Below are 56,849 nucleotides of genomic sequence, written 5' to 3'. Positions count from 1 at the left end.
CGAGGTCTGGTGCGTGCTCGCGCAGCAGGTCGCGGTAGGCGCGTTTCAGAGCGGAGCAGGCGACGACCACGCCGCCGTCCGCTCCCTCCAACACGGCACCGACAGCGTGAAGCCAGGGCTGCCGCAGCTCGTCCGAGAGCGCGTGCCCTGACCCCATCCATTCCTTGTTCCGAGCGGAGTGGAGGTCATCGCCGTCAACGAACCGCACGCCGAGGCGCCGGGCGAGGAGGACCCCGATCGTGGTCTTGCCGGAACCGGACACGCCCATGACGATGATCGGCGGGAGGGACTGCTCTGCCATGGACTAGCCTTTCGTCGCGCCGGCGGTGAGACCGGACACGATGTACTTCTGGGTGAAGAGGGCAATCACCATGATCGGGACGGTGACAACAACGGCGGCGGCCATCAGGCTGCCCCAGTCGATGCTCGCATAGGAAACGAAATTGAAGATGGCGACCGGCAGAGTCTTGGTATTGGCCCCGGACAGCACCAGAGCGAACATGAAGTTGTTCCACGAGAAGATGAACGACAGGATGCCGGAGGTCGCCAGCCCGGCAATAGAGAGCGGCAGGGTGATCCGCCTGAATGCACCGATGGGCGTGAGTCCGTCCACCTGCGCCTGCTCCTCCAACTCGAGCGGCATCGAGTCGAAGAAACTCATCATGATGTAGACGATCAGCGGCAACGACACGAACATGTGCGAGAGGATCAGCACCTCGTACCCACCGACCAGCCGCAGGTTCGCGAAGATGAAGTACCACGGCACCAGCAGACTGACGCCCGGGATGATCCGCGCCATCAGAACGACGAGTGCCGAGCGGTGCATCGTGAACCTGCTCATGGCGTATGCGGCGGGAACACCGAGGATCATCGACAGCACCGTGGCGCAGAACGCCACCCAGAAGCTGTTGAAGATGAACTCGAAGTAGTTGTTCCGGCTGAGCACGTTGTCGTAGTTCTCGAGCGTCGGTGTGAACAGGAACGTCTTGCTCGCGTCGTAGATGTCGACGTTCGTCTTGAGCGAAGCGATCAGCATCCAGGCCAGCGGCGCGATGAACAACAGCACGACCACGGTCAGGATGACCACGCGGAAGATCTGGTAGGCGCGTGGCTTCCGGCGCCGCGAGCTGCGCACCGGCACGGCGGGGGAAGCGGGGCGAGTCAGGGTGTCGGTCATGACCGGTCCCCCTTTCTGCGGAAGGTCACGATCCACATCAGAGCGATGATGAGGAGGAAGAACAGGATGAGCACGGTTGAGGCTATGCCGTAGTCGTTGTAGTCGAAGCTGAGCCCGTACGCGTAGACGTTCAGCGTCTCGACCTCGTGGAATGAGCCGCCTCCCTTCCCCTTCGTGGCATACAGGATGTCGAACGTTTTGAGCGCGTCAATGCCGCGCAGCACGATGGCGACGATCACGGTCGCTCGAAGCAGCGGAAGCGTGACGAACCAGAACCGCTGCCAGGAGTTGGCTCCGTCGATGCGTGCCGCTTCGTCAGGTTCGTCGGAGAGCGACGTCAGGCCGGCGAGCAGGATCAACACGATCATCGGCGTCCATTGCCAGACGTCCACGAAGATCAGGGTCGGAAGCGCGGTGTGCTCTCCCGACAACCACGGCTGCGAGGGCAGGCCGAGCCAGTTCAGGACCTGGTTGGCGAAGCCGATGTTCGGGTCGAAGATCAGCCGCCACATCATTCCGACTGCGACCGGTGTTGCCACCAGCGGGAGCAGGATGGCGACGCGCACCCATTTCTCGCCCTTGAACGGGCGCCAGAGCAGCAGCGCTATCGCCATACCGAGCACCAGTTCTGCTGCGAGCGCGCCGCCGGTGAAGTAGAAGGTGCGCCAGACGGCCGGCCAGAAGCGCTCGGTGTCACCGAGCACCTCGAGGTAGTTCTCGAAGCCGATGAACTCAGCCTTGGCGCGAACCGACCCTTCGCTGTCGGTGAGGCTGAGGTAAATCGTCCAGACGATGGGAACGGCGATCAGCAGGGCGACGAAGATCATCGCCGGCGAGGCGAACACCCACTTGCGATGGCGGTTCGCCCAGTTCGAGAAGGAGGCCCACGGTGTGGGTTTCTGGGGCGTCCAGCCCGATGGGGCAGCCGGTTTTCCGGTGGACTCAGCGGTGACCGGAACGGTCATCATTCACCTCGCAATGGGTACGGGCATGGAACGGATGGCACGGGCAACGGATGACCGGCACCGCCCGCGGGCGCGGCAGGTGCCGATCATCCGTTTTCGACTACTTCTCGTCGTCCAGCAGTTCCTGGAACGCTTCGTTCGCCTTGTCGGCGGCCGCGTCTGAGTCACCACCGGTGATCGCAACCACGATCGGGTCACCGACGATCTCGCGTGCCTCCGGCACCTTGATGACGAGCGGACGGTCATGCCCGATCCCGTTCTCGGTGCTGATGGCGATGGCCTCGGCCAGGTCGGCGGGGTAGGTCTCGACACCGGCCGGGTCCTTCCAGACCGAGGTACGGGCACCCGGAACGCCGGCCTGCTGGATCTCCAGGGTCATGTCCTGGCTGGTCGCCCACTGGATGAACTGCCAGGCGGCGTCCTTGTTCTCAGACGCCTCGTTGATGCCCAACGCCCACGACGGCACGTTGTAGGCCTTCGAACCGTCGGATCCTGCCGGAATCGGTGCGAAGCCGACGGTGTCGGCGACCTTCGAGTTGGCCGGGTCTGTGGCGTTCTTGTACAGGCTGTCGGCCTCGGTGTAGAAGGCCGCGTTGCCCTGCGTGAAGATGGCCATAGCCTCGGCCCAGCTCATGTCGGTGCTGACATTCTCCGGTCCGTAGTTGTGGATCAGGCCGCCGTAGAAGGCGTAGGCCTCTTTGGCCGCGTCACTGTTGACCGCCGCATTGCCGTCTTCGTCGATGAAGTCCCCGCCGAAGCTGAACAGGAAGCTGGAGAATTGTGTGACCGCTGCCGACTTTCCGGTGCGGGCGACGAATCCGGCAATACCCGGGTTCGCCTCCTTGATCGTCTTGGCCGCCGCTTCGAGCTCGTCCATGGTCTTCGGAACCTCGAGGCCCGCCGCCTCAAGCAGGTCCTTGCGGTAGTAGAGCACTTCCTGCTCGGTGATGATCGGCACGCCGACCACCTGATCCTCGTAGGTGGTCGAGCCGACCGGGCCCTTCTGGAAGTCGGCCCAGTCCCAGTCCTTGTCGGATTCGACGTCTTCAGTGAGATCGGCGAAGTATCCGTTCTTGGCGAACTGCTTGCCTTCCTGCAGCGGTCGATACATCATGACGTCGAGTTCGCTGGTACCGGCGTTCAGCTTCACGTTGTACTGGTCGGAGAGCTGGTCTTCACCGTACTGGCTCAGTTCGACTTTGATCCCGGTCTCCTCTTCGAATTCCGGGATCTTCTCCTTGATGATGTCGGTCCACACGTGGTTGACCAGGGTGACGCTGAGGGTCTTCGAGCCTCCGTCTGCTCCGTCGCCGCCGTCGCCGTCTCCGGCACTGCAGGAGGCCAAAGCCCCCGTGGCGAGGAATGCTGCCGCCGCAATGGCAACGGTCCGCACAACTGAATGACGCTTCACTGTGTCTCCAATCTCTTGGGCCCGCGCTGTGACCACGCACGCCCCAACGACGCATCTTTACATCTGTCTCAAAGCAAGACGTTACTTAATAAATCATACGTATTCAACCCTTTCTAGGTAACGATATGATCTATCTCATGACGGAGAGCGCACTGGTGCCGGAGGGATCGATACCGCTCGACGACGGCAGTGCCGTCCTCACCGGGCTGCACGCACAGGTTCTCGACCTCATCGGCCTGGCAATCTGCGCCGGAGAACTGGCGAGCGGATCCGTGATGCGCATTGAGGAACTCGAGGAGCGCTACGGCGTCTCCCGCTCCGTCGTGCGTGAAGCAATCCGGGTGCTCGCCTCCATGGGGATGGTCGCGTCACGGCGACGGGTCGGTGTGCAGGTTCTCGCGGCCAGTGAGTGGAACCTGTACGACCCGCAGGTGATCCGCTGGCGGCTCGCCTCCCCCGGCCGTATCGCCCAGTTGCGTTCCCTCACCGAACTGCGCACGGCCATCGAGCCGGAAGCGGCCAGGCTTGCGGCCATCCGCGCGCCACTCGCGAATGCGAGCGAGCTGATGGGGCTCGCCGGCAAACTGTGGGCGGCAGGACAAGCGAACGATGCCGAGGGCTTCCTGGTGCTCGACATTGAGTTCCACCGCCTGGTGCTCTCGAGTTCTGGCAACGAGATGTTCGCCAAGCTCAACACCCTGGTCGCTGAAGTGCTCACCGGCCGCACGCACTACGGGCTGATGCCGCGGCATCCGCACGACGAAGCGCTGCAGAGCCATGTCGATGTCGCCAGTGCCATCCAGCGCGGCAACGCAGACGATGCCCACGCTTCCATGCTCGGAATCATGCAGCGTGCGTTCGATGAGATGAGCTCGATCTGGGAGCACGGCTCCCCCGCAGCCTGAGTCCAAGCCTTCCCTGAGCCCAGGCCCTCCCTGTCCCGCGATTCGGAAACTCGGGCGATTCCGGGTGTTTCGCCGCTGATCCCGCGGCGTGTCGCGCAATTAACCGAATCCGGGGATAGGGCTGGTCGTGTGTGAGGGGTTTGGAGCGGGCTTGTGGGGTCGGGGCCGGCAAGCGGCGCTCAGCGCGCGGACGCGGCGACGAGTTCACGCACGGTGGCAAGCTGCTCCCGGACTGCCGAGCGGAATGGCTCTGAGCCGGCAATGGCGGCAGGGAAGATGTCGCCCAGCGCGAACACCCTGTCGATGACGCCTCCGGGATCGTCGATCACGGCGTCGGCGGTTCCCACAGCGGCGTGCAGCCGGTCAGCGGCGGGATCGTCGAGGACCGGCGCTCCCTCTCGCATGCTGGAGGCGACATACGCGATCCACGCTGCGAGCACCAGTGCAAGCCCCTGGGGAACCACCCCGGCGCCCAGACGGTCTGCGACGGTTCCGAGCAGACGGTTCGGCAGCTTCTGCGAGCCGTCCATCGCCACCTGCGCCGTCGTGTGCGCGAGGTTCGGGTTGGCAAATCGCTCGAGGACACTGTCGCGATACTCCTCGAGGTCGATGCCATCCGGCGCCGTCAGCGTCGGCAGGATGTCTTCGTCGATCACGCGCATCGCAACGGAGCGCAGCTGCTCGTCAGCGACGGCCTCGGCTATCGTCCGATAGCCGGACAACGCGCCGAGCCAGGCCAGCAGCGAGTGGGTCGCGTTGAGGACACGAAGCTTCACTCGCTCGTATGGGGCGACATCGTCGGCGAGGATCGCCCCCGCCCGCTCCCACGCCGGTCTTGGACCGGCGAAATTGTCTTCGATCACCCACTGGGCGAACGGTTCGGCAACGACAAGCGCCTCGTCGCGCAGCCCCAGCAGCGCCAGGGCCTCTGCCCTGTCGGCATCCGTCGTGGCCGGCGCGATGCGGTCGACCATCGTCGACGGGAAGGTGACGGATGCTGCGAGCCACGCCGTCAGCTCGCGCTGAGCGGTGCCGGGCTCGAGGGCGTCGACCAGCGAGGAGACCAATCGCCCGGTGATCTCACCGTTCTCGACGAGATTATCGCAGGACACGACGCTGAACGGCTCGCCGCCATGGCGCTGGCGCCTGGCTAGCCCGCGCACCAACAGACCGATCGGGGTCCGGGATGCCGGCAGTTCAGGTTCATCTGCCAGCTCACGCCCGATCAGGTCGAGGTCATGCTGCACGGCCGGAAGGGTGAGGTCGATGGATCCGTCCGGTGCGCGGAGATACCCTTTCTCGGTGATCGTGAGGGTCGCGAGGTGCACGTGGGGGCTGGCCAGTGCCTCGGCGACCTTCTCCGAGTCCTCACCCGGCCAAGCGACATCCCGCACCGAACCGATGAGGCGCAGTTCGGTCTCCGACGCACCCTTGATCAGCACCCCGTAAAGGCAGTCCTGTGGAAGGAGTTGTTTGGCAACGCCGGCCGTTCGGCCGGTGACCCCGAGGATTCCCCAGTGGTTCTCCCCTGTCGCCGCGGCGGCATCCTCGGTGAAGACCGCCTGGTGAGCTCGATGGAAGGCGCCGATTCCGAAGTGCACGATTCCGATGTGCACGGCAGCCGGATCGACCCTGGGTAACGAGACGGATGAAACGGTGATGGCAGGGAGGGAACCGAGCGAGAGGCGGCCGACAGCTTGGGCGGACTCAGTCTTCACGCGACTCCTTGACCTGGGCGACGAGCTGTGTGGGGTTGATGAAGCGCAGCGCGATGATCAGGATGACGAGCATCATGGCGGTGTAGATCACGCCCATCGAGGAGATCAGCTGCCTGGCTTCACCGCCACCGGCACTGGTCATCGCCCGGTAGATGGCGACCACCAGGGTGTCGGATGTCGGCCCTGACACGAGGAAGGTCAGGTCGAACATGCCGACCGTTCGCACCAGCACCAGGATGCTCGCGGCGAGGATGCCGGGCACCAGGAGCGGTGCGAGCACCTTCGTGAACACCTGCCACATGTTGGCACCGCACATGCGTGCCGCGTTCTCGATGGACGGGTTGATCTGTTCGATGAAGGGCGTCATCGTGATGATCACGAACGGCACGGACGGAACCAGGTTGACCAGGATGACGGCCAGGACTGTTCGCCCCAGGCCGAAGTTGTACATCACGGTTGCCAGCGGGATGCCGAAGGTGATCGGCGGGATCAGAATCGGCAGCAGGAACAACAGCATGACCAGGTTCTTGCCGGGGAAGCGGCTGCGAGCCAGGACATACGAAGCCGGTACGCCGATCACAACGGACACCACGATCACCGCGAAGGCGACCAGCAGGGTGACGCCGATGATGTGGCTGAGGTCGAACCGGTTCCAGGCCTCCTGGTACCAGCCCAGAGTGAAGTTCTCCGGCAGCCAGGTGTCGAACCAGGGCTTGCCGAACGAGTCGACGAGCACGCTGATGACGATCCCGAACAAGAAGATGAAGAACGCCGCGACGCCGAACCAGACGAACCAGGTGCCCGGTGAGGCAACGAGGGACTTCTCCCCCGGTGCCAGGCTGCTCTTGTTGCGGTTGCGGATGTTGACGATCTCAGTCGGTGGCGCGTTCCGCCCCGGCCTGGTGGATTTGAGTGTGGAGTTGGACATCAGCCCTTCCCTCCCGTTGAACCCTTATAGAGGAATGAGCGGCCGAGGAACACGATTCCGATGACGATGAGCTCTACGACGCCCATCATGATTGCGATCGTCGAGGCCATGCTGTAGTCGAGTTGCTCCGAGAAGGCCCGGTAGGCCATCAACGCCAGCACGCGGGTGTCGCCTGAGGCGTCACCGACAAGTCTTGCCGACGGGAAAACGCTGAACGCGAGCACGAAAGTGAGAATGAACGTCGTCGCGAGGCCAGGTGCCAGAAGCGGCAGTGTCACCCGCCGGAAACGCTGTTTCCAGTTCGCCCCGAGGGTCTTCGCGGCCGCTTCCAGCGACGGGTCGATCCCAGAGAGGTACGAGGAGATCAGCAGGTAGGCGAAGGGGAACCCGGAAATCACGAGCGAGAAGAACACGCCGAGATAATTGTTCACCAGTTGCAGCGGCTCAGAGATGATGCCGGTTTCCATCAGGAAACGGTTGAGCCACCCCTGCCGGCCGGCGAAGATCAGCAAGCCCTGGGCAGTGAGCACGGTACCGAGTGTGATCGGCAGCACCAGGAGGGTCTGCATGAACCGCTTGCCGCGGAACTTGCCGCGCAGCTTGAACGCGATCGGAATGGAGACGATCACGTTGAAGAGTGCGGCAGGCAGGGCCAGGCGCATGGTCAGCCAGACGGAGTCGAACACGAACGCATCCTTGAAGAAGGCGATGTAGTTCGCGAAGAATCCACCGCCCCACTTCTCCTGGGTTCCGGCCAGCGGCTGGAACGTCAAACCGATGCCGTAGGCGAACGGGTAGACGAACAGCAGGAGGGCGAACACCACGGCCGGCACGAGCAGCCACAGCTTGGTGTCGACACCGCGCTCCGCCAGCCGGTGCCGCAGGCTCGCAGAGCTCTTCGACCTCGAGGCCGTACTAGTGGCGGATGTCATCCCCGCACCTCGGCCAATTCCTGCTGCTCTGCACTGACGATGTCGAGGCTGCTGCGGTAGATCAATGCACGAGCCGGGTCGACGGTCAGGGTGACGGTTGCGCCTGCGGTCGGCGCAGTTTCGGCGTGCACGAACAGGTTCTGGCCACCGGTGGTGGTGACTCCGACCGCAAACTCCCTCCCCTGGTACTCGACCACGTTCACGACCGCCTCGATGACGTTCAGACCATCGGTCGAAGCGCCGGGGCGCGCCACCAAAAGGTCAGACGGTCGAATGGCGACACGGATGTCATCGCCCACCGCCGCATCCTGAACCAGGCGTGCCGTCAGCGACAGGTCGGGCCCTGAGACCCTGGCCAGGTCACCGGTGACCGATTCGACCCTCAGGTCGATGAGGTTGCGATACCCCATGAAGTCGGCGACGTGCCAGTTCGCGGGGTGGTCGTGCAGCTCCTCAGGGGTACCGATCTGCTGCACCCGGCCGTCACGGAGCACAACCAGTCGGTCGGCCAGGGAGAGCGCCTCCTCCTGGTCGTGGGTGACGTACACGGTCGTGAGACCGAGCGACTGGTGCAGGCGACGGATCTCCGTTCGCATCTCCAGCCGGAGCTTGGCGTCGAGGTTCGACAACGGCTCGTCCATCAGCACCAGGCGTGGCTCGAGGACAACTGCGCGCGCGATTGCGACCCGCTGCTGCTGGCCGCCGGAGAGCTGGCCTGGAAGCTTCTTCGCGTGCTCCTCCAGCTTCACCAGCGCCAGGCCCTCTGCCACGCGCCGGGTGATCTCGGCCTTCGGCAGGCCCCGCATCTGCAGGCCGAACGCGATGTTCTTCTCCACAGACAGGTGAGGGAACAACGCATAGTTCTGGAACACCATGCCGAAATCGCGCTTCTCACTCGGCAGCACGTCAATGCGCTTACCGTCGATCAGGATCTCGCCATGGGTGAGCGGAAGGAGCCCGGCGAGGCAGTTCAACGCCGTGGACTTTCCGCAACCCGACGGTCCGAGCAGGGCGATGAACTCGCCCGCCCGGATCGTCAGGTTGAGGTCGACCAACGCGTCGCGACCACCGAAACTGCGTCCAACGTTCTTCAGCTCGAGGGACTCGAATGCATTAGCCGACAGGGACATGTTCTACTGCTCCTCAAACTTTCCGGTGCCGATCTCGCGGTCCCAGATATCGAATGCCTTGACCAGCTGATCCGGTACGAGTGGGGTCGCCTTCGGCTTCTCCTCGATCAGGTCGTCGTACCAGTCACGGCCGAACTCCTTCAGGAGGTCCTGGCTGGCCTGTGGCGCCTTGTCGAGCGTTGCGCCCTCGATGGCCGGGCCGGGGTAGAAGTAGCCGCTGTCGTATGCCATCGCGTTGACATCAGGCGTCAGGATGTACTGCAACAGCAGCAGGATCGCCGACATCTTGTCTGCCGACTGGCCCTTCGGGACGACCGCATAGTGGGCATCCGTCACCCAGGTGAAGTCGTCGAACGGTGCGGCCTCGATGGTCGCCGGCTCCTTGGCCGTCGCCCTGGGCTCGATGTCCCAGCCGGTGGTGGTGGGGATCAGCGCCCAGGTGCCGTCTGCCATGTTGGTGATGACCTGGCCGGTACCTGTCGGGTAGTTGTCGATCGTCGCGCCGAGCTCCTTGAGGTAGGCCCAGGTCTTGTCCCAGCCGTTCTCCGGGTCAGACGGGTCCTCATCACCGAGGATGTACGGCAGGCCCTGCAGGAACGTGCGGCCAGGGCCCGAGTTCGCCGGACGGGCGTAGCCGAACTTGCCGGGGTTCGCCTGCGCCCAGGCGAGCAGTTCTTCGGGCGTGGACGGGACATCCGTCACCACGTCTGGGTTGTATTGCAGCAGCGGACCCGACGGGTAGTACGTCGTGACGACACCGAAGTCCTCTGCGAGCTCCTGCATCGCTGCAGCCGGCTCGATGTAGTTCTCCTGGTTGGAGACCCGGTCACCGTAGTCGGTCACCAGCGGGATCCAGAGATCCTGTGCGATGCCGGCAGACAGCCCGTCGGTTCCGGTCATGACCATGTCGACCGACAGGCTTCCGCTGTCGACCTGCGGCTTGATCGTGCCGACGACGTCTGGAGCGCCTGCGCTCTCCCAGGTCACCGCAGAAATGACGTCAGGGTTCTCCTTGATGAACTCGTCGACCATCGGGCCAGTGAGCTTCTGGTTGCCCGCGACGTCGAGGATGTTCAGGGTCACCGGCGCGGACGGCTTGTCAGGCACGTCGCTGGCATTGGTTGCCGCCGGCGCCGGGGTGCTCGCGGTATTCGGTGCCGTGCAACCGGTGAGCGCCATGGCGGCGACAGCGACGACGGCCGTCACAAGATATGTACTCTTCCGAGTGCGCATATCGTGTTCCTTTCTCTTTGTTAGGTCCCAGACAGCTGCGTCTGGAGGATGGGGCGGTCATCCGGGCGTTCGATCGCTCGGACGGGTGCAACGCCAGTGGACTGGCGCACGATGAGTTCGACGGGAATGTCTGGAACGACCCGCCCGGCACCGGCACGTTCGAGCACCGTGTCGAGGAGAAGGTCGACGCTTGCGCGCCCCATCTGCACCCGCGGGAAGTCGACGGTCGTGAGATTCGGCCAGACGAGGGTGGACACGGGCACATTGTCGAAGCCGGCGACGCTGATGTCGTGGGGGGCGCTGAGGCCGCGTTGACGGAGGCGGTCGATGAGGCCGACGGCGACGAGATCGTTGAAGGAGACGACCGCCGTTGCGCCGCTGGCGATGGCTAGGTCGCCGGCCTGGATGCCGCCGGAGAAAAACGGCGGGAAGTTGCCGAGTTCGACCAGGTCGAGATCGGGCGATTCGAACGCGAAGGCACGGAAGGCCGCGGTGCGTTCCGAATTCGACCAGGAGGTCACGGGGCCGGCGGCGTACGCGATCTTGCGATGGCCGAGCGCCACGAGATGAGCCATCACCGAGCGCAGGCCGCCGCCGTTGTCGAAGGTGATGGACGGGATGTCGCCCAGTTTGCGGTTGACCAAAACGATCGGACTCTCGGCCGCGAAATGTTCGACGTCGGCGTCCGTGCTGCGGACAGAACAGAGGATGACGCCGTCGACCTGCTTGGCAAGGCTGCGAACGACCTCGGCCTCCACCATCGGATCCTCATCGGTGTCGGCGATGAACACCGCGTAACCCGCGGCCCTCGCCCTGGCCTGTACGCCCTTGCACACGGAACCGAAGAACGGATTCTCGAGATCGGGTACAACGAGGCCGATACTGCCCGTGCGCCCGGTGATCAGGCCTCTAGCAGCGCGATTCGGGCGGTACCCCATTGCCCTGGCGGTCTCCTGCACGTGCACCCTGGTGGCTTCGGCGACCTGCTCAGGCGCGGCGAGCGCACGGGACACCGTGGAGATGGACACACCGGCGGCTTTTGCCACATCGCGGATCGTCACCGCCATCGCACACCACCTCGTGTTGGTTCCGACACAGCTGTTGTTGTCGGTCGGTACATTCTGCAAACCTTTTCACTGTTTCGTCAAGTCACGAATTGATTACGGCGTGGGTTTGCGCATCGGTGGAAGATTTCTTCGCGCATCCGCCCTGAATCATGCATATAGTGTTCAGTGTGAGTCGGCTCAACGACCTCTCGGTCGCCCGTCTCTCGCTGCAACACGCGCCAATTCTGTTTCACTCATCTTCAGAAACGGCGTTGCCAGCCTGGTGCAGCAACCCTTCAAGGAAGAAGCAAGTGACGAGGAGTCAGAGTATGGCCGCGCAGGCGACGAACGCAGGGCCCTGGACACTACATCCGGATCGGGCACTGCCCGCCGAACCGGCCCAACGCGCCATCGCGCGGGAGCTCTACCAGGCGGTTTCGACCCTGCCCATCATCTCGATGCACGGCCATATTGACGTCGGTGCGATCCGCCGCAATGACTCGTTCGGAGACCCGGCAGAACTCTTCATCATCCCCGACCACTATCTGGTACGCATGCTCGTCTCCCAGGGGTATCGCCACCAGGACCTCGGCGTACGCCCCCGGGGCGGCTCAGCCGTCGAAACCGACCACCGCCTGATCTGGAGACGGTTCGCAGAGAACTGGAAACTGTTCCGCGGCACACCGACGCGCTACTGGATGGAACACGAACTCGTAGAGATCTTCGGCATCACCCAGGAACCCTCAGCCGAAACGGCCGACGCGATCTACGACCAGCTGAACGCCGCCCTCGCCACACCGGAATACCGCATCCGTGACCTGTTTGATCGGTTCAACATCGAGATCCTGAGCACAACGGATGCGCCGGATTCCGACCTGGCCGACCACGCAGCACTGGCTACAGACGGCTGGGGCGATCGCGTCGTGCCTACCTTCCGCCCTGACAACCTCTTCTATCCGGGACGTGCGACCTGGCGAGCGGACGTCGCATCCCTCGCCGCGCAGAGCGGCATCGAAATCACCGACTATTCGAGCTTCCTTGCGGCGCTGCAACAGCGTCGTTTTGCGTTTGTTGCGGCCGGAGCACGGGCCACGGACCACGGACATCTCACCGCGAACACCACACCGCTGGAGCCGGCAGAAGCCAAGCGGATTTTCGCGGAAGCCATGTCCGGGCCAGTCGATGCGGCCACGTCGGAAGCGTTCGCGGGCAACATGCTGTTCGAGAGCGCACGGATGTCAGTCGAAGACGGGCTCGTGATGCAGCTGCATCCTGGAGTGCAGAGGAACCATTCCGAGCGGATCCTCAACGGCTTCGGGCCCGACAACGGGTTCGATATTCCGGAGTCTGTGGAGTACACGCAGGCCTTGAAGCCCCTGTTGAACGCATTCGGGCACGAACCAGGCTTCCGGATGATCCTGTTCACCATCGACGAGACCGTGTACTCGCGGGAACTTGCGCCGATTGCGGGCGCCTATCCGTCTGTGAAACTCGGCGCGCCGTGGTGGTTCCTCGATTCGCCCGGCGGCATGGCCAGGTTCAGGGAACTCACCACGGAGACCGCGGGCTTCTACAACACCACCGGCTTTGTCGACGACACGCGCGCGTTCGCGTCGATCCCGGCCAGACACGACCTCGCGCGACGCATCGACGCCGGATTCCTCTCGAAGCTCGTGAGCGAACACCGACTCACGCTCGACGAGGCCACCGAAACAGCCATCGACCTCAGTTACAACCTGCCACTCGCGTCGTATGCGCGTCGCGACTCAGCTTTCAGAGAAGAGAGAACAACGTGAGCACCATTGAACGCGCCGAAGTATTCGTCACGAGTCCCGGCCGCAACTTCGTCACCCTGAAGATCACCACATCAGACGGCGTCACCGGCCTGGGAGACGCCACCCTCAACGGCCGCGAGTTGTCTGTCGTCGCCTACCTCAAGGAGCACGTGGTGCCGCTGCTCATCGGCCGCGACCCGCAGAACATCGAGGACACCTGGCAGTACCTCTACCGTGGTGCGTACTGGCGTCGGGGCCCGGTCACCATGGCCGCCATCGCCGCCGTGGACGTCGCGCTCTGGGACATCAAGGGGAAGGTCACCGGTCAGCCGGTGTACCAGCTACTCGGCGGCGCAAGTCGGGTCGGCGCACTCGCGTACGGACACGCATCCGGATCTGATCTGCCATCGCTCTTCACCTCGATCCAGAACCACCTCGACCAGGGATTCAAGGCCATCAGGGTTCAGACCGGTGTTCCAGGGCTCGGACAGGTCTACGGGGTCGCGACCAACCAGCTGCCAGGCGAGCGCTACGACTACGAGCCGGCCAAGCGCACCGAAGTTCCCACTGAAGAAGAGTGGGACAGTGCCGCATACCTGAACCACATACCGACGATCTTCGCCGCCGTGCGTGAAGAGTTCGGCTACGGGATCCCGCTGCTGCACGACGGCCACCACAGGCTGACGCCGAACGAGGCCGCGATCCTCGGCAAGTCGCTCGAGCCATACCGCCTGTTCTGGCTGGAGGACTGCACGCCGGGCGAGAACCAGGAGTCGCTGCGGCGCGTTCGGGCACAGACGACAACGCCGCTGGCGATCGGTGAGGTCTTCAACACCGTCTACGACTACCAGACCCTGATCACCGAGCAGCTCATCGACTACGTGCGCAGCGCGGTCACCCACACCGGTGGCATCAGCGCATTGAAGAAGATCATGGACTTCGCCGCCGTCTACCAGATCCGCTCCGGCTTCCACGGGCCGACCGATATCTCACCGGTCGGGCAGGCCGCAGCATTGCACCTCGACCTGGCCATCCACAACTTCGGCATCCAGGAGTACATGAAGCACTCCAGCGACACGCTCGATGTATTCCAAACCAGCTATACGTTCGAGAACGGCCTGCTGCACCCGGGCGACAACCCGGGACTCGGCGTCGAGTACAACGAGGACCTCGCGGCATCGTTCGAGTACACCCCCGCCTACCTGCCGGTGAACCGCCTGCAGCGCGATGGGTCGATGCACGATTGGTGAGTGGGCGCGTCGGCAACCTCCTACCCTCGCTGGCTTGTTCTTTCCCGCCGAGAATCGCCGTTCGTGCCGACAATCGCCGGCCGAACGGCGATTGTCGGCGCAAACGGCGACGCGCAAGACGCGCCGAGCGTGGATGACACGGCCCGCCGCTCGCACTCGTCAGGTGACGGTGCCGAACTGCCAGGGGATGAACTCCTCCTGGCCGACGCCGAGTTCTTCGCTGACGGTCTGCTCGCCGGAGGCGACGCGGATGATGAGGTCGAAGATCTCGCTCCCGACCTCGGCGATCGTGGCCGTGCCGTCGACGATGCGCCCGGCGTTCAGGTCCATGTCGTCGGCCATCTTCTCGAACATCTCGGTGTTCGTGGCCAGTTTGATCGACGGCGTCGGCTTTGCCCCGAAGACCGAACCACGGCCGGTGGTGAAGCAGACGACGGTCGCGCCGCCGGCGATGATGCCGGTGACGGATACCGGGTCATATCCAGGGGTGTCCATGAAGACGAGGCCGCGCTCTGTGACCGGTTCCGCGTATTCATAGACCGCCGACAGGTCGGCGCGTCCCGCTTTCGCCACGGCTCCGAGCGACTTCTCGAGGATCGTTGTCAGCCCACCCGCCTTGTTACCGGGCGATGGATTGTTGTCGAGGCTTCCACCGCCCTGCTTTGCATAACCCTGCCACCACTCGATCCGGTCGAGAAGTCGCTGGCCGACGGCCTCGGAGACGGCCCGGCTGGTCAAGAGATGCTCAGCACCGAAAACTTCGGGAGTCTCTGCGAGAATCGACGTTCCTCCCCAGGCGACCAACCGGTCGGAGGCGACTCCGAGCGCCGGGTTCGCCGTGACCCCCGAGTATCCGTCCGATCCGCCGCAGTTCAAGCCGAGCACCAGTTCTGAGACCGGGGCGGGCACCCGCGTGCGCTTGTTGAGCTCTGGAAGCATGGCTCGGATGCGCGCGATGCCCTCTTTGACGGTGGCGCGCACTCCGCCCTCGCCCTGGATGTTCATGGTCGACACGATGGTGTCCGCCGGCAGCGCGTACCCTTCGACCAGTGTCTCGACCGGCACCATCTCACAGCCCAGGCCGACCACCAGCATCCCGCCGAAATTGGGGTGGCTGGCATAGCCGCGCAGAGTGCGCAGAAGTACCTGGCCGCCCTCGCTGGTGGGCACCAGCCCGCATCCGCTGTTGTGGGTGAGTGCCATGACGCCGTCGACGTTCTCATAGTCGTCGAGCGCGAACCCCCGGAAGGCGTCGGCAATGAGATTGGCGGCTGTGGCCGAGCAGTTCACCGAGGTGAGAATACCGATGTAGTTACGCGTGCCGAAGCGGCCGTCGGCCCTGGGGTAGCCGAGGAATGTCGGCATCTCCCCCATCGTTTCGGCGAGCGCCGTGCGGGCCGTGCCGAACTCATGCACTCGGTCGGCGTCATCCATGCCGAGGTTCTGGGTGTGCACATGGTCGCCGGGGGCGATGTTCGTCGTCGCTCGCCCGATCGACTGGCCGTATTTGTGTACCTGGTCGCCGGCGGCCACGTGTCTGAGGGCAAACTTGTGGCTTCGCGGGATGTCGGCGGTGAGTGTTACCTCACCGCCGTCGCCCAGTTCGATGACGATGCCGGCCTCCAGCGCCCTGGTCGCCACCGCCACCTCATCTGTTTCGCTGAGGTGAAGCGCGACCTCGCGGAGGGCGAATCTGGTGGGGACTGTCATGGGTGGCGCAACCTTCACTGGTGGGTTACAGTAGCAATGTAACCGGTTTCATTCATTCCTCCCATTATTCTTCTTTCGAGTCGGAAGGTCAAGATGGCGACGACCATACGGCAGGTGGCGACTGCGGCCGGCGTGTCCGTCGCCACGGCTTCACGGGCACTCAGCGGGTCGGCTGCGGTTGTTGCATCTACGAAGGAACGGGTGTGCAGGGTTGCAGAAGAGCTCGACTACACTCCGAGCCGCCTCGGACGCAGTCTGGCCACAGGCTCCACTGGCAATGTCGGCGTGATCCTCCCCGATGTCACCAACCCGTTCTACACCTCCTTCCTCGCCGAACTTGAGACCGTCCTCGGCGCCCGCGATATCGGCATCCTTGTTGGCGACTCCCACGAGAACCCAGAACTCGAACGCAGCCTCATCCGACGCATGACCGGCCAGGTTGACGCCCTCATCCTGGCCTCCAGCAGGCTGCAGGATGCCGACATCGCCATGGCCGCCGATCGGCTTCCCGTCGTTCTGGCGAACCGCATGCTCGAGCCAGGCACCGACTGCCCGGATCGTCTGAGCCAGATCGCGCTCGACATCGACCCCGGGTTCACGGAGGCGGCACGGCACCTCTGGGCGCTCGGTCATTCGCAGATCGCCTATGTCGATGGACCTCTGCACTCCTGGTCAGGTCGCCAGAAACGAGAGAGCCTGACCCGCGTCTGCGCCGAACTCGGGATGTCACTGATAATCAGCCGCACGGAGCAACCGGACTTCAGCGGCGGCCGGGAGTCGCTCGCCGGTGTCGACACCGACGAGGTGACCGCCGTCATCGCGTTCAACGACCAGGTCGCACTCGGCTTGCTGTCTGCACTTCGCGACACCGGCATCGCGGTTCCCGAACGGATCAGCGTCATCGGATGCGACGACTCATTGCCGAACGGCCTCGCCTGGCCGTCGCTGACCACGGTCGACAGTTCGTCCCGCACCCTCGGGGCCCTGGCAGCTGCCGCGATCCTCGACCCACTGCACCAGCGAACTGGAACTGTACCGAGCCGGCTCATCGTGCGCGAATCGACGGCACAGCGCTGGGGTCGTGCCGCGACATCCGTTCACACCGGCACTTCAGTAGTCACCTGATCACCCGTCTCCCATCAACGCAACCGCCCACACACCCAACCGCACACACGCCAGGAGTCACCGTGACCACACCCACGCCAATCAGAACCGCACCGTCCACCCTGCTGCGCGAGAACCCGGTGATCGCGGTGCTACGCGCCAGTGACCCGGGCGATTACGACGCCGTCGTCGACGTGCTGGTCGCAAACGGTGTGCGTTCGATCGAACTGACGCTCAGCACCCCTGGCACGCTGGAACACCTTCCTGCGCTGCTTGAGCGCGTCGGCACCGGCGCCCAGATCGGCATCGGCACCATCACGAACGCCGCACAAGCGACACGGGCTATCGACAACGGGGCGCACTATCTGGTCACACCGATCGTGAACATCGACGTCATCGCACTCGCGGTGTCAGCCGGCGTGCCGGTCTACCCCGGCGGGCTGACGCCGACCGAACTCTATTCCGCCTGGGCGGCAGGAGCGAGCGCCGTCAAGGTGTTCCCCGCCGAGACCGTCGGGCCGCAGTACGGTTCGCACCTGCGCGGCCCGTTCCCCGATATCGAGTTCGTACCGTCTGGCGGCATTGCGCTCGGCGACATCCCCGCCTGGCTGAAAGCTGGCGCGCTGGCGGTCAGCCTCGGCGGCCCGCTCGTGGGGGACGCGCTGAAGGGTGGATCACTCGAGGCGCTCGCCGAACGCGCCAGACGCGCCGTGTCGATCGCCGCAGAAGCCCGCAGCGCAGACGGTGCGGCCACACGATGAGCGGCGCAGGAGTCGTCACCATCGGCGAGACCATGGCGCTGATGGCGACTCCCGGATACGGCCTGCTGCAGCACAGCGCCACGCTGAACCTGAGCATCGGCGGAGCCGAGAGCAACGTCGCCATCGGACTCCGCCGCCTCGGCGTCGATGTGACCTGGATCGGCAAGGTCGGAGCGGATTCCCTTGGCGACCTGGTGCTGCGGGAGATCGGCGCAGAGGGCGTGCGGGTGGTCGGCATCCGCGACGCCGACGCGGCGACGGCGCTCATGGTCAAAGAACGGCGCACCAGTGCAGAGACCCGCGTCTGGTACTACCGGGCAGGCAACGCCGGTTCCCGGCTCGGCGTGACGGATGTCGACTTCGGCCTGGTCAGAGGCGCCACACTCCTGCACGTCACCGGCATCTCTCCCGCCCTCTCCCCTGAGCTGGCCGCGGTCATCCTCGAAGCCGTTCGTGTGGCCCGCGAAGCCGGGGTGACAGTGTCGTTCGACCTGAACTACCGCGGCAAGCTCTGGTCGCGCGCCGAGGCCCGCGACTTCTATCGCACGATCATCCCGCTTGCCGACATCGTGTTCGCCGGTGACGATGAGGCCGCCATCGCGGTCGGCGAGGCCGACGACCCGTTAGAGCTGGCTCATCGCCTGGTCGAACTTGGCGCGGGAGAAGCCATCGTCAAGCTCGGCTCGAACGGCGCCGCGGCATCCGTTGCCGGCGTCGACTACCTGCGTGACGCCGTGCGGGTGGACGCGATCGACACCGTCGGCGCTGGCGACGCCTTCGTGGCCGGCTACCTGGCTGAGTACCTCGCGGGTGCCGATGTGCCGACCAGGCTGACCACGGCGGTCACTGTTGGCGCGTACGCCTGCCTGACGATCGGCGACTGGGAAGGCCTGCCGCGACGTGACGAACTGGCGGCGCTCACCGCGACGGAGCAGGTGAACCGCTGAGCAAGTGAACCGCTGAGCGGTTGCGCTCTGTGACGAGGCGCTTGCACAACGATTTCGGCAGGCACACTACGCTTGATTCGGAAAACCACTATCAGGAGGAAACGTGTCTGACACCGCTTCGGGCTCTGCAAACATCGGCGTCGTCGGGCTGGCGGTGATGGGTTCGAACCTGGCCCGCAACCTCGCCAGCCGCGAGGGGAACACGGTCGCCGTGTACAACCGCTCCCCTGAGCGCACACGCCTGCTCATGAGTGAACACGCGGATGCCGGCTTCGTCGCCTCAGAGTCCATCGAGGATTTCGTGGCCTCGCTGGCGAAACCTCGCACGGCCATCATCATGGTGCAGGCAGGCAAGGGCACGGATGCCGTCATCGACCAGCTCACCGGGCTCTTCGAACCTGGCGACATCATCGTCGACGGCGGAAACGCGGACTTCCACGACACCATCCGTCGTGAGAAGGCGGTCAGCGCCACCGGCGTGAACTTCGTCGGAGCGGGCATCTCCGGCGGCGAGGAGGGCGCCCTCAAGGGCCCATCGATCATGCCCGGCGGATCGGTGGAGGCCTACAAGACACTCGGCCCGATTCTCGAATCGATCGCGGCCGTCGTCGACGGCGTGCCCTGCGTCACGCACATCGGCACAGACGGCGCGGGTCACTTCGTCAAGATGATCCACAACGGCATCGAGTACGCCGACATGCAGCTCATCGCTGAGGGCTACGACCTCCTTCGCCACGTTGGCGGCCACTCCCCCGCCGCCATCGCCGACATCTTCGCCGAATGGAACACAGGCGAACTCGAAAGCTACCTGATCGAAATCACCGCTGAGGTTCTCCGCCAGGTCGATGCCAAGACCGGCAAGCCGTTCGTGGACATCGTGCTCGACGAAGCCGGTTCGAAGGGTACCGGCGTCTGGACCGTGCAGAATGCCCTCGACCTTGGCGTGCCCGTCGGCGGCATCGCTGAAGCAGTCTTCGCCCGCGCGGTCTCCAGCCACCCAGAGCAGCGCGGACCGGTGCGCGCCACGATCACAGCGCGCCCGGAGATCGCCGTCGTCGGCAACACCTTCCAGGACGACGTTCGGGCCGCCCTCTACGCGTCGAAGGTCGTCGCATACGCGCAGGGCTTCGACGCCATTATCGCCGGCGCAGCGAAGTACGGCTGGGACATCGACAAGGGCGCCATTGCCACAATCTGGCGCGGCGGCTGCATCATCCGCGCCCAGTTCCTCAACCGCATCGTCGACGCCTACGCGAACGACGCGTCGATCCCGAGCCTGCTCGTCGACCCGTACTTCGCCAAGGCCGTCGCAGAAGGCGAGTCGGCCTGGCGCCGGATCGTTTCGACTGCCGCGCTGTCTGGCATTCCGGTGCCGGGATTCTCGTCGGCACTGAGCTACTTCGACTCACTCGCCAGCGAGCGGCTTCCTGCCGCGCTGGTGCAGGGCCAGCGCGACTTCTTCGGCGCGCACACGTATAAGCGCGTCGACGAGCCCGGCGTGTTCCACACACTGTGGTCTGGCGACCGCACGGAGATCACGATGAAGCCTTCCACGCACTGACTTCCGGCTCACCCACTGTGGATGCCGCGCGCAGCCAGGCCGACAGCGAGCCACACCATGGACGCCACGACGCCCTGCCACGGGAGCGTGAACGCGAGCAGCAGGCATCCGGCAACGCCTGCGTACTGCACCACTCGCGGAAGCCAGCGGTCGGTTCCCTGCTGCCGGAGCGCAGACAGATGGGCAATCGCGTAGTAGACCAGCACGGAGCAGGCGGAGAATCCGATGAGGTGCGACGGATCGACGAACAGCACCGCACAGATCGCGGCCAGGGCGATCACCGTCTCTGCCACGACCGGCGCGTGCGTGCGTCCCGAAATGCCGCTGAGCGGGCCAGGGAGGTCGCGCTCCCTGGCCATGGCCAGACCGGTGCGGCTGAGGCCGGCGAGAATGCCCAGGAGCGAGCCGAGGCAGGCGATCGCGGCGACAATGCGTGCCATACCGGACCATGGTTCGCCGCCACCGAGGAGGTCTGCGACCGGAGACACCGATTCAGCCAGGGCGACCGGCCCGAGGATCGTCACGCACAGCCACCCGATCACCGCGTAGAGAAGCAACGTGATGCCGAGCGCGATGATGATCGCGCGTGGAAGGGTGCGCCGCGGGTCCTTGACCTCTTCGCCGAGCGTCGCCATTCGTGCGTACCCGGCAAAGCAGAAGAAGAGCAGGCCCGCCGATTGAAGGATGCCGTACCAGCCGGCATCCGTCATCGTCTCCGCGTCGAGGCTGGCACCCTGCAGCGCGCCGCCGAACACCGTCGCTGCCAGCACGACGAGCAGGCCGCAGAGCACCGTCAAGACGATGGCCGTGCTCACTCCTGCCGTGCTGCGGATTCCGGTCATGTTGATGACGCCGAGGATCACCACCACAGCGACGGCGACCGGGCGGGCAGCATCCGGCCAGAGATAGCCACCTGCGATCAGGGCGATCGCCGCCGCCGATGCGGTCTTTCCGGCCATGAACAGCCAACCGGCGCTGAAGCCCCACCATGGCCCGAGCAGCGCACGGCCGTACGCGTATGTGCCACCGGAAACCGGATAGGCCATGGCCAGTTGCGCTGAACTGAGTGCGTTCAACGACGCGATCACCCCGGCGATGACCAGCCCGATCAGCAGGCCGGTTCCGGCCGCGGCGGCCGCGGGCGCCCAAACGTAGAAGACCCCGGCGCCGATCATCGCGGCCAGGCCGATGACGATCGCGCGCGAGGTGCCGAGGTGGCGTTGCAGTGTGGCCATGGCGACACTTTAGCGATCCGCGGTGAACTGCCCGCGCCGATCGGACCGCTCTGCACGGCGCTGCCCGCGGAGCTTAGCGCGGGACGTCGCACGGCACTTCGCACGGGACTCTGCTCGGGAACCCACTCTCGCGCCCAGATTCGCCATTCGCGCCCAGAATCGTCGGAGCAACGGGTCGTCTGGGCGCAATCGGCGATTCGGGAGCGGGCTGGAGTGCGCGCGAGCACGCGAGGCAGGCGATACTTGAAGAGAGCAATCATGAGCGAACAGCACCCAGAACTCTCCGGCTACGAGCCACCAGACGAGCGACCACTGCGCAGCAGGCGCGTTAAGACAGCAATGCGGATCATCGTTGCCGTCGGCCTCGTCGCCCTCGTGGTTCCCGGAATCCTGACCACCATGAACGTCGCATCCCGCACGGCCATCGCATCGTGCCAGGTCCAGACCGCGCACTACTATCCTGATGCCGTCGACTTCGACGCACGCTTCGAGTTCGCCGGTGCCGGTGGATTCGGCTGGCAGTGCTATTCCATCGACCGCAACGAGCGCGAGACGTTCGTCGTGCCGCTGGGGATCATCCCGTCAGCACCGCAGTTAGCTCCCCGAGGCGTCCGAACCTGAGGCCGACCATTCGGAAGTAGCCGAGTGCCATACTGGCGATCGGGCCGCCGCCAGCCGGCCAGAAATAGGTCGGATGCACCATACGTCCAGCCTTGCGCGAGCAGCATCATCGAAGGATCAGCAATTCCCTTCGAAAGGACGCTCCGAGATGACTACAGTCCAATCCGCATCCCTTGAGGCAAGAACCACGCCTCCGTTGTCCGGCACCGTGCGAATCGTCGCCGGTGTGAGCCTGGCGCTCGCAGGGATCCTGAACGGCTTGCCTGCCTACCTTTCCCAGATCCTGGCAGGCGATATGGAGTACGTCGACTACATCCGTTGGGGTGCCGACAACCCCGGCCTCGCCCAAACCGAACAACTCGTCTACGTGGTAAGCATGCTGTTCGCACCGATCGGATTGCTGGCCATGGCCCAAGTGACCCGATGGCGTGCCCCGGTAATCACCGCCGTCGCCGCTCCTCTCTTCCTCTGGGGCATGTGGGGGTTCCAGAACATCCTCAGCTTCGGGTATCTCACGGTGTCGACGGCGACACGCTCGATTGGCCCGGAAGCTGCGGTGAGGTTGAACGACGGACTCGCGGCCGATGCGAGCGGCCTGCTGATCTCACTGGCGCCGCACCTGCTCGGATCGTTTGTCGGACTCGTCCTGCTGAGCATCGCCTGCTGGAAGAGTCGCGCGTTCTCGCGAACTCCGATCATCCTCCTGGTCGTTTTCCTCCTCTGGGACTTCCTGCTCCCGGCGGTCGGGCCCTTAGAACCACACATCTTGCTCATCGCCGCCTGGGTCTGGCTCGGCATCGATCTGATTCGGATGCCTGCTTCTGTGTGGCGCGGTGAGCGACCGCATGTCCAAGGCTGACCGGATCCCACTGCCAGCCCGGCATTCGCCTGTCGACCTTTCCGACCGACGGGCGGATGGCCATACTGTAACCATGCGACGCATTGTGGTGGTGCTGGCGGGTGCGGGACCACTGCTGGCCTGGAGTGCGGGCGCGACGATCCTCGCGCTCACCTGCGTCGCGGCCATATTCGCTTCGACCAGCGCGACCGCCGAGGTGCCATGGAAGTCATTGATCATCGGCGTCGTGTGGGCGGTTCCTGGCGTGTTGATCGCCTCCGGACGACCACGGATCCCCGTGGGTTGGCTGATTCTCGCCTCCGCCCTCGTCTTTGCCGGCGCGGGCGCCTCAAGCGGGTGGTTGGCCTTCGCCGCCGGTGCTGGAATCAACGATGGCCTAGACTGGGCGGCCTGGTTCGCGGACCGGTTCGCTGCGGTCCTCGTTCCTCTCACTTTCCTGACCCTCATACTGTTGCCGGATGGGCGGCTCCCGTCGAAAGGCTGGAAGCCTGTCACCTGGGTCGTGTGCGCACTGCAGCTTGCCACCGTGCTGGCCTGGACGCTCGTCGGCGGCCCCGCCGTGGCACCGGAGTCCGACCTTCCCCAGTCCGTGCACCGCGTGCAGAACCCGGTCGGCGTGCTGCCGGAGGGTTTGGTTGGTCCGCTCACCGTATTGGAACCGCTCATCCTCCAGCTGCCGTTGCTGTTGTGCCCACTCGCGTTCGCATTCCGGCTGTGGCGGGCGAAGGGTGAGGAGCGCACGCGCATCGCGTCCGTTCTTCTTGCCGCCACGGTTTTTGTGTTGCTGCTGGTGATCGGCCGTGCACTGTGGCCGGGGGTTGCCGAAGTTCTCGACATCGGAGCAGGCATCTTTTTCGCCGTGGTCGTGACCACAGCGGTATTGCGCCGGCGCCTTGCCGGTGTAGACATCGTGGTGCATCACGCCGTGCTCTTCGCGGTGCTCACCGTCATCATCGCCGGCGCATATGCGCTCGCCGTCACCGTGGCGGCAGTATCCAGCCAGGAGTTGCCGCCATTTGGCGTCGGAATCATCGCCGCCCTTGTCGCAGTCGCTGCCCTGCCCCTCCGCGGCTGGCTTCAACTGCTCGTGGATCGCCTGCTCTATGGTGACCGCAACAAGCCATACGAAGCCGTGCGGCGACTCGTCGACCGAACACACAGCGCGACAACGCTGCACGAGCTGCTGGACGAGCTCGCATCGACGATTGTCGCTTCGCTGAGGGTGCCTTGGGCGCGAGTCGAGCTGGACGGGGCAGACGCCACCTCCGGTGTACGGCCGCCGGGCGCGCTCGAGATCCACGCGCCGCTCATCTCTCAGGGTCAGCAAATAGGCACGGTTGCCGCTGCTGCCGGAGCGGGCCGAACACTGCGGCGTCGGGATGAGACATTGCTCGCCGCGCTCGGCCAGCACGGCGGGATGGCCGTTCGGACAATGCTCCTGGCAGAGGCGGTCATAGCCAGCCGCAACCGGGTGGTGGGCGGTCGGGAGGAGGAGCGCCGAGCACTGTCTCGCGACCTGCACGACGAGCTCGGACCCACGATGGCCAGCATCTCGATGCAACTCGGAACGCTCCGCCGAATCGTATCCACCGACCCGCAGACGGTCGAACGGCGATTGGGCCAACTCGAGCAGACTGCTCAGGAGGCGTTGAACAGTGTCCGGTATCTGGCGAAGAACCTACGCCCGACGGTGTTGGACGAGTTGGGGCTGGAGGCAGCATTGAGACGAACGGCAGAGGGGCTGGGACTCGAACTGCGAATCACCGCAACCGTATTGCCGACACTGTCCGCAGCCGTCGAAGTGGCCGCATATCGCATCGCTGTCGAGGCGCTCACCAACGTTGCGCGACATGCCGGCACCCGCTTGGCTGAGCTGTCCATATCGGTGGCTGCCGGATACCTGGTGTTGAAAGTGGAAGATGTCGGTAGCGGAATAGATGGCCTCGCCATTCGAGGGGTTGGCACTATCGGGATGCGCGAACGCGCGGAGGAACTCGGGGGTGGGCTGACCCTCAAGTCCGACAAACACGGTACAACAGTGACGGCAACCCTTCCCCTGCACGGGTCGCCAGAGGGCCGGCTCCCGTGACTGGGAAGGATCTCACGCTGCTGCTCGCAGACGATCACGAGTTGTTTCGCGATGGTTTGCGCTTCACACTCGCGCACGAGCCTGGCATCACGGTGGTCGGTGAAGCCGCTGACGGCGCATCCGCTGTCCGGATTGCAACTGAGTTGAACCCCGATGTCGTTCTCATGGACATCAACATGCCGGTGCTCGACGGCGTCGCGGCTGCCGCGGAGCTCACCGCGCGAGGGGTGCGCTCGCGGATTGTCATGTTGACCATGTCGGACGACGACGAGAGCGTGTTCGCGGCGCTCAAGGCCGGGGCGAGCGGGTACGTGGTCAAGGGCTCACCGCCCGAGCAACTTTTGACGGTCGTGAGGGCGGTGGCAACCGGTCATGCCGTATTCGGAGCCGGTGTGGCCTCACGGATGCTCGATCATCTGGCCGCGCACCAGAGAACGCCATCTGACGACTTTCCGGAGCTCACCGCCCGAGAGAAGGAGGTTCTCGCACATCTGGGCGACGGTCTCAGCAATCAGGAGATCGCTGACCTCTTGTTCATTTCGCGGATAACCGTGCGAAACCACGTGAGCAGTATTCTCATGAAGCTTCAGTTATCGAATCGCCGGGAGGCACTCATTCGAGTTCGTGGCCACGCACAGCAGGGCAGTACCCCTCGAAACCCTATCTGACCAGCATAAACAGCATTCAGACCTGTCGGATGCCGGGAAACTCCCGCTACGCTGCACCGTCGAACATCGACGTCACCGAGTCGTCTTCGAATACGGCACGGATGGCGCGGGCCAGCAGCGGGGCGATCGGCAGCACCGTCAGCGTCGGGAAACGCTTGTCTTCAGGCACGGGCAGCGTGTCGGTGACAACGACGGAGGAAATCGCCTCATTCTGCAGCAGCTCAATGGCGGGCTCACTGAACACCGCGTGCGTCGCGGCGACGACCACGCTGAGCGCACCGGCGGCCTTGAGTGCTTCAGCAGCCTTGACGATCGTGCGGCCGGAGTCGATCATGTCGTCCACCAGCAGGCAAACACGCCCTTCGACCTGGCCAACGATCTCGTGAACCGACACCTGGTTCGGCACCAGCGGGTCGCGACGCTTGTGGATGATCGCCAGCGGCGCACCGAGCTTGTCACTCCAGATGTCGGCGACGCGCACGCGCCCCATATCCGGTGAAACCACCGTCAGCGTCGACGCGTCAAGTTGCTCGCGCACATGCTCGAGCAGCACCGGCATCGCAAACAGGTGGTCGACGGGCCCGTCGAAGAAACCCTGGATCTGCGCGGCGTGCAGGTCGACCGACATGATGCGGTCCGCGCCCGCGACCCTGAACAGGTCGGCGACAAGGCGCGCTGAGATCGGCTCGCGGCCGCGACCCTTCTTGTCTTGCCTGGCGTATGGGTAGAACGGTGCGACCACGGTGATGCGCTTGGCCGACGCCCGCTTGAGGGCATCCACCATGATCAGCTGTTCCATCAGCCACTCGTTGATCGGCGACGTGTGCGACTGGATGACGAACGCGTCACTTCCGCGCACGCTCTCGTCGAAGCGGGCATAGATCTCACCGTTCGCGAACGTGCGCGAGTCGGTCGGTACGAGTTCGGAACCAAGCTCATCGGCGATATCGAGTGCCAGCTGCGGGTGCGCACGCCCCGAAATCAGTACAAGTCGCTTTTCGCCGGTCGTCTTGATACCAGACACCTATTCTCCGCTCTCGACCGCGGCCTTTGCCGCATCGGTTCCGGGGCGGTTGGCCTGAACCCAGCCGTCCATGTTGCGCTGTGGAGCCACGTTGATCGCCAGCGACCCAGACGGGACGTCCTTCCGAACGACCGCGCCTGCACCCGTATAGGCTCCGTCACCAATTCTAATCGGAGCAACGAAGACGTTGTGCGAGCCGGTGCGCACATATGACCCGATCTCGGAACTGTGCTTGTTCACCCCGTCGTAGTTCGCGAAGATCGTGCCAGCACCGATGTTCGATTCGACACCGACGGTTGCATCGCCGACGTAGCTGAGGTGCGGCACCTTGCTGCCTGCCCCGATCTTCGCGTTCTTCGTCTCCACGAACGCGCCGATCTTGCCGTCGGCACCGAGATAGGTGCCGGGCCGAAGGTAGGAGAACGGGCCGACGGATGCCTCGGCGCCGATCACCGCGAGGGTCGCGTCGGTGCGCTTCACAACGGCACTCGACCCGATCTCACAGTCGGTGAGCGTCGTGTCCGGGCCGATCACCGCGCCGGTCTCGACCACCGTCGAGCCAAGGATCTGCGTGCCGGGAAGCAGGGTGACATCGGCGGCGAGCTTCGCCCTGAGGTCGATCCAGGTGGTTGCCGGGTCTTGCACGGTGACGCCGGCCAGCTGCCAGCCACGCACAATCAGCGCGTTGAGCTTTGCCGCCGCCTCACCCAACTGGGCGCGGTCGTTGATGCCGGCGACCAGCCACGCCTCCGCGACGGGAACAGCAGTGACCTCCGAACCGGCCCGCCGCAGCAACCCGATCACATCGGTGAGGTACTTCTCACCCTGGGCGTTGTCGGTGGTCAGCTGTGCGAGCTGGTCTCGCAGTGCGGCCAGGCCGAACAGGTACACGCCGGCGTTGATCTCGGCGACCGCCAGTTCGGCATCCGTCGCGTCTTTCTGCTCAACGATGCGGTCGAACGCGCCGTCTTCTGAGCGGATGATGCGGCCGTAGCCAGTGGCGTCATCCGGGACCGCGCTCAGCACCGTCGCGGATGCCGCACTCGCGCGATGCGCAGCGATGAACGAGATGAGGGTGTCGGCGTCAAGCAGCGGAACATCACCGTTGACGACGAGCACGTCGCCGTCGAAATCCGCCGGGAGGGCCGCAACGGCCTGTTCGACGGCACGGCCGGTTCCCGGAATCTCGTCCTGGTCGACGATGGCGCTCTCGGGGAGGTCTTCTGCAACGACGGCGGCGAGGCGGTCGCGGTCAAAACGCACCACGGTGATCACGTGCGCGGCGCCCAGCGCCTTCGCGGTCGCCAGCACGTGGCTGACGACGGGCAAACCGGCAAGCGGATGCAGGAGTTTCGGAAGATTCGACTTCATGCGGGTGCCCTGGCCGGCGGCCAGGACGACGATTGCCAGACGCGAGTCGGTCATGATCTCCTCAGGATTGTCGAACGGGCGATTATCGAGCGGGCGACGTCGAACAGTGCCCGCTCCGCCGCCAGGATTCGAACCTGGACCGGACAACTCCAAAGGTTGCCGTGCTGCCGTTACACTACGGCGGATCGCGCCGGCCAAGGACCGGCGCCGCCCTCAAGTCTGCCAGATGTGAGCGCGTGCTCTTTTCGCGTCCCGCGACCATTCGACGGAGATTCTCGCGAAGAGTGGGTCATTCGCGCCGTTTGGAGCCGAAATCGGCAATATCTCCGTCGAACGGCCCGGAACGACTGTCACCGATGTCGCGGGATAATAGATGGATGCCCGCCAGTGACGAAGTCGACCGAATCGTTCACGCGTGGCTGCGTGAACGCCCCGACCTCGACTTCGCGCCGCTGCAGGTGCTCTCGCGCGTTGCGCGGCTGTCGAAGCACCTCGACCGGGCCAGGCGCACAGCCTTCTCCCGCTCGGAGCTGGAGTCTTGGGAGTTCGACGTGCTGTCCGCACTCAGGCGAGCAGGAACACCGTATGAGCTGAGCCCGAAGGCGCTGCTGCTGCAGACGCTCGTCTCCAGTGGCACCATGACCAACCGCATCGACCGGCTCGTCGAGCGGGGTCTCGTCACCCGGCGCACCGACCCGCACGACGGTCGCGGCATCCTGGTGGGAATGACATCGGCGGGCCTGGCCAGAGTCGACGCCGCCATCGCTCGCCTCGTCGACGCAGAGGCCACCCTATTGCACGGCCTCTCCGCCGGCGATCAAGAACGCCTGGCCGGCCTGCTGCGCAAGCTCTCCCTCGACTTCGACTGAGCGCGCGGTGTACTCACCGCGCGGTGCTCGCTCACGGCGCAGTGCTCGCTAGCGGCGCAGTGCCTTGCGTGCCAGCCAGTTGCCGAGGAACTGCATCAGCTGCACCAGCACGATGATCAGCAGCACCGCGGCCCAGGTCACGATCGGGTTGAACTGCCGGTACCCGTATTGCAGCGCGAAGTTTCCGAGCCCGCCGCCGCCGACATATCCGGCCACCGCAGACATGTCGACGAGCGCCACGAAAATGAAGGTATAGCCCAGGATCAGGGGTCCGAGCGCCTCTGGCAGCAACACCGTGAAGATGATCCGAATCGGGCCTGCACCCACAGAGCGAGCCGCTTCGATCACTCCCGGAGTGACGGTGAGCAGGTTCTGCTCCACGATCCGCCCCATACCGAAGGCCGCCGCCAACGAGATGGTGAAGATGATCGCGGAATTTCCCAGTGCGGTTCCAACCACAAGCCGTGCGAGCGGCTGGGCCGCTGCCAGGAAGATGATGAACGGAATCGGACGCACGAAGTTCACCAGAACGTTGAGCACCAAAAATACTGGTCGGTTCTCCAGGATGCTGCCTGCCCGCGTGAGATAGAGCCCCAGACCGACCGCGAGACCACCGAGTCCGCCGAAGAACAGCGTCAGCGCAACGATATACAGCGTCTCCACGCTGGCTGTCCAGAGTTCCGGCAGCAGCTCGATGAGGGCATCCATCAGCTGGCCTCCGTCACGTTCGTGAGTGTTCGAACCCGCGCCAGCGCGGCATCCACCGCCACGTCATCCGCTTTCAACGACAGGGTCAGGTGACCGAAGGGGCGACCCTGGATCTCGTTGATGCCGCCATAGACGACTTCGAACGACACGCCCTCCCGCGTGAACTCGCCGAAAACGGCGCTCTGATCGACCTCGCTGTCACGGAACGACACGGTGACGATGCGCCCGCTGTGCCGTTCCTGGAGCACCGCCAGTTCAGCGGGAGAGGGAACCCCCTTCACCACCGTCGACACGAAGCGGGCGGATGCCGCGTGCTGCGGATTCGAGAACACGTCGAAAACGTCGCCGCGTTCGATGACCTGGCCCTGGTCCATCACGGCGACCTTGGTCGCGATGGTCTGGATGACGTCCATCTCATGGGTGATCACGATGATGGTCACGCCGAACTCCCGGTTCACACGCTTCAGCAGGTCGAGCACCTCGTGCGTGGTCTCGGGGTCGAGGGCGCTGGTCGCCTCATCGGCGAGGAGGATGCTCGGCTGGGTGGCCAGGGCACGCGCGATGCCGACCCGCTGCTTCTGGCCGCCGGAGAGCTGGTCGGGGAAGGCACCTGCCTTGTCGGAGAGACCGACGAAAGCGAGTAGTTCCTCGACGCGCGCCGCGCGTTCAGCCTTCGGCATGCCGGCGACTTCGAGCGGGTAGGCAATGTTCCGGGCGACGGTGCGGGAATTCAGCAGGTTGAACTGCTGGAAGATCATTCCGATTCCCAGACGGATGCCGCGCAGCTCACGTTCCGGCAGGCCCGCAATGTTGCGGTCGTTGACGAAGATCTCGCCAGAGGTCGATCGCTCGAGCGCGTTGACCAGCCGCACGAGGGTGCTCTTGCCGGCCCCCGAATAGCCGATGATGCCGTACACGTCGCCCGCTTCGACATCGAGGCTGACGCCGTCGATCGCGACGACGGGCTCGCCGCCCTTGCTCGTCGGCGGGTAGACCTTCGAGACATCGCGCAAACTGACAACTGGCATAGGTGATTCCTTACGTTGGCAACGCAACACGAGTGCGGCCAAATCGTCGGTTTGCGCGTGGCAGACCGACGATTTGTCCGCACTGGCGAGCTGTTGTTCCGCTCTACTTCTGCGCCGCTACTTCTGCGCTGCGGTGTCTTCCTCGACCGTCGCCAACGACTTCTCGAGGTCGGCAACGGGGGTCTTCAGCAGGACCGCTGAGCCGCCGGAGACGTCGAGAACTCCCCGCTGCACCTTCTTAGACTCCTGGTAGATCTCGACGAGCTTCTGGTAGGTCTCGTTGTCCTTGTCTTCAGCCCTGGCCGCGAAGATGTTCACGTACGGCAAGGCGTTCGCGTCAGACGGGTCGTCCTGGGCGATGGCGTCCTCGAACTTCAGGCCGGCCTTTTCCACGAAGTCGTTGTTGATGATCGCGGCGGCGACGTCTGGAAGCGAGGTCGCTGTGAAGGAAGCTTCGAGCGCGGTCACCTTCACCTTGGACTTATCGGTGTCGATGTCGTCGAGGTTGGAGAAGATACTGCCGCCGTCCTTCAGCTCGATGAGCTTGGCTGACTGCAACACGAGCAGGGCGCGCGCCAGGTTGCTGGCGTCGTTCGGCACCGCGACAGTGTCACCCTTCTTGATGTCGGAGACGTCTTCGTATTTCGACGAGTACAGACCGAGCGGATAGATAGCCGTCGCGCCGATGGGCGTGAGGTCTTGTTTGCTCGACACGTTGTAGTCGGCCAGGTAGACAATGTGCTGGAACTGGTTGAGGTCGATCTCGCCCTCGGTCAGCGCCGGGTTCGGCTGGGCGTAGTCGGCGAAGTCGACGATCTCCACGGAGATGCCCTCCGCCTCGGCTGCCTCGGTGTAGTCAGCCCAGTACGGGTCGCTCGCGCCGACGACTCCGATCTTGACGACGTCATCGCCACCGGCGGTAGCGGCGCAGCCTGCGAAGGCTGCGACGAGTGGTACGACCGCGAGTGCGGCGAGTATGCGGTGTTTGACTGGCAGAGTCTTGTTCATGGTGTGGGGTCCCTTTCGCTGTGGACGCCTGCGAGGTTCGCTGTGGCAAGTTGGGCCCAGGGAGCTGAGTTCAGGCGAGCGGGCACAGAGAATCCACACACGTTCTGGTGGGGGTCTGTGCCGCAACTCCGCCAGGCACAAAGATTAGATTAGCGCCAGAAACTGCGACCGGTGGCGTCGTCCGTCACACTCCGTCACAGCTTCTGCGGGCTTAGCCGGCCAGCAGCTCAGAAAGTTCGAGCCAACGCGTTTCCAGCGAGGTGACGGATGCGTCGAGCTCCTGCAACTGTGCCGTGAGAGTGCCGAGCCCGGTGTAGTCGGACTGGTCGTGAACAGCGATCTTCTCGTGCAGCGCGGCGATCTCTGACTGGCGTTTCGCGAGCTTCCGCTCGGTGGAGGCGATCTCCTTCTGCGCGTTCCGGAGGTCTGCTCCCCCGATAGCGGGTTTTGCCGGCGCGCGCCCTGATGCTCCTGCCGCAGCAGAGGATTCCGTCGGCGATCCGGTGGCACCGCCTGAACCGGAACCTTTCCTGAGGTCGAGGTACTGGTCGACGCCGCCGGGGAGGTGGCGGAACGCGCCATCCGTCACCGCATATTGGTTGTCGGTGACCCGCTCGATCAGGTACCGGTCGTGCGAGACGACGAGGAGCGTGCCGGGGAAGGAGTCGAGGAGGTCTTCCATCGCGGCGAGCATGTCGGTGTCGAGGTCGTTTGTGGGCTCGTCGAGGATCAGCACGTTCGGCTCGTCGAGCACGATCAGCAACAGTTGCAAACGCCGCTTCTGCCCGCCGGAGAGGTCTTTGACCTGGGTCTGGAGCTGTGCGCTCATGAACCCCATCCGCTCGAGCATCTGCCCGGGGGTGATCTCCTTGCCTGCAACAGCGTACGACGACTTCTGCCGCCCGATGACTTCGCTGACCCTGTCGTTCTGGATGTGCTCCAGCTCGAACAGCTGCTGGGTGAGCACGGCGACCTTGATGGTCTTGCCGCGCTTGACCTTGCCGCTGGTGGGCTGCAGCGTGCCGGCGACCAGATTCAGCAGGGTGGACTTGCCTGCGCCATTGACACCGAGGATGCCGGTGCGCTCCCCCGGCGCGATGCGCCAGGTGATGTCGTTCAAGACCGTCTTCTCAGGCTCGCCTGGGCGAGCGGATGGGAAGCGCACAGTCACGTCAAGGAGATCGACGACGTCCTTGCCGAGTCGCTGCATCGCCATCGACTGCATCGAGACGGTGTCGCGGGGCGGCGGCTCATTCTCGATCAGTTCGTACGCCGCGTCCATGCGGAACTTGGGCTTGGCGGTGCGGGCAGGGGCGCCACGACGGAGCCAGGCGAGTTCCTTCTTCATCAGGTTCTGCCGTTTGGATTCAGAAACGGATGCCATCCGGTCGCGTTCAACACGCTGCAGGATGTAGGCGGCGTATCCGCCCTCGAACGGCTCGAGGATGCGGTCGTGCACTTCCCAGGTGGCGTTGCAGACCTCGTCGAGGAACCACCGGTCGTGCGTCACGACCACAAGGCCGCCGGAGTTTGGGGCCCAGCGGGTCTTGAGGTGACCGGCGAGCCAGGAGATGCCTTCGACGTCGAGGTGGTTGGTGGGCTCGTCGAGGAAGATGACGTCGTGGTCGCCGACGAGAACCGCCGCGAGGGCCACCCGGCGGCGCTGGCCACCGGACAGGTCGTCGACAAATGCGTCCCAGGGGATGTCGCGGACGAGCCCGCCGATCACGTCTCGGACCTTCGCGTCGCCTGCCCACACGTGCTCGTCGATGCCGCCAACGATGGCCTTGCCGACCGTGACGCCCTGCACCAGGTCGTCTGCCTGGTCGAGGATGCCGATGGTCACGCCGCGGCGGCGGGTGACGCGCCCGGAATCGGGCTCCAGCCGCCCGGCGAGGAGGTTGAGGAGGGTGGACTTGCCGTCGCCGTTGCGCCCGACGACGCCGACGCGGTCGCCCTCGTTGAGGCCGGCGGTGACGCTGTCGAAGATGACGCGGGTGGGAAATTCGAGGTGCAGGGACTCAGCCCCGAGCAGGTGTGCCATTGAGCCGAGCTTACCGGCCCAGCCTGTGCGCTCCGTCTGGCAGCTAGTCGTGGATGAGACGGGCGCCGTGCACCGGGCCAGTCGCGCGCACCGCCGTGAGCCGGGACGCCGACAACGCGACCTGCAGTTCCATCCCGCTGTCGGCATCCGGAACCAGGAAGGCCACCGTCGGACCCGAGCCGGACAAGAGGCCGGCAAGCGCGCCGTTCCTCTCACCAAGCTGCAGAACCTTGCCGAGGCCGGGCGCGAGATGCAGCGCGGGAGCTTGCAGGTCATTGTGGAGCGATTCGGCGAGCATCAACGGGTCTCCGGCGCGCAGCGCGTGAAGCACATTCGCATCGACGGTCGGCTGGTGCTGGGCAGGGAAGATGTCTTGGGCATGACGGTCGCGGTGCCGGTCGAGCTCACGATAGACGTCGGGCGTCGACATGCCGAACTCGGCCAGTGCGAGCACCCAATGGAAGGCGCCTTTCGCCAGGGCGGGGCTGAGCTGGTCACCGCGCCCGGTGCCGATGGCGGTGCCGCCGACGAGCGCGAAAGGGACGTCCGCGCCCAGTTTCGCGGCGAGCGCGAGCAGCTCCTCCTTCGAGGCCTCGAGCCCCCAGAGCGCGTCGCACGCCAGCAGGGTGGCAGCGGCATCCGCCGAACCGCCGCCCATGCCGCCCGCGATCGGAACATGCTTGTCGATCTCGAGATGCACTCCGCCGCGGTATCCGGCCGACCTGGCGAGCGCCCTGGCCGCCTTGATCGCGAGGTTGCTGCCGTCGGTGGCAAGGTCCGACGTGTCGATGGTGCCGGTGAATGCGACCGAGAAATCGTCGGCAGGGTAGGCCCGAACATCCTCTGTGAGAGACACCGCCTGGTAGGCCGTGGCGACGTCGTGATACCCGTCTTCCATGACTTGGCCGACCTTGAGGAAGACGTTGATCTTCCCCGGCGCTCTCGCGCGCACTCCCTGGGAGGTGGCCGCGATGGTCATGTTTCTAACCTAGTCCAGCGCGCCCCCCGCTCCTGACGGGTACCCGGTTTCGGTGGCCGCCGGCTCTGCAGACGCTAGCTCTGCAGCCCCAGTTCAGCAGACGCCGACCCTGCGGACGCCAGTGGGAAGGTGTGACCGCCGTGGCTAACTCAGGAGATTCCGCTGGCGACGGCCGGCAGCCTGCGGACCAGTGCGGCGGCCGGAAGCGCGGGTACGAGATCTCCTGAATTAGCCACATCGCATGCCCGCCAGTGGAGAGTCAGCGACGCTGCCAGACGCGGGCGACGGCCAGGAAGTCGTGCACCGTGAGCTGTTCACCGCGCAGGGTCGGGTCGATGCCGGCCTCGCTCATGAGGACGGTTGCCGTGGCCGAGTCGCCGAGAACCTCTGAAAGCGCCTGCCGCAGCATCTTGCGGCGCTGCTGGAAGGCGGCGTCGACGAGTGCAAAAGTGGCCAGGCGCAGCTCCTCGGATTCGAGCTGCTCGCCGCGTCGCTCGAATCCGATCAGGATCGAGTCGACGTTCGGCACCGGCCAGAACACCTGTCTGCTCACCTTGCCGGCGACCCGGAAGTCGCCGTACCAGGCTGACTTGACGCTCGGGCTCCCGTAGACCTTCGAGCCCGGTGGCGCTGCGAGGCGCTCCCCCACCTCCGCCTGCACCATGATGAGGCCGGCGCGAATGGACGCGAAGTGTTCAAGCAGATGCAGCAGCACGGGCACTGACACGTTGTACGGCAGGTTGGCGACCAGCCGGGACGGGTCCCCAGGCAACTGTGCAATTCGGAGCGCATCGGCGGTGACAACGGTCAGCGGCGCGCCGGGCTGCATGAGCTCGACGGTCAGCGGCAACTGCTCGGCCAGCCGTCCGTCGATCTCAACGGCGACGACGGTGGCTCCGGCTTCGGTGAGTCCGAGGGTCAGGGAACCGAGACCCGGACCGACCTCCACGACGGTCTCGCCGGCCTGAACCCCTGCGGTCTTGACGATACGACGCACCGTGTTGGCGTCGATGACGAAGTTCTGGCCGAGCTTCTTGGTCGGGTTGACGCCCAGCATTTCGGCGAGGTCACGTACTTCAGCCGGACCGAGCAGGGCGCTCGGAGCCTTTGCCGGCGGCGCGGCGTGACGCCCGTGCTCAGCTGTGTGCTCAGCATCCGGTCCCGCCGCCCTCGAGAGATCGTCGCTCATGCCAGGTCTCCGTGCGAGGGTTCCGCGCCGTTGTGGAGCTCGTGTGGCGCGGTGACCGGCTCTGCGTCCCAACGGCCGTAGACGAGTTCGGTGTTCGAGCTGATCTGCGCGGCCAGCACCGTGGTATCCGTTTCGAGGTAAGCGGCCATCGCACGGATGGTGTGCGGCAGCAGGTAGGGCGCGTTCGGCCGGCCCCGGTACGGCATGGGAGTGAGGAAGGGAGCGTCCGTCTCAGCAAGAAGCAGGCGCCGGGGCGCCACGGCCAGTGCGGCGCGCAGGTTGTCGGCATTCTTGAAGGTGACGTTGCCGGCGAAGGAGAGGTACCAGCCGTTGTCTGCGCACACCCTCGCCATCTCGGCATCGCCCGAATAGCAGTGGAACACGGTGCGCTCAGGGGCACCGACCCGCAGCAGCGTGCGGATGACGTCGAAATGGGCGTCGCGATCGTGGATCTGCAGCGCGAGCCCGTTCTCCTTGGCGATCTCGATATGCGCCTCGAAGGAGCGGAACTGGGCCGCACGCCCCTCTTCCGGCGTGCGGAAGAAGTCGAGCCCGGTCTCCCCCACGGCGACCACGCGCGGCCGGCCCGCCAGCTCGGCGATCTCGGCCAGGGCGTCGTCGAGCGTTCCAGCGGCTTCATACACCGGTGCTTCGTTGGGGTGGATCGCGACCGCGGCGAGCAACCGTGGCTCTGCCGCAGCGGTCTCGGCCGACCAGCGCGACGTCTCCAGGTCGCCGCCGACCTGGATGACTCCGCGCACGCCGACGCTCGATGCGCGGTCGAGGTGTTCCCGGTAGTCGAGCGGATTGTCGCCGTCGGAGATCTCTAAGTGGGTGTGATTGTCGTACACCCCGACGATGAGCGGTTCGGGCAGGGGCGGGTAGCTCAGGTCGCGACCCGAGGTCTGCTCCCGCGCCCGTGGGTGGGCTTCGCTAGCCAACCGTCGCCTCGATGCGGGGGAACAACGCTTCGAGCGGGGCGACCTTCGGTCCGCCGGTCCATTCCCAGGCACGGTCAATGCGGGCGTCGCCGACCAGCCCCGTGCCGTCGAGCGCCGTCCACAGCTTCGCGGCGGCCTCCGGAACCACAGGCGAGAGCAGCACAGCCAGCGTGCCGAGTCCGCGCACGGCGGTGAAGAGTACGGTTTCCAGACGCAGACGGCGTGCTGGGTCCTTGGCCAGCCCCCACGGTTCCTGGCTGGTGATGTAGCCGTTCAGCTCGTCGACCAGCTCCCACACCGTGGCGATCGCCTCGTGGATCGCGAGCCGGTCGATGGACTCGCCCGCGGCATCCGTCACCCGTTTCGAGGTCGCGGCGATGGCCTCGTCTGCCGCCTCGAACGAACCAGGCGACGGGATGACGCCGTCGCAGTAACGCACCACCATGGCGATGACGCGGGAGGCCAGATTTCCGAAACCGTTGGCCAGTTCAGACTGGTAGCGGGCAGACAGGTCTTCCCAGGAGAATGAGCCGTCCTGGCCGAAGCTGATGGCGCGCATGAAATAGTAACGGAAGGCGTCTGAACCGAACGTGTCGGTGATCTGGCTCGGCGCGATGCCGGTGAGCTTCGATTTCGACATCTTCTCGCCGCCGACCAGCAGCCAGCCGTGCCCGAAGACCTGCTTGGGCACGTCGATGCCGGCGGCCATCAGCATCGCCGGCCAGATGACGGCGTGGAAACGCAGGATGTCTTTGCCCACGATGTGGGTCGCCGGCCAGAGACGCGCGAACTTCTCGTCGTCGTGCCCGTAGCCGGCTGCGGTGATGTAGTTGAGCAGGGCGTCGAACCAGACGTAGACCACGTGGCTTTCGTCCCACGGGACTTTGATGCCCCAGTCGAAGCTCGAGCGCGAGATCGACAGGTCGGCCAGTCCGTTCTTCACCCAGGAGACGACCTCGTTGCGGGCCGACTCCGGCTGCACGAAGTCGGGGTTCGACTCGTACAACGCGAGCAGCTGCTCGGCGAACGCGCTGGTGCGAAAGAAGTAGTTTTTCTCGTGCAGCAGCTCAACGGGCTTGGAGTGGATGGCGCAGACCAGCTGGCCCTCAAACTCGCCTGTGCCATCGACGAGGTCACCCTGCTGCTTGTATTCCTCGCAGCCGACGCAGTAGTAGCCCTCGTACTCGCCGGTATAGATGTGCCCTGAATCGTGCAGGTGCTGCAGGAACTTCGCAGCATTGACCTCGTGGCGCGGGTCCGTGGTGCGGATGAAATCGTCGTTGGCGATGTTCACCGTCTCGAGCAGCGGCTTCCACGCCGTCTCGACCAGGCGGTCGGCCCATTCCTTCGGGGTGGTGCCGTTGGCGATCGCGGTGCGCAGGATCTTCTGGCCGTGCTCGTCGGTTCCGGTGAGCAGCCAGGCGTGCTCACCCGATTGCCGGTGCCACCGCGCGAGGACGTCGGCAGCCACTTCCGTGTATGCGTGCCCGATGTGCGGGACATCATTCACGTAGAAAATCGGCGTGGTGACGTAGAAGGAGGAGCCGTCGGACATACAGGCCATCTTATTAGGGGCGACGGATGCCTCAGGCCCGGTTACGTCGCGGCCGCCGTTACGACGTCGGCTCGGCGCCCGTTGGGAGCTCGGCGTCTGGTGCGCGCGATTCGCCCGGTTTGCGCGGTTCCATCCGGTGCGGCAGGTGTCCCACCACCGGCGGCAGCACCTCGTGCGCCGGTGGCCCGGCCTGGTGGCTCGGGTCGTCCATGGTCGCTTCTGTCTCCCGCATGTAGATCCCTAGAACTCGCTGCCTGGCATATTCGACGGGAACCATGCTGAGCACGATCTTCCCGTGGGCGTGACCGGCCTCCAGCTCCCGGTAGGCATCCTGAACCTGCGCCAGCGGGTAGATCGCGGCGATCGGAACGACGATCTGGTGCTGCGCAACCAGTGTCGCGATTCTCTCTACGACCGCGGTCTCCGTCGGTTCGACAGAATCGGCGATATCGATGGCGCCTGCACCGAAGTGTTCGAGTTCTGCGTCGATGCCGCCAGGGGCAATGTCCGCGAGTCGTTCTTCGAGGCCAGGCCCGTATTCGACGGGGATGATGTCGCGCTGCCGCAGGTAGTCGAAGCTGCTCGGGCTCGCGGTGCCGATCACCCTCGCCCCGCGAAGCCTCGCCAACTGCGCGGCGATCATGCCGACACCACCGGCGGCCGCGTGCACGAGAATCGTGCGACCGGGGGCGGCGTTCGCGCCCTGCACGGCGTCCCACGCCAGTGAGGCGGCCAAGTGCAGGCTGCCGGCAATCTCCCACGACAGGCCGTCCGGACGGCGAATGACGTTACCGGCCGGCACGGCGACGAAGGTGGCCTGGGCCGACCGAAACGCGTGGCCGAAGACGGCGTCATTCACGTTCCATCCAGTGACTGTGCTGCCCACGTCGACAACGAAACCGGCGAAGTCACTCCCCTGCCCAGCAGGGAAGGCGGCAGGCCGTTCAACTTTGAACTGGCCTTCCCGAATGCCGGAATCGACGGGGTTCAGTCCTGCGGACATCACCTCGACGACCACTTCGCCGGCTCCTGCCTGCGGTCGTGGGATATCGACGAGCTCGAGGACCTCCGGACCCCCGTACAGTTCAAACCTCACCGCAAGCGCCACGTCACACCTCCGACCCGCACGTTAATCGGGTTAACGGTGAGAGTAGCTCAGGTATTCCGGCCGCTACTTTCGGGTGAGTGCCGCCTCGTAGAGGTCGCGCTTGCCGAGCCCGCTGGCGGCCGAGACCTCCGCTGCGGCATCCTTCAGCCTGGTGCCGGCGGCGACGAGTGCCTGCACTTCCGCGACTCCTGTCGCCAGGTCCATCACCCGAGCCTCTGCACCGGCAACAACCAGGCAGATCTCGCCTTTGACGCCGCCGGCGGCCCACTCGGCGAGTTCGGCGGCAGTACCGCGTTTGACCTCTTCATAGAACTTGGTCAGCTCGCGGCACACCACAACCCGGCGATCCGAGCCGAGGGCCGCCGCGACATCCGCCAGTGACGAAGCCAGCCTGGCCGGCGACTCGAAGAACACCATGGTGCGTCCCTCTGAGGCCAGAGCGCGAAGGGCGCTCCGGCGATCGCCGGGCTTCCGAGGAAGGAAACCCTCGAAGGTGAATCTGTCTGTGGGCAGTCCGGACACGGCGAGCGCCGTGAGCACCGCCGACGGACCGGGCAGTGCCGTGACGACGACACCCGCCTGGGCCGCGGCATCCACCAGGTGGAACCCGGGATCAGAAACGGTTGGCATCCCGGCGTCACTGAGCACCAGTACGTCGGTGTCCCGCGCCAGTTCGACGAGTTCGGCAGCCTTGTCGCGTTCATTGTGGTCGTGCAGGCTGATGAGCTTCGGGCGGTTGTCGATGCCGAGCGCTTTGAGCAGGTGCACGGTGACCCTGGTGTCTTCGGCGGCAATGACGGTTGCCGTGCCGAGCGCGTCCACGAGGCGGGCGGATGCGTCGCCGAGGTTTCCGATCGGGGTCGCGGCCAGGATGATCATCTGTCCAGTCTCTACTACCAGACGGCTTCGGGGGCTCAGCCATCACTACGATGGTCAGGTGCTCGCAACAACCCGATGGTTCCGCTGGGCAGGGCCCATCGCCGTCACCGTCCTGGCCGCGATGCTCCGCCTCTGGAACCTCGGGTCGCCGCACCAGCTTGTGTTCGACGAGACCTTCTATGTGAAGGATGCCTGGACGCTGTTCAACAACGGCTACGAGTCTGCGTGGCCGGACGACCCGAATCCCGACTTCGAGGCGGGCAGAACCAACGGGTTCAGCAGCGATCCGTCGTTTGTCGTCCACCCCCCGCTCGGCAAATGGCTGATCGCCCTCGGCATGGCGGTCTTCGGTGCAGACAGCAGCTGGGGGTGGCGCATCGTCACGGCACTCATCGGCATCCTGGCCGTGGTGCTGCTCATGGTGATCGCGAAGAAACTGTTCGGATCGACGTTGCTGGCCACCATCGCCGGGTTCCTGATGGCGATCGACGGCCACGCCATCGTGATGTCGCGCGTCGCGTTGCTCGACAACTACGTCATGTTCTTCGCCCTGCTCGGCTTCGGCGCCGTGCTGCTCGACCGGGGTTGGCATTCCAGCCGCCTGGCCGCGTGGATGGCTGAACGCCGTGACAATGAGCACGATCCGACCTGGGGGCCCACACTCTGGTGGCGACCCTGGCTGCTTGCGGCCGGCCTGGCCTTCGGACTCGCCAGTTCGGTGAAGTGGTCAGGGGTCTACTTCCTGGCCGCGTTCGGGATTTATCTTGTGGTGGTGGACGCGCTGGCGAGACGGCGTGCTGGTATCCCGTTCTGGCTGAGCGCAGCCCTGCTCAAGCAGGCGCCTGCCACGTTCCTGCTGATGGTGCCCGTTGCGGTCTTCACCTTTCTCGTCTCCTGGACCGGCTGGTTCGTCACCCAGGGCGGGTTCTATCGCGGCTGGGCGAACTCACCCGGTGTCGCCTGGACAGGGCCGTTCGAATGGGTGCCGCACGTGGTGCAGAGTTTCTGGCACTACCAGGTCGCCGCGTACAACTATCACGTCGGCTTGGAGACCCCGCACCCTTACCAGGCCAATCCACTCACCTGGCTCCTGATGATCCGCCCGACCAGCATGTTCTACCAGGGCTCGTCGCTCGGCGAGAACGGATGCCACGTCGACACCTGCTCCGAGGCGATCACGTCCGTAGCGAATCCACTGATCTGGTGGGCGGCGACCATTGCGCTGGGCTATCTCGTGTATCGCCTGGCCCGGTATCGCGAATGGCGTGTCGGGCTCATTCTGATGGGAGTCGCGGCCGGTTATCTCCCCTGGCTGCTGTACCTGAACCGCACGGTCTTTCAGTTCTACACGATCGCCTTTGAGCCGTACCTCCTGCTCGGGCTCACGTTGGTGATCGGGATCATCCTCGGCCGGGACTCCGCCGACCCCGACCGGCGGAAGAGCGGCGCCATGGTGACGGTGGTCTTCCTCGTGGTGGCGACCCTGGTGAGTATTTTCTTCTACCCGCTCTGGACCGGATCACAGACGCCGTTCCTGTTCTGGCAGCTGCACATTTGGGTGCCTGCCTGGCGATAAATCAGAGCATCATATTCCATTCTTGGAATATGATGAGGAAGTTTCTCGTCCCGTACACCCAGTTTGTACAGGGTTCGGACGTAGGATGGCCAGTATCCGCTCTACGAGTATCTGCTCCGCCGCCGACTGAGAAGTCATCATTTACACCAGAGGCCCCATGTCGGAAGTTACCGCCGCACCCACGGTCCGCATTCTGAAAACCCGCCCCGGCGGTGATTCGAAGAACCCCACCACCGAATACTCATCACTGCTGCACACGGTGCGTAACCTGGGACTGCTGCGACGGCGCACCGGTTTCTACTGGATCGTCTTCTCGATCCTGGTCTTGGCCACGGGCGGCGCTGTTGCCGGCTTCGTACTGCTGGGCGACACTTGGTACCAGCTGCTGATCGCTGGCGCGCTCGGCATCATCCTCACCCAGTTCGCTTTCCTCGCCCACGAGGCATCCCACCGTCAGGTCTTCGAATCCGGGCCGGCCAACGATCGTGCTGGACGCATCCTGGCCAACATGTTCGTGGGGATCAGCTATTCCTGGTGGATGAACAAGCACAGCAGACACCACGCCCAGCCGAACGTCGTGGGTAAGGACCCAGACATCGAGCCCGACTTCATTCGTTTCAATGAAGAAGACGCGTCAAAGGTCGGCTGGCTCACGTCGTTCATGACGCGCAGGCAGGGCTACCTGTTCTTCCCGATGCTGATGCTCGAGGGGCTCAACCTGCACGCCCACGGCTTCCGCACCGTGTTCGGGCGTAAGAAAGTCGACAAGCGCTGGCTCGAGATCACCATGCTCACCACCCGCATCCTGCTCTACGTCGCCGTGATCTTCTACTTCCTGCCGCTCGGAATGGCGTTCGCCTTCATCGGTGTGCAGCTGGCCGTGTTCGGTGTGTACATGGGTGCCTCGTTCGCTCCGAACCACAAGGGCATGCCGCAGTTGCCGCACGAGAGCAAGGTCGACTTCCTTCGCCGCCAGGTTCTGACGTCGCGCAACATTCGCGGTGGCACGGTGATGGACGCCTTCATGGGTGGCCTGAACTACCAGGTCGAGCACCACCTGTTCCCGAACATGGCTCGCCCCAACCTGCGGAAGGCCCAGGAGATCACCAAGGAGTACTGCCAGAGCCACAACATCCTCTACACCGAGACGACGCTGATGCAGTCGTACGGCATCGTGGTCCGCTATCTGAACAAGGTCGGCCTGGCAGCCAGGGACCCGTTCGACTGCCCCATGACACAGCGGTTCAGGGTGCATACCTGATCTGAACAGCACTGAAACGGATGCGCGGCCCTCGGGCTGCGCATCCGTTTTCTTGTGCGTGCGTCGTCTTGTGCGTGCGTGACCGTCGTGCGTGCACAACAATCGCCGTTTGCACCGACTGTCGCCGATGCTCCGGCGATTCACGGCGCGAAGGGCGATTCCCAGCGGCGCGCGGTCAGTGACCGCCGTCGACCAGCTTGAGTCCGACGATGCAGCCGACGAGACCGAGGATCAGCAGCACTTTGATCAGCGACGCGGCTTCTCCGCCGAAGATCATGGCGTAGACCACGGTGAGGGACGCGCCGATGCCGACCCACACCGCATACGCGGTTCCGGTCGGGATGTCGCGCATGGCGAAGGCGAGCCCGGCCATGCTGACGATCAGGGCGACGCCGAAGACGACGGACGGCCAGAGCTTCGTGAAGCCCTCCGACTTACCGAGGGCGGTCGCCCAGACGGCTTCCAGGACGCCGGAGATGATGAGGATGATCCAGGACATGTTCACTCCCGTGGCCAGTCTTGTCGCGTTCCGGGTACTGATCCCTCGTCCGGGGCCGCGTCTGGCGGCCTGCGTCTAGAGTACTGTGCGAGGCCGTGCAGGGGCTGAGCCGTAACGCTCAATCCGGCGTCCGTTCCGCCTAAGCGGGATGAATGGCGCGCACTGTGCTGAAATGCTCCACGATCGGGAACGGGTCGTAGAAATGGTGCAGCAGTGCCTTCCACTGCTGGTAATCGGGCGAGCCGCGGAAGCCGGGGTCGTGCGCCGCGATGTTCTCCCAATGCACGAGCAACAGGTACTCGTTCGGGGTCTCCTCTGAACGAGACAGGTTCAGGTCGATGAAGCCCATTGCGCGGGAGATGAAGACGGATGCCGCGGCGAAGGCCTCCTCGAACGCGACTTCCCTACCGGGGATGACGGGCAGGATCGCGTGCTCGAGGATCATCGCGCCAGCCTAGCCGCGAGCCGGCTTCCCGGCACATCTTCCCGATATTGCGGGAGTTCGGCCTCTTTCCGGCGGGAACGCACAGTCCATAGTGTCGGATTATCGGGCATGCGCCCGCATGATGTCGGACAACGGACGCTGAGGAGCACAGCATGAAAGCACGCACGGGCGCGATCACGACGATCGGAGCGGTACTCTTCGCCAACGGCCTGATTATCGGAACCCCCTGGATGGTCGACGGCTTCGTCAGCGGCGACCAAAGTTTCGTGGAAAGTGTCGCCGATTGGCGTTATGTCGCCTTCAACTACATCTATCTCGCCGCTCTCATCGCCCTGGTCGCCCTCGCTCCGTCGCTGCGCACCTGGACCGGGCCCACTGGACGACGGCTCTCCGGCTGGACAATCCCGCTGCTGGCGGCAGTGGCCGCGCTGCAGGCCTGCACCCTCTTCACGCAGGCTGTCGTCACGCCATTCCTTCTCGAGGTGGCGCCGGTTGCACTGGAGACCCAGGACGGCGGCACCTTCCAAGTCGTCATGACGTCGATCTGGATCGCCTGGATCGCCGTGCTCTGCCTCGTCGCCATCAACGGCTGGTCCCGCAGGGTGTTCCCGATTCCGGCTGCGATCCTGTTGATCGTCGGGGCCGTCGTCATCCCGGTCTTCGGCCCCGCCGGCAGCATCCTCGTGGGTGCCGCGCTCGCTTGGGCGGCGCTGGCGAGACGACGGATACCGGTGGCGAGTCCCGAACCGGCCCTGGCATAGACTTCCGCCATGACTGGCGCCGCTGCCTACCGCGCCGACGGTCTCCTGAGGGAGATCGCCGGCCGCGTGCCGGTGTGGACGCTGGTTTCGGGACTGGTCGTTTCGATGTTGGCTATCGGGTTCGCGATCGGGCTTCCGCTTGGCGCAACGCACAGCGTGCTCAGCCGGGTGGCGGTTGTCGCGTTTGTCGTCGGAATGACCGCGCTGGCCCTCACCGGCGCTGTGCTGTTGCAGCAGGACGTTGCGGCACCGATGGGCTGGTGGCTGGTCGCCGCCGGGCTGACCGGCCTGCTCTCTCGGCTATCGATCGGAGCGATCGTGGCCGCAGTCGGACAGGGCGCCGACGTGCCGGCCGTCATCTTGTGGACCACGAACTGGAGCTGGGTTCCCGCCCAGTTCGCCCTCTTCGAGCTCCTCCTCCGTTTTCCGACTGGGCGGCTGCCGAATCGGTGGTGGCGAATCGTCGAGATCGGGGCGATCCTGTGGTTCGCGCTGACCGTGGCAGTGACGGCACTGCTTCCGGGGCCGCTGGGCACTGAGCCCCTGAGTCACGTGCACAACTCGCTGGGCTGGAGTGCGGCATCCGTCTCTCTGAATGCGGCGCTCGGCCCGGCTTTCCTGGCGATTCCGGTGCTCACCGCGCTGTGCGCCGGTGCGCTGCTCTGGCGGTGGGTACGTGGTGGTGAACTGGAACGGCAGCAACTGCGCTGGATCCTCACTGCCGCCGTCCTTCTCGCCGTCACGGCGGCACTCGCCGGTCTCGGCGGTGCACTGCAGCTCGCCGAGGCGGCCGCTTACGTCTTCCTGCCCGCCGTTGTCGCGGTCGCCGTGCTGCAACACGGTCTCTGGAGTCTCGGTCGCGCGGTGCGCAAGACGCTGGTCTACGCCGCGGCGACTGCGGTGCTCGCGGGCTGCTATCTCGCACTGGTGCTGCTTCTGGACAACGCGGCGACACCAGTGATCGCAGCTCTATTCGTTGGAGTACTCGCCCTCCCGGTGCGGAACTTCTTCCATTGGCTGCTGGAGCTACTCCTCTACGGTGAGCGTGGCGACCCGGACAGAGCGGTGGAAATGCTGTCGGAGCGGCTGCACCGCGATTCAGGCTCGCTCGCGAATACTGTGGCCGCGGAACTCGCGCGGTCACTGCGATTGCCATACGTCGCGTTGCTCGATGCCGACGGAATGCTGGTTGCTGATGCTGGGATACCCGGCACAGAGGGCCTGCGCCTCCCGCTCCAGGTGAACGGGATCGACAGCGGCGCTCTGATCGCGCACGAGCGGGCGGCGGGCGAAGGCCTTGGCGCCAAGGATCGACGACTTCTCGCGAGGGTGGCCGCCCAAGCCGGGTTGGCGGTGCGAGCCGAGGGCCTGAGGTCCGATCTGCAGCAGAGTTACGCACGCCTCGCCTCGGTGCGCGACGACGAGCGGGCACGCCTGCAGCGCGATCTTCACGACGGCATCGGTCCGAGCCTTGCCGGAATCGTCCTGCAATCGGAGGCCGCCAGGAACCTATCCAGGGGCGCAGCCGTGTCATCGAGCGAGGGTCGGCGGCTGGACGCCGTGCTCGAGAGCATCGGGTCGAACGCGGAGGAGATCGTGCACGACATCCGCCGGATCATCGACGAGCTCCGCCCGGCGACGCTCGAGGCTGTGGGGCTCAGGGACGCTCTCGTCGATCTGGCCAACAAACTGACCCCTGGTCTTCGCCTGCACGCCGACATCACCCAACGGATGCCGGTGCTCGATCAAGACGCAGAACTGTCGGTTTTCAGGATGACCGGGGAAGCGATGCGGAACGTGGCCAGGCACTCCTGGGCCCGCAATATCTGGGTGCGGATCGACGCAGACGAGACGACTCTGATCGTGCGGGTCGAAGACGACGGTGTCGGACTCGGTGGGAGCCAACCGGGAGTCGGGATGCGTTCGATGCGGGAGCGGGCCAAAAACCTGGGCGGTACCCTCACGACGGGACTGCGAGCCGGCGGCGTCGGCACGGCGGTGGTGGCGCACATCCCACTGGCTGGCATCCGGGCAGTCTCGGAGGAGGAGTCATGATCAGGGTTATTCTCGCGGACGACCACCCGGTGTTTCTCGACGGTTTGAGGCTGCTGCTCGACACGACGGACGGTGTGACCGTCGTCGGGACCGCCGCAAACGGCGAGCGGCTTCTGGAGGTCGCAGACGCGATCGACTTCGACGTCGCGGTGCTCGACCTCGATATGCCGCTGCTCGATGGGGCGGCAACCTGCGAACGCCTGTTAGCGCGCAGGCCGGATGCCGCGGCGCTAATCCTGACGATGCATGACGACGAGCTCTCGCTTTCGCGGGCGCTTCGAAGCGGGGCATGCGGTTACGTGCTCAAGGGGGCAGGACACGGGTCTATCGTGCGTGCCATCTACGGCGCGGCAGAAGGGGACACGATCTTCAGCGGACAGGCCGGCCGCTTAGTGCGCGAGACGCTGCAGCATCCGTTGGCTGCCGGCCGCCAGGGGCTGACCGAGCGCGAGTACGAACTCCTGGTCAAGATCACGACCGGCGCCGACAACCGGGCGATCGGACAGGCGATGTTCCTTTCGACGAAGACTGTGCAGAACAATGTGAGCGGGCTCATGGCCAAACTGCACGCCACGTCGCGCGCTCACCTGGTGGCGCTGGCCCGCGACCGAGGTATCGGCCATCCACCGCAGACCTGATCAGCGAACGCGAGACGTTTCGTCGGTGAGGCTCTCCCTAGCGGTCAGTCCTGGCGCGTCCTTCGTGATGACGAACGGTGGTGTATCCATCGGGCGCTGCGTGCGCCGAGAATCGTCGTTCGCGCCCAAAGTCCCCGCTACACGGGCGATTCTCGGCGCGGCCGGCGACACTCGGGCCTCGCTGCTCCGCACGTTCCGTCCTGCGCACTGGACGGTCAGCGACGAGCGAGCCAGCCGCCTGAGTGGCCGTTCGGCGTGCGCGACAACGCGAACATCGCGAGGTCCACGCCGGATGCGGGAGCGGTATCCGTCGCCAGGTCGGCCAGGATACGGCCGACCGACGGGGTGAACTTGAAGCCATGGCCGCTGAAGCCCGCGCCGACGATGACCGGTCCGACGCGGTCGAGCACAAAGTCCTCGTCGGCGGTGGTGGTGTAGGTGCAGCTGACCGGTTCGAGCGCGTCGGCGTCCGCGCCAGGCAGCCAATCGCGCACGTAGCGTTGGAGCGCGGCCAGCTGCACCGGTTCTGGCATGAAGCTGCGCGCGTCGGGATCGGTAACCCGACCGACGCCGTGCCAGCCGGCCTTCACCCCCTCGCCTGGTGTGTACATGCCGTAGATCGGCGAGTACCAATAGTCGTACTTCGCGTCGGCCGGGTCGCGCGTGTGGTTGAAGCCCGGCCATTCGACGGCGGCCCGCGCCGCGGCATCCGTCGACTGGTCGCGCAGGGCGAAATGCGCCGGTTGTTCCTGCGTGACGACAAGACGCGGCACCGGAATCAGCCCGCTGAGCAGTTTCGTGGTCCACGCACCTACCGTGACGACTACGCGCTGGGCGTCGATCGTGCCCGTCTCGGTCGTCACCCGCACGTGATCGTCGCCGAGCACCTCGAGCGCCACCACGCGGGTTGCATGGCGCACGTCGGCGCCCGTCGCAGTGGCAGCCGCCTGGAGGGCTGTGACCGCGGCATCCGCGCCCAGTCGGCCGGCGTCCGGCGTGTGCAGCACGCGACCGTCGAAACGGATGCCAGGCCAGCGTTCACCGGCGGCCCCCGGCGCCAGGAACTCGGCCCCGAGTCCCGCGCTCCGCAGCGCTCCGGCGACGTCGTCGAACGCCGGGTTCGGACCGTGATTGACGATCCCGACCTGGTCGAGCAGGCGCGTGCCCGATTCCGCTTCAAGCTCGCGCCACAGCCGGAGCGACTCGCCGAGCATGGCCACATAGCTGGGTTCGGAGTACGTGGTGTTGAAGTTGCGCGACGCGCCGTGGGATGCACCGTTCAGGTGACCGGGCGCGAAGCGCTCGAGGAGTGTGACACTCCGGCCGCGCCTGGCCAGCTGCCAGGCAGTCGCGGATCCCATCGCGCCGCCGCCGATCACGAGTGTCTCGATTCTTTCGGCCATGCGCTCCATCCTGCCGCACCCCGGCATCCGTCTCCCCGGTTTGGCCCGCCAGCCGGCGCCCTCGTGCGTTCAGAATCGCCGTTGACGCCGAAAATCCCCGCTACAACGACGATTCCCGGCGCAAACAGCGACAACCGCGTGCGCGGCGAAGCCCGCGTTGCGCCGTGTTACGGCATGCGGCCGGGCGTGCAGCCCGGCCCGGCTAGCGTTGCACCATGGCAGATCGCGAATACGGCTTCACCACGCGCGCAATCCACGCGGGCAATATCCCCGACCAGGTCACCGGCGCGAGGGCGCTGCCGATCTACCAGACCAGCGCGTTCGTCTTCGACGACACCGCGGATGCCGCGGCTCGTTTTGCCCTGCAGAAGTACGGGAACGTGTACTCGCGCCTGGCCAACCCCACCGTCGCCAGCTTCGAGGAGCGCATCGCCAGCCTCGAAGGCGGACTCGGCGCCGTCGCCACCGCCAGCGGCCTCTCAGCGCAATACATCACCTTCGCCAGCCTCGCCGGCGCGGGCGACCACATCGTCTCGAGCGCCCAGCTCTACGGCGGCTCGATTACCCAGCTCGACGTGACCCTCCGCCGCTTCGGCGTCGAGACCACCTTCGTGCAGGGCACGGACCCGGCCGACTATGCCGCGGCCATCACCGACAAGACCAAGCTGATCTTCGCCGAGACCGTTGCCAACCCCTCCGGCGAGGTCGCCGACATCGAGGGGCTCGCCGAGGTGGCCCACGCCGCCGGCATCCCGCTGATCATCGATTCCACGGTCGCCACCCCCTATCTCAACCGCCCGTTCGAGTGGGGCGCAGACGTCGTCATCCATTCGGCGACAAAATTCCTCGGCGGACACGGAACCACCCTCGGCGGCGTGGTCGTCGAGAGCGGCCGCTTCAACTGGCACAGCGACAAGTTCCCGCTGTTCGGCGAGCCGGTGCCGAGCTACGGCGGACTCCAGTGGTCGGGCAACTTCGGCGAATACGCCTTCCTCACGCGCCTCCGCGCCGAGCAGTTGCGCGACATCGGCCCGACCCTCGCGCCGCACTCCGCGTTCCTGCTCGCCCAGGGCGTTGAGACGCTGCCGCTGCGCATGCGGGCCCACGTCGAGAATGCTCGCATCGTCGCCGAATGGCTGGAGGCCGACCCTCGCGTCGACTATGTGAAATGGGCCGGGCTTCCGAGCCACCCGCACTACGAGCGTGGGCGCAAGTACCTCCCGAAGGGTCCGGGTTCGGTGTTCAGTTTTGGCGTGAAGGGCGGGCGCGACGCCGGACGCACCTTCATCGAGTCCGTCGACCTGGCCAGCCACCTGGCCAACATCGGCGACGCGAAGACGCTGGTGATCCACCCGGCGTCGACCACCCATGCGCAGCTCTCAGAAGACCAGCTCATCGCAGCCGGTGCACTGCCAGGCCTGGTTCGGATTAGTGTGGGCATCGAAGACGTTGAAGACATCATCTACGATCTCGACCAGGCCCTTGCCAAGGCCGCAGGAGGTTCGAAATGAGCGCGACCGAGCAGGCGACGGACGCCGCAGCATCCGTTTCAGGAACGACCTCAGAAACCGTGCAGCTGGCCAACGGGCTCAGCTGTGACGTGCCGGCGGACTCGCCGCTGGCGAAGCTGCTGCGCTCCCAGCGCTCCTGGGTCGGACCGGACGCGAAGGCCAGGCTGAGGCTCCTGCGTGAAGCGAAGTCGATCGCGATCGTCGGCGCATCGCCGAACCCCGCCAGGTCAAGCTACTTCGTGGGCACGTACCTGCAGCAGTCGAGCGACTACCGGGTGTATTTCGTGAACCCCAACGCCGACACGATCCTCGGCCAGAAGGCGTACCCAGACCTCGCCTCGTTGCCGGAGGTGCCAGACATCGTCGACGTGTTCCGTCGCGGAAGCGACATCCCGGCGGTCATCGACGACGTCGTCGCCATCGGGGCCCCGACGATCTGGGTGCAGCTCGGGATCTGGAACCAGGATGCCGCCCTCTATGGCGAGTCGAAGGGGCTCACCGTGGTGATGGACCGCTGCATCAAGATCGAGCACGCTCGCTTCCACGGCGGACTGCACCTCCTCGGCTTCGACACCGGCCAGATCACGGCCCGCAAGACCATCCGCTAGGCACCCACAGCGAGAGTGCCTGTTCCGGTCGAGAGTGCCCGGCGGAACGGGCACTCTCGACCGGAAAGGTCACAGTCAGAAGCGGCGCATGGCACGGATGCCGACGGCCAGACCGACCGCCGCGGTGGCGAGCGCTGCGATGAAGCCTCCGAGCACCGCAATTTCGGCCAGCGAACCGGCGAACAGCGCCCGTTCCGCGTCGACGACGTAGCTGAGCGGGTTGACCGCTGCCGCCACCTTCATCCAGGCCGGGCCGTCGTCCAGCGGCAACAGCATGCCGGAGAGAATCATCAGCGGAAAGATCAGGGTCTGGTGGATGACCCAGAACATCCAGTCGCGGCTGCGGCAGGCCAGCGCGACGCTGTAACTGAGGGCACCGAAGCCAATGCCGAAGATCGCCAGCAGCACAAGCCCGATCAGCAGTCCTGGCACATTCACGGTGAAACCGAACGGAAGCGCGACCAGGCACACCAGCACGGCCTGCACGGTCAGCGGCACGACCTCCTTGAGCGCCCGCCCGATCAGCAGCGCACTGCGCGAGAGGGGTGCAACGAGTGTGCGCTCGTGCGAGCCGGTCTGCATCTCTGAGAGCAGGTTCGCGCCCGTCGACGCCGTGCCGAACAGCGCCACCATCACGAGGATGCCCGGCACGAACCACTGCAGGGTCTCCCCCGCAGGCGCTCCACTCGATGCGACCAGCAGCGGCCCGAACAGGCCGAGGAATATCAGCGGCTGGATCAGGCTGAACAGCGCGCTGAACGGGTCGCGCATGACGGGCCGAAGCTCTCGCACCAGCACGTTCCAGGTGTCGGTGGCGAGGTTGGTGCGACGCATCGCGGGTGGCGCGACGGATGCCGCGACGCTCGCGATCGATGATCCGGTCGCGGTCGCGGTCTCGGTCAGGGTGTTCATGCTGCTGCCTCCTCGGTGTTGTTCTCGTTGTTGTTCTCGTTGTTGTTCTCGTTGTTGTTCTCGGTGTTGTTGGCGTGCGCCTGACCCTCTTCCCGCAGGCTCCTGCCCGTCAGGGCGAGGAACACGTCGTCGAGGGTCGGTTGGCGGTGGGTCACCCCGACCAGCGGAATGCGGGCATCGTCCAGCGAGCGAATGAGATGCGGCACGGCCTCTTCTCCCCGGTGGGTAGTCAGGGTCACCCTGGTCCCGACCGCAGTTCCGCCGATGTGCGAAGCCGCAGCAGCGGCATCCGTCGCTGTCTCGAAGCTGAGGGTGATCAGGTCACCGGCGAGGCTGTCCTTCAGCGCGGTCGCCGTGTCGTCGGCGATGACGGTGCCGTGGTCCATCACCATGACGCGCTCGGCGAGCTGGTCTGCCTCGTCGAGGTAGTGGGTGGTGAGGAAGATCGTGGTGCCGTAGCGGTTTCGAAGGTCGACAATGTGCTGCCACAGGTTGGCCCTGCTCTGCGGGTCGAGCCCGGTCGACGGTTCGTCGAGGAACAGCAGTTCCGGCCGATGAATCAGGCCGAGTGCAATGTCGAGCCGCCGCTTCTGGCCGCCGGAAAGCGCCTGCACCTGCCGGTGCGCGAGCGCACCGAGGTCGAGCGACTCGATCAGCTCGTCGGCCCGCGCCAGGGTGTCACGCCTGCTGAGCCCGTAGAACGCGCCCTGACTGAGCAGCTCGTCACGCACCCGCTGCGAGTGCCCGGCCGAATCCCCCTGGCCGATGTAGCCGATACTCCTGCGAACGCCGGCAGGGTCGCGACGGATATCACAGCCGACCACGGTCGCCTCGCCACTGGTCGCGGGCAGCAGCGTGGTCAGCAACCGCAGTGTCGTGGACTTTCCGGCCCCGTTCGGCCCGAGGAAGGCGACGAGCTCGCCGCGTTCGACGTCGAGGTCGAACGATTTCACGGCCTGAACCCCGCCGCCCTTGGCGGGGAAGGTCTTGCCGAGGCCCCGCGCCCTGATCATTGTTGTGCCTTCGGTGTGTGTTGTCATACCGGCAGGCTAGAAGGGCAATAGGACAGTTATCGTCCTAATATTGAGACGATCCCCATCCACCGACGAACCGGCCACGCGCCCGCGCACAGCGCCCGCTAAAGTAAGCGCGTGGGGTGGATTCCGTGGCATGCGTTGCGACTGGTTGCGGCCGCGTGGCCCCTTCTGCTCGGCATCTACCTGGCCGGGTACCTGGTGCACTACCTGGTCATCGACCTTGCCGGCTGGATCGGCTCAACCTCGGCCCTCGCCGCCTTCTTTATTCTTCCAATCGCCATCCTGGCCAGGGTTGCGTCATTCATCTGCATGTTCCTGGTGCTCCGAAGCCATATGCGGGCATTCACTGCGGCCGAATCCGAGGCGCGAGCTGAGCTCGAGGATCACGCACTCGAGCAACCCGTCCCACTTGCACCGCCAGAGCCTTCGAGCGCGCAGGCCAGGTTCTGGGAGGTCCTCACCGCCAGCATCCTGCCGTTCATCGCGTTCTACACGGCCTGGGGTTTCCTCGCCGACGACGTGGCGCAGTACGCGAGTGATGCGCTTTCGCAGGCCTGGGGGCCGGTGGATCCGGTATTCGGCAGGGGCCTCACCCTCGGCCTCAATCCACTGACGATCGGCGTCACTGTCCTGGCATACACCGGTCGCCACCTCCTGAGACGATATGCCGGCTCACTAGCCGGCTGGACCCGCTTCGTGTCTGCCTACCTCGAAACGGTTTGGGTGTTCCTGGCAGCGCTCGTGGTGCAGGAGATGTTTGCACTCGGTGGATCCTGGGTCGGCGACCGAGCGCTTGTGGTCTGGTGGGACGGGGTACGTGAGCACGCTCTCTCCACGTTCGATGCGCTCGACTGGATCTGGAATGCGGTGAGCTGGCTCCTCGGTGAGGCCGCTGGGCTCCTCTTCCTCCCACTGGCCTGGCTGACGATCGCCGGCGTCGTGTATGGACGCGCGATCGCCGCGCAGAAGCTCGATTTCGTGCCAGTCGGCGGACGCGCCGGCACCATCTATGCCCTGGCTTCGAAGCGGATCACCGGGCTTCCGTCGTGGCTGCGGGCGCGCGGAAACGAGGTGTTCGGCAGCCTGGCCGGGCGGGTCAAGCCGCTCACGGCATCCGTTCTGCTGATGTGGCGGGCCGGCGCGGTCCCCCTCGGCGTGTTCGTGCTGGCTTACACGGCACTCGAAGCAGGGAGCGGCTGGCTCGCTTCGGCACTGCTGCGCGCCATCGGCCCGCACGCAATCGACTTCTGGTTCGCCACCAGCCCGATCCTGGTGTTCCTTGTTGCACTCGTCCTCGAGCCGCTCCGAATCGCACTCGTCGCTGCCGCGTACGACTATTCGCTCGCCGCCCTCGAGCGCCGCCGCACCAGCACGAACGACACCAGTTCCGTCGTGGAAGCGATCGCGGGAACGGATGAGCTCACCTCCGTGCCTGCGACGGACACGACGGCATCGTTGATTCCTGCGGCGACGGATGCCGTGCCGGTCCCGTTCACCTCTCGAACGGAAGCTTCAGGTCAAGATACGCCGGCAGCCGATCGGCGCTGACGACACGCAGGCGAAGGTCGTCTTCTGCGCTTGTCGGCACCAGGAACGATGATTGCACCAGGTAGGAGCCTTCCTGCGCGCTGTCGCAACCGCCGATGGAGGCGTCGGCGTCGCGCTCCCAGCCGAAGTCGTCGGACATGAGCGGATTCCATTGCCCGGCACCGGATGCCGCTGTCAACAGGATCGTGCAGTAAAACGGATTCTGCGTTTCTGACTGCGATGACGAATGGTCAGGTTGTGGAGGTACCACGCGCATCGTCACGGTGACGAGTTCGGTCCCGGCTGGAAGGTTCTCGATCGTGCCGTCACCGGACCCATCATTGTTGCCGAGCCGCTCTGCGGCGAGGATGGCGAATTCGCCCCCTGCCCATTTCTCTGCCGCTCCGGCATCGATGGAGTGAGGCTGCGACGGCCTGGACTCGTAATACGAGTACCAGCCGTTGGCGAACACCAGCCACAGGCTGAGCGGAAGCACGAGTGCGAACCCGGCGAGCCCCCACCGGTTCCGGTGCCACCATCCGCGCCCGATGCCGCGCCTCACGGCGCACCGACCAGTGTTGGACGCTCGATCTCCACCTCGTCAACCGTCTCGAGGTCGATCAGGTCGAGTTCGAAGACCAGCACGGAATCCAGGCGAGTGTCCACCTGCGAGGCGAACTCCAGCCGGGCCGTTCTGCCGCCGGAGCTCTCGAACAGGTCGGTGGGAACCTCGAACAAGAGTGAGCCGGATCGATTGATCCCGGAGTCGAGGCGCTGGCCCGCCAGGGTGAACCCTGTTGCACGTTCCGTGGCCGACCAGGTCGTGTCACCCACGATCAGGTTGGAGGAGCCCAGGGAGCAGACTTCATCTCCGCAGCGGGCCGTGATGTCGACGACCAGCCAGGTTCCGGTGGAGTCCGCCAGCCAGCTGCCGTTCGCCGCCCTCGGCGTCTTCGCAACGAGTGCGGAATCCACTGTCACCACCAGGTTTCGCCCGGTGAGGGTGTCACCGATCGATCCGGTGACCGGCATCGCCGCTTGCTCGACGCTTTCTGTCGGGGCAGTGTTCGCGATAAACCCCGCCACGACAAGGAGCGCGAGCAGGGCTGTGCCGTTCAGGACGCGGCGGACCAGTGCGGTTCCCTTCACTGCGGTTCCCTTCACTGCAGGTCCAGGTCTTCGACCGGGAGGGAAATCGTCGCGGCCAGCACTGGATTGGTCCACTGTTCGCCGACCGCAACCGAGGTGAAGGTGAACAATGACTGGTCGTAGATGTTCACGGTGATCGGGTCTTCGTCGGCGAGAACATCGGCCGCAATCTCCCAGATGAACGCCACCTCGGTCTCGAGACGGGGTTGCAGCCGACTGATGTTGCTCTCGTCGGCGAGGCGGAACACCCCGGCAGGCGCATCCGTCACCGCGGGAGTCATCAATCCGTCGATTCTGATTGCGGCAGCACCGGTCGCCAATGGGCTGGTCCAGGTGTTTTCCAGTTCAACGACGACGAGAATCAGCCTGTTGCCCGGTTGGGCGGTGATGCCGACGCCCTCGATCTCGTCAAGAACCACGGCTCGAGTGACAGTGACGTTCAGTGGCGTGCCAAGGTGGGTCTCGCCGGCGGCCAGCACCGGAATCGGTGCTGCCTCGGCATCGTTCAGGCCACCGAACAGGGCGGACGCGGCAAGGATGAGCACGAAGGCAATCCGGCTGAGCCACTTCAGCGTCAGCCGGGATGCCCCGGTCGTCAACCGGGCGCGCAGCCGGCTCCTGCCCCCGCCCACAGGCGTCACGCCGACCGCATCTCCGGCTTCATCCCCCGTCACGCGTCAATCATAGGGGTCAGGCTGAGGGGTCAGGCTGAGGGGTCAGGCTGAGGGGTCAGGCTGAG

53 protein-coding genes, 1 tRNA gene and 1 riboswitch (1 of these 55 only partly in view) are annotated in these 56,849 nt (G+C 65.3%); of the genes, 21 read left to right on the top strand and 33 right to left on the bottom strand.

What is annotated here, in order from left to right:
• The 3 genes in view from K323_RS0117950 to K323_RS0117940 are tightly spaced (at most 3 nt apart) and all read right to left on the bottom strand, a layout consistent with a single transcriptional unit that may run on beyond the window.
• Positions 1–301 carry the 5' portion of a gluconokinase gene (locus K323_RS0117950; protein ID WP_022886646.1) on the bottom strand. It extends 203 nt beyond the left edge of the window, so 301 of the gene's 504 nt are visible here — the first part of the coding sequence; the start codon lies at positions 299–301; its stop codon lies off the left edge, out of view.
• Positions 302–304: 3 nt separating this feature from the next.
• A complete protein-coding gene (locus K323_RS0117945; protein ID WP_022886645.1) occupies positions 305–1,177 on the bottom strand; it encodes a carbohydrate ABC transporter permease in 873 nt (290 codons plus the stop codon).
• The gene (locus K323_RS0117940) at positions 1,174–2,004 is read right to left on the bottom strand and encodes a carbohydrate ABC transporter permease (RefSeq protein ID WP_157509496.1); all 831 of its coding nucleotides are present in this window, start codon (positions 2,002–2,004) and stop codon (positions 1,174–1,176) included. Before K323_RS0117940 ends, K323_RS0117945 begins: the two co-directional genes overlap by 4 nt.
• Between K323_RS0117940 and K323_RS29890 the strand changes: the two genes are divergently transcribed.
• A complete protein-coding gene (locus K323_RS29890) occupies positions 1,970–2,305 on the top strand; it encodes a hypothetical protein (RefSeq protein ID WP_157509495.1) in 336 nt (111 codons plus the stop codon). The genes K323_RS0117940 and K323_RS29890 overlap by 35 nt on opposite strands.
• Here K323_RS29890 and K323_RS0117935 read toward each other — a convergent pair.
• Entirely contained in the window at positions 2,243–3,553 is a 1,311-nt protein-coding gene (locus tag K323_RS0117935) for an ABC transporter substrate-binding protein (protein WP_026851803.1), read from the bottom strand. The two genes, K323_RS29890 and K323_RS0117935, sit on opposite strands and share 63 nt — an antisense overlap.
• A 137-nt stretch (positions 3,554–3,690) precedes the next feature.
• On the opposite strand from K323_RS0117935, the gene K323_RS0117930 reads away from it, so the two are divergent.
• On the top strand, positions 3,691–4,458 hold the full coding sequence (locus tag K323_RS0117930; RefSeq protein ID WP_084697465.1) for a FadR/GntR family transcriptional regulator: 768 nt from the start codon (positions 3,691–3,693) through the stop codon (positions 4,456–4,458).
• A gap of 179 nt (positions 4,459–4,637) precedes the next feature.
• Here the strand turns inward: K323_RS0117930 and K323_RS27075 are convergent, their stop codons facing one another.
• Genes K323_RS27075 through K323_RS27065 form a run of 6 tightly spaced genes read right to left on the bottom strand, consistent with a single transcriptional unit; the run spans position 4,638 to position 11,466 of the window.
• Complete coding sequence (locus K323_RS27075; protein WP_022886641.1) at positions 4,638–6,176, bottom strand: mannitol dehydrogenase family protein; 1,539 nt, start codon at positions 6,174–6,176, stop codon at positions 4,638–4,640.
• The gene (locus K323_RS0117920; protein ID WP_022886640.1) at positions 6,166–7,104 is read right to left on the bottom strand and encodes an ABC transporter permease; all 939 of its coding nucleotides are present in this window, start codon (positions 7,102–7,104) and stop codon (positions 6,166–6,168) included. Before K323_RS0117920 ends, K323_RS27075 begins: the two co-directional genes overlap by 11 nt.
• Positions 7,104–8,036, bottom strand: coding sequence for an ABC transporter permease (locus K323_RS0117915; protein WP_022886639.1), 933 nt, complete (start codon positions 8,034–8,036; stop codon positions 7,104–7,106). The genes K323_RS0117920 and K323_RS0117915 overlap by 1 nt, the downstream gene beginning before the upstream one ends.
• Entirely contained in the window at positions 8,033–9,166 is a 1,134-nt protein-coding gene (locus K323_RS27070; protein WP_022886638.1) for an ABC transporter ATP-binding protein, read from the bottom strand. Before K323_RS27070 ends, K323_RS0117915 begins: the two co-directional genes overlap by 4 nt.
• A gap of 3 nt (positions 9,167–9,169) precedes the next feature.
• Positions 9,170–10,399: an extracellular solute-binding protein gene (locus K323_RS0117905; protein ID WP_022886637.1), complete on the bottom strand. Its 1,230-nt coding sequence runs from the start codon at positions 10,397–10,399 to the stop codon at positions 9,170–9,172.
• A 20-nt stretch (positions 10,400–10,419) separates the two neighbouring features.
• Positions 10,420–11,466 (bottom strand): LacI family DNA-binding transcriptional regulator, encoded by a 1,047-nt coding sequence (locus tag K323_RS27065; protein WP_051147415.1) that lies wholly within the window; start codon positions 11,464–11,466, stop codon positions 10,420–10,422.
• 290 nt (positions 11,467–11,756) lie between these two features.
• Between K323_RS27065 and uxaC the strand changes: the two genes are divergently transcribed.
• Together uxaC and manD are read left to right on the top strand one after the other, a co-directional pair.
• Positions 11,757–13,241: a glucuronate isomerase gene (gene uxaC, locus K323_RS0117895; protein WP_342663015.1), complete on the top strand. Its 1,485-nt coding sequence runs from the start codon at positions 11,757–11,759 to the stop codon at positions 13,239–13,241.
• Entirely contained in the window at positions 13,238–14,470 is a 1,233-nt protein-coding gene (gene manD / locus K323_RS0117890; RefSeq protein WP_022886635.1) for a D-mannonate dehydratase ManD, read from the top strand. The genes uxaC and manD overlap by 4 nt, the downstream gene beginning before the upstream one ends.
• A 159-nt stretch (positions 14,471–14,629) precedes the next feature.
• Here the strand turns inward: manD and K323_RS0117885 are convergent, their stop codons facing one another.
• On the bottom strand, positions 14,630–16,180 hold the full coding sequence (locus K323_RS0117885; protein WP_022886634.1) for a UxaA family hydrolase: 1,551 nt from the start codon (positions 16,178–16,180) through the stop codon (positions 14,630–14,632).
• 93 nt (positions 16,181–16,273) lie between these two features.
• Here K323_RS0117885 and K323_RS27060 point away from each other — a divergent pair, with 93 nt between their 5' ends.
• The 4 genes from K323_RS27060 to gndA all read left to right on the top strand — a co-directional run bounded on the left by K323_RS27060 (position 16,274) and on the right by gndA (position 20,553).
• A complete protein-coding gene (locus tag K323_RS27060) occupies positions 16,274–17,305 on the top strand; it encodes a LacI family DNA-binding transcriptional regulator (protein WP_022886633.1) in 1,032 nt (343 codons plus the stop codon).
• 62 nt (positions 17,306–17,367) lie between these two features.
• A complete protein-coding gene (locus K323_RS0117875) occupies positions 17,368–18,045 on the top strand; it encodes a bifunctional 4-hydroxy-2-oxoglutarate aldolase/2-dehydro-3-deoxy-phosphogluconate aldolase (RefSeq protein ID WP_022886632.1) in 678 nt (225 codons plus the stop codon).
• The gene (locus K323_RS0117870; RefSeq protein ID WP_022886631.1) at positions 18,042–18,992 is read left to right on the top strand and encodes a sugar kinase; all 951 of its coding nucleotides are present in this window, start codon (positions 18,042–18,044) and stop codon (positions 18,990–18,992) included. Before K323_RS0117875 ends, K323_RS0117870 begins: the two co-directional genes overlap by 4 nt.
• Positions 18,993–19,149: 157 nt before the next feature.
• Positions 19,150–20,553: an NADP-dependent phosphogluconate dehydrogenase gene (gndA, locus tag K323_RS0117865; RefSeq protein WP_051147425.1), complete on the top strand. Its 1,404-nt coding sequence runs from the start codon at positions 19,150–19,152 to the stop codon at positions 20,551–20,553.
• Between the two features lie 8 nt (positions 20,554–20,561).
• On the opposite strand, the gene K323_RS0117860 is transcribed toward gndA, so the two are convergent.
• The gene (locus K323_RS0117860) at positions 20,562–21,788 is read right to left on the bottom strand and encodes an APC family permease (RefSeq protein ID WP_022886629.1); all 1,227 of its coding nucleotides are present in this window, start codon (positions 21,786–21,788) and stop codon (positions 20,562–20,564) included.
• Positions 21,789–22,046: 258 nt separating this feature from the next.
• Between K323_RS0117860 and K323_RS0117855 the strand changes: the two genes are divergently transcribed.
• The 4 genes from K323_RS0117855 (at position 22,047) to K323_RS0117840 (ending at position 26,025) form a co-directional block, all read left to right on the top strand.
• Complete coding sequence (locus K323_RS0117855; RefSeq protein WP_022886628.1) at positions 22,047–22,409, top strand: hypothetical protein; 363 nt, start codon at positions 22,047–22,049, stop codon at positions 22,407–22,409.
• 148 nt (positions 22,410–22,557) lie between these two features.
• Positions 22,558–23,268: a hypothetical protein gene (locus K323_RS0117850; protein ID WP_022886627.1), complete on the top strand. Its 711-nt coding sequence runs from the start codon at positions 22,558–22,560 to the stop codon at positions 23,266–23,268.
• Positions 23,269–23,341: 73 nt separating this feature from the next.
• Positions 23,342–25,357: a sensor histidine kinase gene (locus K323_RS27050; protein ID WP_022886626.1), complete on the top strand. Its 2,016-nt coding sequence runs from the start codon at positions 23,342–23,344 to the stop codon at positions 25,355–25,357.
• Positions 25,354–26,025, top strand: a complete 672-nt coding sequence (locus K323_RS0117840; RefSeq protein ID WP_022886625.1) for a response regulator — start codon at positions 25,354–25,356, stop codon at positions 26,023–26,025. Before K323_RS27050 ends, K323_RS0117840 begins: the two co-directional genes overlap by 4 nt.
• Positions 26,026–26,071: 46 nt before the next feature.
• On the opposite strand, the gene K323_RS0117835 is transcribed toward K323_RS0117840, so the two are convergent.
• The 3 genes from K323_RS0117835 to K323_RS0117825 form a co-directional block, all read right to left on the bottom strand.
• Positions 26,072–27,049 (bottom strand): ribose-phosphate diphosphokinase, encoded by a 978-nt coding sequence (locus K323_RS0117835; protein ID WP_022886624.1) that lies wholly within the window; start codon positions 27,047–27,049, stop codon positions 26,072–26,074.
• Entirely contained in the window at positions 27,050–28,474 is a 1,425-nt protein-coding gene (gene glmU / locus K323_RS0117830; protein ID WP_026851799.1) for a bifunctional UDP-N-acetylglucosamine diphosphorylase/glucosamine-1-phosphate N-acetyltransferase GlmU, read from the bottom strand. It abuts the gene before it with no gap.
• Between the two features lie 59 nt (positions 28,475–28,533).
• Positions 28,534–28,605: transfer RNA gene (locus K323_RS0117825), tRNA-Gln, on the bottom strand.
• A 192-nt stretch (positions 28,606–28,797) separates the two neighbouring features.
• On the opposite strand from K323_RS0117825, the gene K323_RS0117820 reads away from it, so the two are divergent.
• Positions 28,798–29,289 (top strand): MarR family winged helix-turn-helix transcriptional regulator, encoded by a 492-nt coding sequence (locus K323_RS0117820; RefSeq protein ID WP_022886623.1) that lies wholly within the window; start codon positions 28,798–28,800, stop codon positions 29,287–29,289.
• Positions 29,290–29,337: 48 nt separating this feature from the next.
• Here K323_RS0117820 and K323_RS0117815 read toward each other — a convergent pair whose 3' ends face one another.
• From K323_RS0117815 to rsmI, 10 genes are all read right to left on the bottom strand, one after another.
• Positions 29,338–29,997 (bottom strand): methionine ABC transporter permease, encoded by a 660-nt coding sequence (locus K323_RS0117815; protein ID WP_022886622.1) that lies wholly within the window; start codon positions 29,995–29,997, stop codon positions 29,338–29,340.
• The gene (locus tag K323_RS0117810; protein ID WP_022886621.1) at positions 29,997–31,025 is read right to left on the bottom strand and encodes a methionine ABC transporter ATP-binding protein; all 1,029 of its coding nucleotides are present in this window, start codon (positions 31,023–31,025) and stop codon (positions 29,997–29,999) included. The genes K323_RS0117815 and K323_RS0117810 overlap by 1 nt, the downstream gene beginning before the upstream one ends.
• A gap of 117 nt (positions 31,026–31,142) precedes the next feature.
• A complete protein-coding gene (locus tag K323_RS0117805; RefSeq protein ID WP_022886620.1) occupies positions 31,143–32,033 on the bottom strand; it encodes a MetQ/NlpA family ABC transporter substrate-binding protein in 891 nt (296 codons plus the stop codon).
• Positions 32,034–32,244: 211 nt separating this feature from the next.
• Entirely contained in the window at positions 32,245–34,077 is a 1,833-nt protein-coding gene (locus K323_RS0117800; RefSeq protein ID WP_022886619.1) for an ABC-F family ATP-binding cassette domain-containing protein, read from the bottom strand.
• 43 nt (positions 34,078–34,120) lie between these two features.
• A complete protein-coding gene (locus K323_RS0117795) occupies positions 34,121–35,056 on the bottom strand; it encodes a 4-(cytidine 5'-diphospho)-2-C-methyl-D-erythritol kinase (protein WP_022886618.1) in 936 nt (311 codons plus the stop codon).
• A 259-nt stretch (positions 35,057–35,315) separates the two neighbouring features.
• The gene (gene rsmA, locus K323_RS0117790; protein ID WP_051147424.1) at positions 35,316–36,113 is read right to left on the bottom strand and encodes a 16S rRNA (adenine(1518)-N(6)/adenine(1519)-N(6))-dimethyltransferase RsmA; all 798 of its coding nucleotides are present in this window, start codon (positions 36,111–36,113) and stop codon (positions 35,316–35,318) included.
• 128 nt (positions 36,114–36,241) lie between these two features.
• Positions 36,242–37,186: a TatD family hydrolase gene (locus tag K323_RS0117785; RefSeq protein ID WP_022886616.1), complete on the bottom strand. Its 945-nt coding sequence runs from the start codon at positions 37,184–37,186 to the stop codon at positions 36,242–36,244.
• Entirely contained in the window at positions 37,179–38,741 is a 1,563-nt protein-coding gene (metG, locus tag K323_RS0117780) for a methionine--tRNA ligase (RefSeq protein WP_022886615.1), read from the bottom strand. Before metG ends, K323_RS0117785 begins: the two co-directional genes overlap by 8 nt.
• A 58-nt stretch (positions 38,742–38,799) precedes the next feature.
• Positions 38,800–39,849: an NADP-dependent oxidoreductase gene (locus tag K323_RS27045; RefSeq protein ID WP_022886614.1), complete on the bottom strand. Its 1,050-nt coding sequence runs from the start codon at positions 39,847–39,849 to the stop codon at positions 38,800–38,802.
• A gap of 63 nt (positions 39,850–39,912) precedes the next feature.
• Positions 39,913–40,728, bottom strand: coding sequence for a 16S rRNA (cytidine(1402)-2'-O)-methyltransferase (rsmI, locus tag K323_RS0117770; protein ID WP_022886613.1), 816 nt, complete (start codon positions 40,726–40,728; stop codon positions 39,913–39,915).
• Between the two features lie 58 nt (positions 40,729–40,786).
• On the opposite strand from rsmI, the gene K323_RS27040 reads away from it, so the two are divergent.
• Both K323_RS27040 and K323_RS0117755 read left to right on the top strand, forming a co-directional pair.
• The gene (locus K323_RS27040) at positions 40,787–42,304 is read left to right on the top strand and encodes a dolichyl-phosphate-mannose--protein mannosyltransferase (protein ID WP_022886612.1); all 1,518 of its coding nucleotides are present in this window, start codon (positions 40,787–40,789) and stop codon (positions 42,302–42,304) included.
• A 157-nt stretch (positions 42,305–42,461) separates the two neighbouring features.
• Positions 42,462–43,565 carry a fatty acid desaturase family protein gene (locus K323_RS0117755; protein WP_022886611.1) on the top strand — a complete coding sequence of 368 codons (1,104 nt, stop codon included), beginning with the start codon at positions 42,462–42,464 and terminating at the stop codon, positions 43,563–43,565.
• A gap of 175 nt (positions 43,566–43,740) precedes the next feature.
• Here the strand turns inward: K323_RS0117755 and K323_RS0117750 are convergent, their stop codons facing one another.
• Positions 43,741–44,064 (bottom strand): DMT family transporter, encoded by a 324-nt coding sequence (locus tag K323_RS0117750; RefSeq protein WP_026851796.1) that lies wholly within the window; start codon positions 44,062–44,064, stop codon positions 43,741–43,743.
• Between the two features lie 10 nt (positions 44,065–44,074).
• Positions 44,075–44,137, bottom strand: a riboswitch (guanidine-III (ykkC-III) riboswitch).
• Positions 44,138–44,203: 66 nt separating this feature from the next.
• Positions 44,204–44,509 carry an antibiotic biosynthesis monooxygenase family protein gene (locus K323_RS0117745; protein WP_022886609.1) on the bottom strand — a complete coding sequence of 102 codons (306 nt, stop codon included), beginning with the start codon at positions 44,507–44,509 and terminating at the stop codon, positions 44,204–44,206.
• 152 nt (positions 44,510–44,661) lie between these two features.
• On the opposite strand from K323_RS0117745, the gene K323_RS0117740 reads away from it, so the two are divergent.
• Genes K323_RS0117740 through K323_RS0117730 form a run of 3 tightly spaced genes read left to right on the top strand, consistent with a single transcriptional unit; the run spans position 44,662 to position 47,963 of the window.
• Positions 44,662–45,270 (top strand): hypothetical protein, encoded by a 609-nt coding sequence (locus K323_RS0117740; RefSeq protein ID WP_022886608.1) that lies wholly within the window; start codon positions 44,662–44,664, stop codon positions 45,268–45,270.
• A 9-nt stretch (positions 45,271–45,279) separates the two neighbouring features.
• Entirely contained in the window at positions 45,280–47,325 is a 2,046-nt protein-coding gene (locus K323_RS0117735) for a sensor histidine kinase (RefSeq protein ID WP_022886607.1), read from the top strand.
• Positions 47,322–47,963, top strand: a complete 642-nt coding sequence (locus K323_RS0117730; RefSeq protein ID WP_022886606.1) for a response regulator transcription factor — start codon at positions 47,322–47,324, stop codon at positions 47,961–47,963. The genes K323_RS0117735 and K323_RS0117730 overlap by 4 nt, the downstream gene beginning before the upstream one ends.
• Positions 47,964–48,178: 215 nt before the next feature.
• Here the strand turns inward: K323_RS0117730 and K323_RS27035 are convergent, their stop codons facing one another.
• Positions 48,179–49,366 (bottom strand): FAD-dependent oxidoreductase, encoded by a 1,188-nt coding sequence (locus K323_RS27035; protein WP_022886605.1) that lies wholly within the window; start codon positions 49,364–49,366, stop codon positions 48,179–48,181.
• A 215-nt stretch (positions 49,367–49,581) separates the two neighbouring features.
• Here K323_RS27035 and K323_RS0117720 point away from each other — a divergent pair, with 215 nt between their 5' ends.
• Positions 49,582–50,877: an O-acetylhomoserine aminocarboxypropyltransferase/cysteine synthase family protein gene (locus tag K323_RS0117720; RefSeq protein ID WP_022886604.1), complete on the top strand. Its 1,296-nt coding sequence runs from the start codon at positions 49,582–49,584 to the stop codon at positions 50,875–50,877.
• Complete coding sequence (locus K323_RS0117715) at positions 50,874–51,485, top strand: CoA-binding protein (protein ID WP_022886603.1); 612 nt, start codon at positions 50,874–50,876, stop codon at positions 51,483–51,485. The genes K323_RS0117720 and K323_RS0117715 overlap by 4 nt, the downstream gene beginning before the upstream one ends.
• A gap of 75 nt (positions 51,486–51,560) precedes the next feature.
• Here the strand turns inward: K323_RS0117715 and K323_RS0117710 are convergent, their stop codons facing one another.
• Complete coding sequence (locus tag K323_RS0117710) at positions 51,561–52,397, bottom strand: ABC transporter permease (RefSeq protein ID WP_022886602.1); 837 nt, start codon at positions 52,395–52,397, stop codon at positions 51,561–51,563.
• Positions 52,394–53,437, bottom strand: coding sequence for an ATP-binding cassette domain-containing protein (locus K323_RS27030; RefSeq protein WP_245571019.1), 1,044 nt, complete (start codon positions 53,435–53,437; stop codon positions 52,394–52,396). The genes K323_RS0117710 and K323_RS27030 overlap by 4 nt, the downstream gene beginning before the upstream one ends.
• A gap of 111 nt (positions 53,438–53,548) precedes the next feature.
• Between K323_RS27030 and K323_RS0117700 the strand changes: the two genes are divergently transcribed.
• Positions 53,549–54,982: a hypothetical protein gene (locus K323_RS0117700; protein WP_157509494.1), complete on the top strand. Its 1,434-nt coding sequence runs from the start codon at positions 53,549–53,551 to the stop codon at positions 54,980–54,982.
• Here K323_RS0117700 and K323_RS0117695 read toward each other — a convergent pair.
• The 3 genes from K323_RS0117695 to K323_RS0117685 are packed head-to-tail and all read right to left on the bottom strand — an operon-like array spanning position 54,927 to position 56,784.
• Positions 54,927–55,523, bottom strand: coding sequence for a hypothetical protein (locus tag K323_RS0117695; protein WP_022886599.1), 597 nt, complete (start codon positions 55,521–55,523; stop codon positions 54,927–54,929). The genes K323_RS0117700 and K323_RS0117695 overlap by 56 nt on opposite strands.
• Positions 55,520–56,110 carry a DUF4352 domain-containing protein gene (locus tag K323_RS0117690; protein WP_157509493.1) on the bottom strand — a complete coding sequence of 197 codons (591 nt, stop codon included), beginning with the start codon at positions 56,108–56,110 and terminating at the stop codon, positions 55,520–55,522. Before K323_RS0117690 ends, K323_RS0117695 begins: the two co-directional genes overlap by 4 nt.
• 11 nt (positions 56,111–56,121) lie before the next feature.
• The gene (locus K323_RS0117685; protein ID WP_022886597.1) at positions 56,122–56,784 is read right to left on the bottom strand and encodes a hypothetical protein; all 663 of its coding nucleotides are present in this window, start codon (positions 56,782–56,784) and stop codon (positions 56,122–56,124) included.
• Between the last annotated feature and the right edge of the window lie 65 nt (positions 56,785–56,849).

The sequence above is a fragment of the Glaciibacter superstes DSM 21135 genome, from assembly GCF_000421145.1.
Taxonomy (GTDB): domain Bacteria; phylum Actinomycetota; class Actinomycetes; order Actinomycetales; family Microbacteriaceae; genus Cryobacterium; species Cryobacterium superstes.
This window is presented reverse-complemented; position numbering and strand designations above follow the sequence as displayed.

Excerpts from the sequence above, each read along its gene's own strand:
- K323_RS0117945 (WP_022886645.1), bottom strand. The coding sequence starts at position 1,177 with ATGACCGACACCCTGACTCGCCCCGCTTCCCCCGCCGTGCCGGTGCGC.
- K323_RS29890 (WP_157509495.1), top strand. The coding sequence starts at position 1,970 with ATGGGAACGGCGATCAGCAGGGCGACGAAGATCATCGCCGGCGAGGCG.
- K323_RS0117940 (WP_157509496.1), bottom strand. The coding sequence starts at position 2,004 with ATGATCTTCGTCGCCCTGCTGATCGCCGTTCCCATCGTCTGGACGATT.
- K323_RS0117930 (WP_084697465.1), top strand. The coding sequence starts at position 3,691 with ATGACGGAGAGCGCACTGGTGCCGGAGGGATCGATACCGCTCGACGAC.
- K323_RS0117920 (WP_022886640.1), bottom strand. The coding sequence starts at position 7,104 with ATGTCCAACTCCACACTCAAATCCACCAGGCCGGGGCGGAACGCGCCA.
- K323_RS0117915 (WP_022886639.1), bottom strand. The coding sequence starts at position 8,036 with ATGACATCCGCCACTAGTACGGCCTCGAGGTCGAAGAGCTCTGCGAGC.
- K323_RS27070 (WP_022886638.1), bottom strand. The coding sequence starts at position 9,166 with ATGTCCCTGTCGGCTAATGCATTCGAGTCCCTCGAGCTGAAGAACGTT.
- K323_RS0117905 (WP_022886637.1), bottom strand. The coding sequence starts at position 10,399 with ATGCGCACTCGGAAGAGTACATATCTTGTGACGGCCGTCGTCGCTGTC.
- K323_RS27065 (WP_051147415.1), bottom strand. The coding sequence starts at position 11,466 with ATGGCGGTGACGATCCGCGATGTGGCAAAAGCCGCCGGTGTGTCCATC.
- K323_RS0117885 (WP_022886634.1), bottom strand. The coding sequence starts at position 16,180 with ATGACAGTCCCCACCAGATTCGCCCTCCGCGAGGTCGCGCTTCACCTC.
- K323_RS27060 (WP_022886633.1), top strand. The coding sequence starts at position 16,274 with ATGGCGACGACCATACGGCAGGTGGCGACTGCGGCCGGCGTGTCCGTC.
- K323_RS0117870 (WP_022886631.1), top strand. The coding sequence starts at position 18,042 with ATGAGCGGCGCAGGAGTCGTCACCATCGGCGAGACCATGGCGCTGATG.
- gndA (WP_051147425.1), top strand. The coding sequence starts at position 19,150 with ATGGGTTCGAACCTGGCCCGCAACCTCGCCAGCCGCGAGGGGAACACG.
- K323_RS0117860 (WP_022886629.1), bottom strand. The coding sequence starts at position 21,788 with ATGGCCACACTGCAACGCCACCTCGGCACCTCGCGCGCGATCGTCATC.
- K323_RS0117855 (WP_022886628.1), top strand. The coding sequence starts at position 22,047 with ATGAGCGAACAGCACCCAGAACTCTCCGGCTACGAGCCACCAGACGAG.
- K323_RS0117850 (WP_022886627.1), top strand. The coding sequence starts at position 22,558 with ATGACTACAGTCCAATCCGCATCCCTTGAGGCAAGAACCACGCCTCCG.
- K323_RS27050 (WP_022886626.1), top strand. The coding sequence starts at position 23,342 with ATGCGACGCATTGTGGTGGTGCTGGCGGGTGCGGGACCACTGCTGGCC.
- glmU (WP_026851799.1), bottom strand. The coding sequence starts at position 28,474 with ATGACCGACTCGCGTCTGGCAATCGTCGTCCTGGCCGCCGGCCAGGGC.
- K323_RS0117820 (WP_022886623.1), top strand. The coding sequence starts at position 28,798 with ATGCCCGCCAGTGACGAAGTCGACCGAATCGTTCACGCGTGGCTGCGT.
- K323_RS0117815 (WP_022886622.1), bottom strand. The coding sequence starts at position 29,997 with ATGGATGCCCTCATCGAGCTGCTGCCGGAACTCTGGACAGCCAGCGTG.
- K323_RS0117810 (WP_022886621.1), bottom strand. The coding sequence starts at position 31,025 with ATGCCAGTTGTCAGTTTGCGCGATGTCTCGAAGGTCTACCCGCCGACG.
- K323_RS0117805 (WP_022886620.1), bottom strand. The coding sequence starts at position 32,033 with ATGAACAAGACTCTGCCAGTCAAACACCGCATACTCGCCGCACTCGCG.
- K323_RS0117800 (WP_022886619.1), bottom strand. The coding sequence starts at position 34,077 with ATGGCACACCTGCTCGGGGCTGAGTCCCTGCACCTCGAATTTCCCACC.
- K323_RS0117795 (WP_022886618.1), bottom strand. The coding sequence starts at position 35,056 with ATGACCATCGCGGCCACCTCCCAGGGAGTGCGCGCGAGAGCGCCGGGG.
- rsmA (WP_051147424.1), bottom strand. The coding sequence starts at position 36,113 with ATGCTGGGCGTCAACCCGACCAAGAAGCTCGGCCAGAACTTCGTCATC.
- metG (WP_022886615.1), bottom strand. The coding sequence starts at position 38,741 with ATGTCCGACGGCTCCTCCTTCTACGTCACCACGCCGATTTTCTACGTG.
- rsmI (WP_022886613.1), bottom strand. The coding sequence starts at position 40,728 with ATGATCATCCTGGCCGCGACCCCGATCGGAAACCTCGGCGACGCATCC.
- K323_RS0117755 (WP_022886611.1), top strand. The coding sequence starts at position 42,462 with ATGTCGGAAGTTACCGCCGCACCCACGGTCCGCATTCTGAAAACCCGC.
- K323_RS0117750 (WP_026851796.1), bottom strand. The coding sequence starts at position 44,064 with ATGTCCTGGATCATCCTCATCATCTCCGGCGTCCTGGAAGCCGTCTGG.
- K323_RS0117745 (WP_022886609.1), bottom strand. The coding sequence starts at position 44,509 with ATGATCCTCGAGCACGCGATCCTGCCCGTCATCCCCGGTAGGGAAGTC.
- K323_RS0117740 (WP_022886608.1), top strand. The coding sequence starts at position 44,662 with ATGAAAGCACGCACGGGCGCGATCACGACGATCGGAGCGGTACTCTTC.
- K323_RS0117735 (WP_022886607.1), top strand. The coding sequence starts at position 45,280 with ATGACTGGCGCCGCTGCCTACCGCGCCGACGGTCTCCTGAGGGAGATC.
- K323_RS0117730 (WP_022886606.1), top strand. The coding sequence starts at position 47,322 with ATGATCAGGGTTATTCTCGCGGACGACCACCCGGTGTTTCTCGACGGT.
- K323_RS27035 (WP_022886605.1), bottom strand. The coding sequence starts at position 49,366 with ATGGCCGAAAGAATCGAGACACTCGTGATCGGCGGCGGCGCGATGGGA.
- K323_RS0117720 (WP_022886604.1), top strand. The coding sequence starts at position 49,582 with ATGGCAGATCGCGAATACGGCTTCACCACGCGCGCAATCCACGCGGGC.
- K323_RS0117715 (WP_022886603.1), top strand. The coding sequence starts at position 50,874 with ATGAGCGCGACCGAGCAGGCGACGGACGCCGCAGCATCCGTTTCAGGA.
- K323_RS0117710 (WP_022886602.1), bottom strand. The coding sequence starts at position 52,397 with ATGAACACCCTGACCGAGACCGCGACCGCGACCGGATCATCGATCGCG.
- K323_RS27030 (WP_245571019.1), bottom strand. The coding sequence starts at position 53,437 with ATGACAACACACACCGAAGGCACAACAATGATCAGGGCGCGGGGCCTC.